32 protein-coding genes, 1 other RNA gene and 2 pseudogenes (1 of these 35 running past the window's edge) are annotated in these 45793 nt (G+C 45.7%); 11 read left to right on the forward strand and 24 right to left on the reverse strand.

Annotated features, from left to right (window positions below; all coding sequences use genetic code 11):
* The 4 genes from L5M18_RS06215 to malQ form a co-directional block, all read right to left on the reverse strand.
* On the reverse strand, positions 1–747 hold the beginning of the coding sequence (locus L5M18_RS06215; protein ID WP_263196255.1) for a glycogen/starch/alpha-glucan phosphorylase. 1788 nt of this gene lie to the left of the window's left edge; 747 of the gene's 2535 nt are visible here — the first part of the coding sequence; the start codon lies at positions 745–747; its stop codon lies beyond the left edge, outside the window.
* Positions 740–2956, reverse strand: coding sequence for a glycogen debranching protein GlgX (gene glgX, locus L5M18_RS06220; RefSeq protein WP_263196256.1), 2217 nt, complete (start codon positions 2954–2956; stop codon positions 740–742). The genes L5M18_RS06215 and glgX overlap by 8 nt, the downstream gene beginning before the upstream one ends.
* A 1-nt stretch (position 2957) precedes the next feature.
* On the reverse strand, positions 2958–5192 hold the full coding sequence (glgB, locus tag L5M18_RS06225) for a 1,4-alpha-glucan branching protein GlgB (RefSeq protein ID WP_263196258.1): 2235 nt from the start codon (positions 5190–5192) through the stop codon (positions 2958–2960).
* A gap of 128 nt (positions 5193–5320) precedes the next feature.
* Positions 5321–7747, reverse strand: a complete 2427-nt coding sequence (malQ, locus tag L5M18_RS06230; RefSeq protein WP_028760711.1) for a 4-alpha-glucanotransferase — start codon at positions 7745–7747, stop codon at positions 5321–5323.
* 566 nt (positions 7748–8313) lie between these two features.
* Here malQ and L5M18_RS06235 point away from each other — a divergent pair.
* Positions 8314–8943, forward strand: coding sequence for a peptidylprolyl isomerase (locus L5M18_RS06235; RefSeq protein WP_263140398.1), 630 nt, complete (start codon positions 8314–8316; stop codon positions 8941–8943).
* An 87-nt stretch (positions 8944–9030) separates the two neighbouring features.
* On the opposite strand, the gene L5M18_RS06240 is transcribed toward L5M18_RS06235, so the two are convergent.
* The 6 genes from L5M18_RS06240 to betI all read right to left on the reverse strand — a co-directional run bounded on the left by L5M18_RS06240 (position 9031) and on the right by betI (position 15680).
* Entirely contained in the window at positions 9031–9507 is a 477-nt protein-coding gene (locus L5M18_RS06240; RefSeq protein ID WP_011846259.1) for a MarR family winged helix-turn-helix transcriptional regulator, read from the reverse strand.
* Positions 9508–9598: 91 nt separating this feature from the next.
* The gene (locus L5M18_RS06245; RefSeq protein WP_263196261.1) at positions 9599–10303 is read right to left on the reverse strand and encodes a TorF family putative porin; all 705 of its coding nucleotides are present in this window, start codon (positions 10301–10303) and stop codon (positions 9599–9601) included.
* A 14-nt stretch (positions 10304–10317) separates the two neighbouring features.
* A complete protein-coding gene (locus tag L5M18_RS06250; protein WP_263196264.1) occupies positions 10318–11535 on the reverse strand; it encodes a BCCT family transporter in 1218 nt (405 codons plus the stop codon).
* A gap of 390 nt (positions 11536–11925) precedes the next feature.
* Complete coding sequence (betA, locus tag L5M18_RS06255; protein ID WP_263196266.1) at positions 11926–13611, reverse strand: choline dehydrogenase; 1686 nt, start codon at positions 13609–13611, stop codon at positions 11926–11928.
* A gap of 9 nt (positions 13612–13620) precedes the next feature.
* A complete protein-coding gene (gene betB / locus L5M18_RS06260; protein ID WP_263196267.1) occupies positions 13621–15084 on the reverse strand; it encodes a betaine-aldehyde dehydrogenase in 1464 nt (487 codons plus the stop codon).
* Positions 15075–15680, reverse strand: coding sequence for a transcriptional regulator BetI (gene betI / locus L5M18_RS06265; RefSeq protein ID WP_263196269.1), 606 nt, complete (start codon positions 15678–15680; stop codon positions 15075–15077). Before betI ends, betB begins: the two co-directional genes overlap by 10 nt.
* Before the next feature lie 600 nt (positions 15681–16280).
* Here betI and yiaY point away from each other — a divergent pair.
* The 3 genes from yiaY to L5M18_RS06280 all read left to right on the forward strand — a co-directional run bounded on the left by yiaY (position 16281) and on the right by L5M18_RS06280 (position 19140).
* Complete coding sequence (gene yiaY, locus L5M18_RS06270; RefSeq protein ID WP_028760717.1) at positions 16281–17429, forward strand: L-threonine dehydrogenase; 1149 nt, start codon at positions 16281–16283, stop codon at positions 17427–17429.
* A gap of 850 nt (positions 17430–18279) precedes the next feature.
* Positions 18280–18645 (forward strand): hypothetical protein, encoded by a 366-nt coding sequence (locus tag L5M18_RS06275; RefSeq protein ID WP_028760718.1) that lies wholly within the window; start codon positions 18280–18282, stop codon positions 18643–18645.
* Positions 18646–18933: 288 nt separating this feature from the next.
* Positions 18934–19140, forward strand: a complete 207-nt coding sequence (locus L5M18_RS06280) for a hypothetical protein (RefSeq protein ID WP_028760719.1) — start codon at positions 18934–18936, stop codon at positions 19138–19140.
* 80 nt (positions 19141–19220) lie between these two features.
* On the opposite strand, the gene L5M18_RS06285 is transcribed toward L5M18_RS06280, so the two are convergent.
* The 3 genes from L5M18_RS06285 to aceB all read right to left on the reverse strand — a co-directional run bounded on the left by L5M18_RS06285 (position 19221) and on the right by aceB (position 23241).
* On the reverse strand, positions 19221–19589 hold the full coding sequence (locus tag L5M18_RS06285) for an acyl-CoA thioesterase (protein ID WP_006080843.1): 369 nt from the start codon (positions 19587–19589) through the stop codon (positions 19221–19223).
* Positions 19590–20125: 536 nt separating this feature from the next.
* Positions 20126–21451, reverse strand: a complete 1326-nt coding sequence (aceA, locus tag L5M18_RS06290; protein WP_006080842.1) for an isocitrate lyase — start codon at positions 21449–21451, stop codon at positions 20126–20128.
* 140 nt (positions 21452–21591) lie between these two features.
* Entirely contained in the window at positions 21592–23241 is a 1650-nt protein-coding gene (aceB, locus tag L5M18_RS06295) for a malate synthase A (RefSeq protein WP_263196270.1), read from the reverse strand.
* Positions 23242–24101: 860 nt separating this feature from the next.
* On the opposite strand from aceB, the gene L5M18_RS06300 reads away from it, so the two are divergent.
* A complete protein-coding gene (locus L5M18_RS06300) occupies positions 24102–26552 on the forward strand; it encodes a TonB-dependent receptor (RefSeq protein WP_263196272.1) in 2451 nt (816 codons plus the stop codon).
* Positions 26553–26646: 94 nt separating this feature from the next.
* On the opposite strand, the gene L5M18_RS06305 is transcribed toward L5M18_RS06300, so the two are convergent.
* From L5M18_RS06305 to L5M18_RS06320, 4 genes are all read right to left on the reverse strand, one after another.
* Positions 26647–28416, reverse strand: a complete 1770-nt coding sequence (locus L5M18_RS06305; protein WP_263196274.1) for a monovalent cation:proton antiporter-2 (CPA2) family protein — start codon at positions 28414–28416, stop codon at positions 26647–26649.
* Between the two features lie 332 nt (positions 28417–28748).
* A complete protein-coding gene (locus tag L5M18_RS06310; RefSeq protein WP_263196286.1) occupies positions 28749–30482 on the reverse strand; it encodes a GGDEF domain-containing protein in 1734 nt (577 codons plus the stop codon).
* Between the two features lie 63 nt (positions 30483–30545).
* The gene (locus L5M18_RS06315; protein WP_168823362.1) at positions 30546–30758 is read right to left on the reverse strand and encodes a hypothetical protein; all 213 of its coding nucleotides are present in this window, start codon (positions 30756–30758) and stop codon (positions 30546–30548) included.
* Positions 30759–30816: 58 nt separating this feature from the next.
* Positions 30817–31608, reverse strand: coding sequence for an SAM-dependent methyltransferase (locus L5M18_RS06320; RefSeq protein ID WP_028760726.1), 792 nt, complete (start codon positions 31606–31608; stop codon positions 30817–30819).
* A gap of 427 nt (positions 31609–32035) precedes the next feature.
* On the opposite strand from L5M18_RS06320, the gene L5M18_RS06325 reads away from it, so the two are divergent.
* Entirely contained in the window at positions 32036–32527 is a 492-nt protein-coding gene (locus L5M18_RS06325) for an outer membrane protein assembly factor BamE (RefSeq protein WP_028760727.1), read from the forward strand.
* 89 nt (positions 32528–32616) lie between these two features.
* On the opposite strand, the gene L5M18_RS06330 is transcribed toward L5M18_RS06325, so the two are convergent.
* Complete coding sequence (locus L5M18_RS06330; protein WP_006080834.1) at positions 32617–32949, reverse strand: RnfH family protein; 333 nt, start codon at positions 32947–32949, stop codon at positions 32617–32619.
* Positions 32939–33376: a type II toxin-antitoxin system RatA family toxin gene (locus tag L5M18_RS06335; protein WP_028760728.1), complete on the reverse strand. Its 438-nt coding sequence runs from the start codon at positions 33374–33376 to the stop codon at positions 32939–32941. Before L5M18_RS06335 ends, L5M18_RS06330 begins: the two co-directional genes overlap by 11 nt.
* A gap of 278 nt (positions 33377–33654) precedes the next feature.
* Between L5M18_RS06335 and smpB the strand changes: the two genes are divergently transcribed.
* Together smpB and ssrA are read left to right on the forward strand one after the other, a co-directional pair.
* Complete coding sequence (gene smpB, locus L5M18_RS06340) at positions 33655–34146, forward strand: SsrA-binding protein SmpB (RefSeq protein WP_006080832.1); 492 nt, start codon at positions 33655–33657, stop codon at positions 34144–34146.
* A gap of 71 nt (positions 34147–34217) precedes the next feature.
* Positions 34218–34573: a transfer-messenger RNA gene (gene ssrA / locus L5M18_RS06345) on the forward strand.
* Between the two features lie 182 nt (positions 34574–34755).
* Here ssrA and L5M18_RS06350 read toward each other — a convergent pair.
* Together L5M18_RS06350 and L5M18_RS06355 are read right to left on the reverse strand one after the other, a co-directional pair.
* Complete coding sequence (locus L5M18_RS06350) at positions 34756–35994, reverse strand: DEAD/DEAH box helicase (RefSeq protein WP_263196275.1); 1239 nt, start codon at positions 35992–35994, stop codon at positions 34756–34758.
* A gap of 99 nt (positions 35995–36093) precedes the next feature.
* Positions 36094–38814: a bifunctional diguanylate cyclase/phosphodiesterase gene (locus tag L5M18_RS06355; protein ID WP_263196277.1), complete on the reverse strand. Its 2721-nt coding sequence runs from the start codon at positions 38812–38814 to the stop codon at positions 36094–36096.
* Between the two features lie 519 nt (positions 38815–39333).
* Here L5M18_RS06355 and L5M18_RS06360 point away from each other — a divergent pair.
* On the forward strand, positions 39334–41751 hold the full coding sequence (locus L5M18_RS06360) for a Lon protease family protein (RefSeq protein WP_263196279.1): 2418 nt from the start codon (positions 39334–39336) through the stop codon (positions 41749–41751).
* 71 nt (positions 41752–41822) lie between these two features.
* Here L5M18_RS06360 and L5M18_RS06365 read toward each other — a convergent pair whose 3' ends face one another.
* Positions 41823–42890, reverse strand: a complete 1068-nt coding sequence (locus tag L5M18_RS06365; RefSeq protein WP_212600007.1) for an alkene reductase — start codon at positions 42888–42890, stop codon at positions 41823–41825.
* 133 nt (positions 42891–43023) lie between these two features.
* Here L5M18_RS06365 and L5M18_RS06370 point away from each other — a divergent pair, with 133 nt between their 5' ends.
* Complete coding sequence (locus L5M18_RS06370) at positions 43024–43605, forward strand: TetR/AcrR family transcriptional regulator (RefSeq protein WP_263196280.1); 582 nt, start codon at positions 43024–43026, stop codon at positions 43603–43605.
* Between the two features lie 176 nt (positions 43606–43781).
* On the opposite strand, the gene L5M18_RS06375 is transcribed toward L5M18_RS06370, so the two are convergent.
* Together L5M18_RS06375 and L5M18_RS06380 are read right to left on the reverse strand one after the other, a co-directional pair.
* Positions 43782–44006 carry a TIGR02922 family protein gene (locus tag L5M18_RS06375; RefSeq protein ID WP_263196288.1) on the reverse strand — a complete coding sequence of 75 codons (225 nt, stop codon included), beginning with the start codon at positions 44004–44006 and terminating at the stop codon, positions 43782–43784.
* Positions 44007–44338: 332 nt separating this feature from the next.
* Positions 44339–45544, reverse strand: a pseudogene (locus L5M18_RS06380) (methyl-accepting chemotaxis protein); the annotation flags it as partial.
* Positions 45545–45651: 107 nt separating this feature from the next.
* Between L5M18_RS06380 and L5M18_RS06385 the strand changes: the two are divergent.
* Positions 45652–45793 (forward strand): annotated as a pseudogene (locus tag L5M18_RS06385) (IS4 family transposase); the annotation flags it as partial.

Here is a 45793-nt window from a genome sequence, read left to right on the forward strand (position 1 = left end):
GGCGACGGCGAGCACATCTTGGGTTTCAACCCAAATAATGTGCCGACGGCCTTGTTTATCGACATAGGATTCAGTGTGGCCAAAAAAAGGCACAATCACGTTGTGGGTAGGGACACGCACTTCCCACGGATTGCCTTCGCGCAACCAACGGTCAGGGCGTTCAACTTGGTAACCGTCGACTATCTTCTGGGCGAACATGCCATATTCGTAACGTATGCCATAGCCTGTCACTGATAAGTCCATGCTGGCGCAGCTATCGAGGAAACACGCGGCTAATCGACCTAGGCCGCCGTTGCCTAAACCGGCATCATGTTCGGCCTCTTCTAACTCTTCTAACGATACCGCATAGTTGCTCAAGGCATCACGGCTATCTTGTTGCAAATCTAAACTCAGTAGTGCATTACCTAGTGCACGGCCCATCAAAAATTCAAGGGATAAATACGCCACTTGCTTGCGCTTAAAATGGCTGTCATCCACTCGAGTCTGACGCCAATTGTCTAGCATCTGTTCTTTCACGCTGTAAGCTAACGCTTGAAATAATTCGCAGCTCACGCCTTCGCCACGGCTGAGTCCATAACGTAAATGGCGCTCAAAGGAAGCGGGCAAAGCATCGCAGGGTTCACAAGGCTCAGCGGCTTTAGACTTAGTCTGACGCTTAGCGGGCGCCTTCTTGCTCGCTGCTTTTGACTGAGCTAGTGTTACTGGTTTTTCGCTGGTATTGGGGCTCAGCTCGCTTTTGTCACTCATAGTTAATTCCTTCATTTCCTATAAAATCAGCATGAAAAAGCATGAGACTACGATCTTGCAGTAAGTATCGCGTCGCAGAGATCTGAACATCCAGCGGCTCAGTTTGGGTATGAATAAGGCATTGCCACGGACTCAAGTGCTCGAAAGTCGGCAGGGTAAAAGCGAGAGGATTGTCGTCGGCATTAACCATCAACAGCAAAGCTTGCTGCTTGCCTTGATCTTCTAAATCACCGGAAAGCACCACAGACAAACTGCGGCACATAGATTCGGTCCACAAGCTCTTGGTCATTTGTTCACCTTGGCGACTAAACCAATCTAATCGAGTACCAATATCGGCTAAGGATTCAGCCAATAACTGTTCGTGAATGAAGCGCTTAGCACATAACAGCGGGAAACGTTTGCGCAGGGCGATAAGCTGCTGAGTAAAGGCTAACAGCTCAGTGTCCATGCCCTTTGCCGACCAATCAAACCAGTTCAGTTCATTGTCTTGGCAATAGGCATTATTGTTACCTTGCTGGGTGCGGCCCGTTTCATCGCCGCTCAACAACATAGGCACACCTTGGGATAAAAATAGCGTAGTCAATAAGTTACGTTGTTGACGACTGCGAAGTGCCAGAATTGCGCTATCTTCGGTTTCCCCTTCAATCCCATAATGATGGCTGAAGTTTTCTTGGTGACCGTCGCGGTTATCCTCCCCATTTGCCAAGTTATGGCGCTGGGTATAACTCACTAAGTCTTTAAGGGTAAAACCGTCGTGACTGGTTAAAAAATTAAGACTAGTCGCAGGTGGACGGCCACTGTGTTCAAAAAAATCCCCCGAGCCGTGAAAACGCCGAGCAAATTCGGGCAACATGCTGTGATCGCCGCGCCAAAAGCGGCGCATAGTGTCTCTATATCTGTCGTTCCATTCACTAAAAGCCACGGGGAAATTGCCCAATTGATAACCGCCAGGGCCAATATCCCAAGGCTCAGCAATTAATTTCACTCGGCACAAAACAGGGTCTTGCAACAGCGCATCGAAGAAACCTGAGCCGGGATCAAAACCATAGGCTTCGCGACCTAAGCAAGCCGCCAAGTCGAAGCGAAACCCATCGACGCCCATGATTTCTACCCAATAACGCAGCGAATCTAGTACGAGCTGTAACATACGTGGATGATTGATATTTAAGGTGTTTCCGCAACCCGTATCATTAATATAAAAACGCTTATCATTCGGATGCAGACGGTAATAACTGAGATTATCTATGCCACGAAAACTAAAGGTCGGCCCAAGTCGACTCCCCTCGGCGCTGTGGTTATAGACCACATCGAGGATCACTTCGATACCTGCGCCGTGAAGTGCATCCACCATGGCCCGAAACTCACCAATGTTGTCGGATGATAGATAACTCGGCTCAGGGGCAAAAAAACCGATACTGTTGTAACCCCAATAGTTAGTGAGCTTTTTCTCGAGCAAAAATGGCTCAGTGAAAAAGGCCTGTACAGGAAGTAACTCGACACACGTCACCCCAAGTTCGGCCAAATAATCGATAGCCGGCTGAGTCGCTAAGCCCGCAAAGGTGGCACGTTTATGGGGTTCAATCTCAGGATGCACCGCCGTAAAGCCTTTAACATGCATCTCATAAATGATACTGCGCTCTAGAGGTTTGGGCTGAAACCTCGTCGCAAGGGGCTGAATCGACTGCTTGGCAGCTATCTCGATTAATGGACGAATGTCCACGACCTTGCATTTTGGCACATAGGCAGCGTTATCTAACTTGCTGAAAGATAAGTCTTCATCCATGTGGTTCAGCTCGTAACCATAGTTAGACTCATGGTCGCAATATTCACCGACGAGCTGGCGCGCATAGGGGTCGAGCAATAATTTATTGGGGTTAAATCTGTGACCAAGCTGAGGCTCATAGGAGCCATAAACGCGATAACCGTAGAGTTGCCCCGCCTTAAGCCCTTGCACAAACACATGCCAGATTTGCTGGGTTTGTTCAGTTAACGCAATACGCGCGACTTCTTGCTCGCCATTGTCATCAAATAAACATAACTCAACCGCTGTGGCGTTAGCTGAAAATAACGCAAAATTGACGCCATCGCCCTCAACATTAGCACCGAGCGGAAAAGGCTCACCTACCCCTAACGCCCATTTTTCGCTTTGAAATGGGTGTTTTTTAGCGTCAGGGTTGAGCTTAATATCATCAGCCGTGGGCTTTTGCATGCTAGTTCGCCTCAGCCAATCCGGTTAACGCAGGCCCTATCACTAGGCAACCCAAGGGTGGCACAGTGATCAGCGCGCTCTGCGCCATTCCTTGCCACGACAGCGGCTCAGCAACCACAGTGCCCGCATTACCTTGATTACTGCCACCATAAATCTGGCTATCGCTATTAAGATATTCGCGGTAATCCCCCGCCAAAGGCAAACCAATACGGAACCCAGTGTGCAATTGAGGCGTCATGTTGATGACAAACACTAACGGCGCATCACCTGCTAAACCGTAACGCACAAAGGTAAAGATGCTGTCGCGGCTATTCTCACAATCTAGCCAACTAAATCCTGCGCCCTCGTAATCCTGAACCGATAAGGCTGGCATTTTTTGATATAAGTGATTGAGATCTTTAAGCCAACGCTGGACGCCTTGGTGCGGCTCGTAAGCCAATAAGTGCCAATCTAAACTCTGGTTATGGTTCCACTCATTTCGCTGACCAAACTCGCAGCCCATAAAGAGTAATTTCTTACCTGGATGCCCCCACATAAAACCGTAATAGGCACGCAGAGTTGCAAATTTCTGCCAATCGTCACCGGGAATTTTATGCAGCAACGAACCCTTGCCGTGGACCACTTCATCGTGACTCACGGACAACATAAATTGCTCGGTATAGGCGTACATTAAACTGAAGGTCAATTGATGATGGTGGAATTGGCGGTAAAGCGGGTCACGACCCAAGTAGCTTAAGCTGTCGTTCATCCAGCCCATATTCCACTTAAAACCAAAGCCGAGACCTTGCTGATCCGTCGGCTTAGTCACCCCCGCAAAAGCGGTGGACTCTTCGGCAATCATGCAAATGCCGGGGAAAGCTTGGTACAAGCGTTGATTCAAAATTTGTAAGAAACTGATGGCCTCGAGATTCTCCCGTCCACCATAGGCATTAGGCAGCCATTGGCCCGGCTCGCGGCTGTAATCGAGGTACAACATAGAAGACACGGCATCGAGACGCAGGCCATCAAAATGAAACTCCCGCAGCCAGTAACAGGCATTACTTAACAAGAAACTGCGCACTTCACCGCGATCATAGTTATAAATCAAGGTATCCCAATCGGGATGTGTGCCCTTGCGAGGATCTTCATGCTCATACAAACAAGTGCCATCGAAACGCACTAAGCCGTGGGGATCCTTAGGAAAATGCGCCGACACCCAATCGAGGATGATACCAATTCCCGCCTGATGGCAGGCATCCACAAAGGCTTTTAACCCATTGGCATCGCCAAATCTGTGGGTCGGTGCATAGAGACCCACGGGCTGATATCCCCACGAACCATCGAAGGGAAACTCGCTGATCGGCATCAGTTCAATGTGGGTAAAACCTTGCTCCTTCACATAGGGAATAAGCTGTTCAATCAAGTCTTGATAATCAAGATATTGCTCGCCTTGCTCTCCCTTACGACGCCACGAACCTAAGTGCACTTCGTAGGCCGACATGGGCGCTTTATGCCAAGCAGTCGCCGCTCGCTTACTCATCCAAGCGGTATCATTCCAGCTATGGTGAGCTTTTTGGGGCACGATAGAAGCATTGTGGGGCGCGCATTCCATTTGGGTTGCCATAGGATCGGATTTAGTATGGCGCTCACCATTTTGATAAACCAAATCAAACTTATAGTGTGCACCTTCAGCCACATTGGGTAAAAATAGCTCCCATAAACCATTGGCAATATGTTGGCGCATCACATGGCGAGTATCGTCCCAATGGTTAAAATCTCCCACCACTGAAACCCGCTTAGCATTGGGTGCCCACACACAAAAATGCACACCTTCGACGCCTTGGGTTTGACGCCAGTTGGCCCCCAAAAATTCATAGGCGCGCTCGGCGCTGCCTTCACCAAACAGGTAAATATCGTCACTATTGAGCAGGGAATCAAACTGATAAGGGTCGACTATATCTAACTGACACAGGGGATATTCCACCCGTAGCAAGTAGAGAAACGGCTTGACGCGTCGTCCCAGAGTGCCGGCGAACAGTCCCTGCTCGTTGACTTTGTCCAGACTCGCTACTTTGCGGCCATCTTTAATGCTGATCACATCTACACTGAGGGCATTGCGTAAAAAACAACGAACAATTAATGCCTTACCCTCGTTGTCACTGTGCATACCCAAGAGCGAAAAAACATCAGTGTATTGACCATTAAGTAGGGCGACGTCGGCACCATCGTAGAAATAGGCATTGGCTTGAGTCATCATTTTTCTTCCGTTTATCAGTCAATTAAACTTGCAAATTGGCACTCTTTACCCACATCCCCCCTAATAATCTCATCTTTAGGGATGGCATAATGTGGTGCGACTTAGGCAGCCTTTCGCTGGTGCTAGATTTAGCTCGGTAGCTGTCTCGCCACAGCGATATTTTGTAATCGCTGCAGTATCTCTGGCGAAGTCGACACTTGCGTTAAATTCAGCGGCAGGCGACGCTGCCAATTTGGATATTCGAGCCAAGTACCGGGAATGTTCACCGCATGGCGATCGGCTAATAAATCGCACAGTTGCACGCTGTATAGCGCACTATTGCCGCGAGCTCCTAAGGTCATCCAAGCCGTGAGTAAGGTTTGAATATCGAGTTCGGCTATCGTCACATCGGCTAACAGACCTTGAGCGACTAACAGTGAAATGAGTTGCTGCTTTTCATGTTCACGCCCCGCGAGCGCCTCGCCTAGCTGCTCGTCAGTTTCAAACAGGGATAACTGTCGACGCAGGTGTAAATCGCTGCCACACCACCAAGCCACTAAAGTCGGCACATCGTGGTTCGCCAGCATCATTAAGCTTTGGGACTTATATTGATCCGGTGATTTAAAGCCTTGATGGTCTTTGCAGAAATAGAACAACTCGTTGGAATAAATGCCAGAAGTGTAGAGACGATGAATAATGTCAGGTGGCACCAGTCCTAAATCTTCGCCAATCACCACACAGCGAGCACGTTGGCTCTCAAGGCAAACGATGGCAAGCAAGGTTTCGACGGGATAATACACATAGGCACCGTGACCGAGTTGCTTATCCAGCGGCCACCACCAGAGTCGCAGTAAGCCCATCACATGATCGATACGCAAGGCACCACAGCTTTCCATATTGGCTCGGATCAAGGCGATAAAATGGCTGAAATTATGTTGTTTTAACTTCACCGGATCGAGTGGCGTTAAACCCCAATTTTGTCCTTGGGGTGCAAAGGGATCGGGCGGTGCACCTATGCTGGCATTCAAACAAAACTGCTCGGCATTGGCCTGCACTTCACTGCCGTGCAGCGCTGCACCAACGGCCAAATCACGGATCAATCCCAACCCCATCCCCACCTCTTTAGCTTTTAGCTGACAGAGGTGTAACTGCTTTTCAGCAACAAATTGCAGGTAAAGATAGAAACCTTCCTCTTGCACAAACGCTTTAGGACTACGTAAATATTCCGCTTGAGCAAACTCTTGTAGCCCACTGCCCTGCTCACGTACAAACTCATGGAATCTTTGCGCTCTGGGCGTGTCGTTCGCCAGATGCGTATCACAAAAAACGCGATATAACTGCTCAAAGGCACGGTATTTCAGCTCACTGACTTTTGGATAATCGAGCCAATTATCACGATTCAGTAAGGCGATAGCCTCTACCCAAGTAGCGCTTAAAAATTCAGTGGCAAGAGCTTGGTATTCAGGAACGCTTTGTAATTGAATATAAAGAGGATTAAGTCTGCGGCGATCGCACGGACTATAGGGACTCGGATGCTCTGGCGCCGCGATATCGAGGGCATGCAAGGGATTGAGTTGAATAAAATCCGCGCCCTGCGCCGCCACCAGTCCGATCAGTTGTTCTAAATCACCAAAGTCGCCAATGCCCCATTGGCTCTCACTGCGCAAACTGTAGAGTTGAACGCTGATCCCCCAAGGTTTATGGCGTTTACCTTGGGCGACAGCCGTGAGTACGCCTTGGTAGGCGGCCCGCGGCGCCACCATTAAGGTGCCAGAGAACAAAGTGCTGATATCAGCTTCTGCCGTCACACTGCTCTCTAGCGCCAAGCTTGCCGCTTGTGCACTTGTCGATAGGGCATGTTTTAAGCTTAAGGCTATGCGATGAAAGCCCAAACCTAACATAGATAAATCACTCGCATTTTTGTCGGCTGCATGCGCAAATGAGTCTTGGTTTTTTGTAAATGCAGGGTTGTTAGTGAACTCTTGGCTGCTCAGGAAATAGGACGCTAAATTCACCGCTTCAGTCTCGGCGGGCATTAAGTTGTCAGGGGAAGCTTGGGTCTTGGCCTCAGCTAAATCGAGGCGTGCGAATCCCAGTTGCGTAAGATCAAGGCGATAGTGTAGATAAAGCGTTTGTTCAATGCGGTAATCGCCAATGGACTTAAGCGCCGAGAAAGGCACATCGAATACGATGGACTCACCCTGTTCACATTCAATCGCCACACTCAGATCTGAGGTGTAGGTTTCCGGTAAACAAAGGCTTATCCAAGGTTCATCCACAAAACACCAATGGAATTCAGGTAGCACCTGAGTCCAAGGACGGGCATCCAGTAGATCAATTTGCGACGCGATCAGTGCTTCGGTCAATACCGCATCGACACAGGTCAGCCCAGCATCACTCGATAACGCTTCTGTAGCAGGAGTATCAATGGCAGTCCCTGCCACGCTGTTTTTTTCCTGTAACATACAGGTCAAGATACCTTGCCTGTCTACCTCGGAAATATGGATATTTTGGCCAAAACAATCAGTAAATTCTGCTCCAACTCCCCGCAAATACAGCAACTTTTCCAGCCCCATATTTTGTCGCCCCCGCGACCGCTCATCCATAGCTTTAGATATACAGTAACCATGCCAACGAAAAGTAACAAGAAGATGACATAAATATTTCAGAGAAATAACAAAAAACATTTTCAAAAAATCAGTAACTTACTAGAAGCACTCAGTTAAGTTGGCGCTCAGTAGCTATCAGGATATAAAGAGTGGAATGCACTAAATTGGGGCATGCGTTCAGCAAGAGGGCAAGCATGGCTCCTAAAGCATGCAATAAGTGAAGAGCAAAGGGATAGAAATAACATGACAAGCGTAAGTCATTTTTATGTCATTGCGTTCAGACTAATACTAACAAATACGTCAGGTGGCATATTAACCACAGATATCAGTGCAACACTTTGTATCAATTGCATTTTATAACTTGAACAGCCTATCTCTCCTCTGTCAACATCTCGTCTCGCTACAGCATAGAAACATAATAACAACATTAAATTCATGGAACCTGATATGCCCTCGCATATACGCCAGTGGCTCAAGCCCATGGAATGCTAAAGCAAAAACACCCCAATGATGATTGAGAATAAGGATATGAAATGAAGAAGTTATCAGGATTACTATTTGTCGGCTGCATTGCCTTGACGGGTTGTGAAGGAAGTACAGATGGTGATTTAACGCCGACGCCACCGACGCCCGATCCCACGCCGCCAGCCTTAGCTGCGGATGTGTGTTATTTAATGAAAACGACGAAAGGCGATATCACACTTGCCATTGACTTAACTAACATGCCAATCACAGGTAAAAACTTTAAGCAGTATGTTGATAAGTCTTTCTATAACGGCACCTTATTCCATAGAACCATCAATAACTTTATGATCCAAGGCGGCGGTTTTACCACTGGTCTCAAAAGCAAACCGACCAGTGCCTCAATCAAGAATGAAGCCGCAGTCGGTATTAGCAACAAACGTGGCACTATTGCGATGGCAAGAGCAAATGCACCTGATACCGCTGCCTCTCAGTTCTTTATCAATGTATTAGATAATCCACATCTAGACGCGTCAGCGAGTAGTTATGGTTATGCAGTATTTGGCAAAGTGGTTGACGGCATAGAGGTGGTAGATCAAATCAGCATAGTCCCAACAAAAAATATCGAAGGCTTCCAAGACACACCAGTACAAGAGATCCTCATCAATTCAATAACAGAAACAAGCTGCCCTTCTGCCTGATCTAACGCTTAATCGGCTAAAAGCAAAAAAGCACTGAGAATTCAGTGCTTTTTTATCTTATAACTTTAGTCGTTGAAAAAACGAAACTTACTCATCCCCTTGGATCTTCCCCACCAAGAGCATAGGCGCCGCATCAATTTTATCGGCGTCCATCATAGTCGCGATACGCTCAACGGCTGAGAGCAATTGACTCTGCTCCCATTCTTCAAGATTCTGATAACGCTTAATAAAATGATCCTGTAACGGTTTAGGTGAGTCCTGTAACAGTGCTCGGCCCGCATCGCTAAGGTATAAATGCACCTTACGTTTGTCAGTCTCACTGCGCAAACGGATCACTAAACCACGGCCCTCGAGACGATCGATAATGGTCGTCACAGTCGCAGGGCTCAACGTGATCTCTTTCGCCACAGTTTTCGCCAATGGCGCATCCAATTGGGCGATTTTTTGCATCACCATCAATTGCGGCCCAGTTAAGCCTGAGTGTTTGTTCAGCTGGCGAGAATGAATGTCGATAGCGCGTATTACTCGACGCAGCGAAATGAGTAGTTGTTCGTACTTTTCCATAATGTCCCGTCCCAGTTGTCCAGTGCACCTTACCAGAAAGCGCGACTGAACTCACCAAGAGGAGGCACTTTTATGGTAAAAGTCCCTTATATTACAACATGAATTGACGCGATACCGACAACACTAGGCGCTCGTCACTGGTATCTAAGTTCATGCTGGTATCTTCAGCGGCAAGGCTGAAATCAAAGCCGCTCCAGCTGGTCATATAGGCAACGCGATAGTGATTAAAGGATTTACCGCCATCCCATGACCATTTGTCTTCATCGAGTGACGTCGAGCGGTCAACACTGAAGCGAATATCATGGCCTTCGGCAACGCTAATCGTATGGCCGAGCAACATAGTGTAATGTCCGCCGCCCAACCCAAAGTAGTCCCATGTGTAGGTTAACTTAGCTTCAGAGTGGCCAAGGGAAGTGTCGTAACCCAGCTTGCTATACAGCTCAGGATAGTTGTACTCATCGGAGAAGGAATCACCGTGGTAGGTGTAATAGGCCAGCCCGACATCGAGACTCAGTTGCTTGTTAAGCTGAAAGTACTTACCCGCATAGGCATCGAGCTCTAACCAAGTGTCATCGCTGCCACCAAAGTCGACGTTCGAGGTAAAGCCGCCCACGTACCATCCCGAATCAAAACCGTAATCCAAACTGCCTTGCAGTGCTGGGCCGTTGTCCGTTTGGCTGACACCGTTAAAAGTGTAATCCGACGTCGCCGTCACAGTGGCCGATAATCCGGCATTCGCAGCAGTCGACATCAATAAAAATCCGCCGGCGACAAGATAAAAACATTTTGATTTCATTATTAATTTTTCCATTAGTTAGCTAGCTCAATTTTAGTAAAGTCGATTTTGTTCTCTTTTGGCGAGCGCTCAATGGCACGAACTGTTTGCAATTGCGTCATCATGATGTAACCAAAACAGCTAAAGATCAGGCCCAGTGCGATTGCACCAACCCATTGAATTTGAAGAAAGTCTAATTGAAAGAGTAATGTCAGACTGCAGAGCAATACTAAGTTAAAGCTGACATATTTAAGCTTGCCTAAACGCTCAATCGTCAGATTAAGATTGTCGGTATACAGGCGTACCAGTGAGTCGAGTGAGTTAATCACAAAGGTCACCCCTACAATCACCATCGCCAGATTATAGAAGCCCGAGGTATCTAACCCATTGGCGCTGTAGTAATAAAGCACGGTGAACCAGATAGCGATGGGGATAGACGGAAACACCATCATGGCCAGCAGCACTTGATAGGTTTTCATCCCGCCGACAAAGCGCGAGGTAAATTGACCAATCATAATGCTCCACGCAAACCACCAGAACAGATAAAACTCATGGTAGTCGTTGATGGGTAACACAAAATGTTGAATATTGCCGAAGTAGTCGCCCAGCATGGCAAAGGTCGTAAAGAACTCGCCCACACTTGAGTCAGCCGATAAAAATGCACTGGCCCACATCATGGCAATCAAGCCTAAAAATAACCAAGTGCTGGCTAAGCTCAAAATACGCACATAACGTATGCTGGTGCTGGAATACACAGCCGCGGCAATCACCAAAAATACGATTAAATAAAAGCTACCGACTATGGTTTCGCCATCACCTAATTCGGGTAAGTACCAGGGCAAATTGCTTAATAACAAATAGGCGGTAAAGGCACAGGTACCAATAATCACGATATTATTGATGAACTTGACCAAAGGAATGTCGAAGAACTTCACCCTAGGTTCAATCACACAAAAATAGAAGCAGGTTAAAAAGTAGAAACCCCAAATTAAGAAGGCCCAAAAGCCAAACTCAATCGCCAGCGGATTGGTAAAGCCGTACTCGGGACTCGCCGCCACATTGGCATAGCCGGCAAACTCGGTCAGCGGAAACATGATCAAGCCGACATCAAGGCCAGAGGTGAACAGAATCGCGATAAAGGTAAACGTACGCACAGGCGTCACACCGATACAGCGAATGTTACCCCAGCGATAAATCACAAACGCAATCGCGGCAAAAGTGAACAGTATCCCTGCGGATAATAACCAGGTCATAGGATGCACTCCGTCCCAGTCGATACTGGATATAAGTAGGCATGAGGATATGAATCCATAAAATGTAACTCCATGTTTTTATTTAATAATAAAAAACTGAATCATTTTTAAAGGCAGCGCTCTGCCCTCAAGCCTTAAATATCGCTACTTAAAAAGCGCTCTGCGATAGTTAAACCCTGATAGATGTTCAGTCGTGAAAGTGATCATTTGCACACTCACTGCGGGCTGACCGACCCTTTAGATAAAATGAATCATGACCCTTATTTTGAGTAATCAATTAATGAGTTTTGAGTCATCAATTAATGAGTCACTTCAAAATTGAAGCCGCCAGCCCATCGATAAGACGGACCGAGCAGGCATGTTGTGCACTTATGGCGTTAACTTGCGCCGTTAACTTGTCGCAGTGCTTCTTTGTGTGGTTTGCCAAGCGTCGGCAACCACAACGGCGGAATCTGCTGGCGCTAACATCTCAGCCTCTAAAATCATATCCGCAGCGCGCTCAGCCAACATGATGGTCGGAGCGTTCAAATTGCCGTTTGGGATAGTCGGGAAAATAGAAGAATCCACTACCCGTAAATTCTGCAAGCCGTGCACGCGGGTTTCAGGATCCACTACCGCCATCGCATCTGTGCCCATCTTGCATGAACAAGAAGGATGATAAGCACTCTCAACCGATTGACGCACAAAGGCATCGATTTGCGCATCGGTTTGCACTTGTGTGCCGGGTTGAATTTCCTCACCGCGATACTCATCGAATGGCGCTTGATTGATGATCTCACGGGTTAAACGCACGCAGGCTCTAAAGCCTTCAATATCATCGGGATGCTGTAAATAATTGAACTGGATCTTAGGTGGCGCTTTAGGATCTGCCGACACTAAGGTCACGGCACCACGGCTTTTAGGCTTGTTATGGCCTACATGTACCTGAAAACCATGACCCGCAAAGGCTTCTCTACCATCGTAACGCATGGCCGCAGGTAAAAAGTGGTACTGCAAATCTGGCCACTCGAGACCCGCTTTTGAGCGAATAAAACCACAGGATTCAAAGTGATTTGTGGCCCCTAGGCCAGACTTATCTAAGATCCACCGTGCACCGATTAAGAACTTGCTGAAAGGATCTAACTTGCCATTGAGTGAAATCGGTTTAAGGCATTTGAATTGGAAATAAAACTCTAAATGATCCTGTAAATTCTGACCAACACCGGGCAGCTCATGTTGTAACTCGACCCCTGCATCGGCCAATACTTGGGGATCGCCAATGCCTGATAATTGCAGCAAATGCGGCGAACCTATTGAGCCAGCAGCTAAAATCACTTCTTTATTACAACGAATATCTTCAACTTTGCCTTTGTGCTCAATGCGAACGCCAACGGCCGCTTGCCCTTCCAATAACACTTTATGCACTAAAGTGTGGGTCAACACGGTAAGGTTACGTCTGGCCATCGCCGGGCGTAAATAGGCATTAGCGGTAGACCAACGCACGCCTTTTTTGACCGTCATGTGCATAGGGCCAAAACCTTCTTGCTGCGCTGCATTATAATCGGCGGTCGATAAATACCCCGCCGCGATGCCCGCATCCACAAAGGCTTGGTACAAGGGGTTTTGCATTTGATTGCCGTTATTCACGCCTAACGGCCCAGACTCACCGCGATACTCATCACCACCAAAGGCCCAGGTTTCCGCCTTCTTAAAGTACGGTAAGCAGTGGCTGTAATCCCAATCGGTCGCCCCTTGCGCCTGCCACTCATCAAAGTCCCTGGCATGACCACGGACATACACCATGCCGTTGATCGAGGATGAACCGCCAAGCACCTTGCCCCGAGGGCAATGCATCTTTCGATTATCTAAATATGGCTCAGGCTCAGTTTCAAACTGCCAAGCATATTTAGGGCTGTTCATCGGAATTGATAACGCCGTCGGCATTTGAATAAAGATGCTCTTATCGCTACCACCGGTTTCTAATAACAGCACTTCGTTTTTAGGATCCTTTGACAAGCGATTGGCGAGCACACAACCCGCTGATCCTGCACCAACTATGATGTAGTTATAATATTTTTGCTCTAATGACTGAGTCAAAATGCCTCCTTAAAATGGGCTTTCTAAGGGCTGCAGACCCACATAAACGGCTTTAACTTGGGTGTAATGCTTGAGTGTCTCGCTACCGTTTTCACGGCCAATGCCCGACAACTTATAGCCACCCACAGGCATTTCGGCTGGCGAGGCACCATAGGCATTGATCCAGCAAATACCCGCCTGTAACTGATGAATGACCCGGTGAGCACGGCTGATATCTTGGGTAAACACCCCAGCGGCCAAGCCCATAGCGGTATTGTTTGCTCGAGCAATCACTTCGGCTTCATCTTTAAAGGTAAGCACGGACATTACAGGGCCAAAGATTTCTTCTTTACAGATGCGCATCTCGTCGGTGCAATCGGTGAAAATCGTCGGGGCGACGAAGTAACCATTGGGAGCATTTTCAGGTGTTAATGCTGTGCCACCGGTGAGCAGCGTTGCGCCGTCATCGATACCTTGCTGAATATAATCGAGCACTTTTTGCTGGTGATCTTTGGAGATCAAGGCGCCAAAGTTAGTCTCTGGCGCCATAGGATCGCCCACCACAATATTGGTTTGAGTACGCATAAGCAGTTTTTCGATAAAGCGTGGATAAACTGACTCATGGACAAACACCCGCGTCCCATTAGTACAGACTTCACCTTGGGTATAGAAGTTACCGAGCATGGCACCTGAAACGGCATTATCGATATCGGCATCATCAAACACGATCAGCGGTGATTTACCGCCGAGTTCCATAGTGACGTCTTTTAATGAACTTGCCGCCGCGGCCATGACTTTCTTGCCAGTACCGACTTCGCCCGTGAAGGACACTTTGGCAATATCCGGATGCCCCGTTAACCAAGCGCCAACCTTGCCATCGCCCATTACGACGTTAAATACGCCATCAGGTAAACCCGCCTCACTTAAGAGTTGCGCTAATTTCAGTGCGCCAAGCGGCGTTTCTTCCGAAGGTTTAAAAATCATCACATTGCCGCTAGCTAAGGCAGGTGCGGCCTTCCAACAGGCGATTTGCAATGGATAATTCCACGCGCCAATGCCAGCACAAATGCCTAAGGGCTCGCGGCGGGTGTAATAAAAATCCCCACCGACTTGCTGCTGCGCGCCTTCAAGCCCTGGGGCAATATGGGCGAAAAATTCGATAGCATCTGCGCCTGTGACCACATCAACCACTGAGGCTTCTTGCCAAGGTTTACCTGTGTCGCGCACTTCGATTGCCGCGAGTTCATCATTACGAGCACGCAATAATGCGACCGCCTTTAACAGAATGCGACTGCGTTCAGTGGCGCTCATGGCAGACCAAATCGCAAAGCCTTTTTTGGCGCTCTCGATGGCCGCTTGCTGAATTTTTTCATCGGCCACTTGCACTCGATACGCCAATTGCCCAGTAGCAGGATTGACGACGTCGAAGGTTTCGCCGCTGTCGTTAGCGAGCAGCTGACCCGCAATAAAGTTGTACTGTACTTCTACTGACATGTTTTGACTCCATGCTGCTTTATCACATTGTGGATAAAGGTTTTGCATAATTTTTCGGCCTGAACAAAATCCTGCTCAGGGGTTTCACTTAAGGCGCTGCGTAACCAGAATCCATCGATCATCGCCGCCGTTTGCTTAGCAGCCATCAGGGCAAACTCTTTGGGCAACACGTGCCGAAAGGAAAAATGTAAGTTGCTGTATAAGCGGCGACTATTGATATTCTGCAAACGGGCTAACTGGGGATCGTGGACGGCCTGTGCCCAAAAACTCAACCAAGTGTGAGTGACATTTCGCGAGCGCTGTAACTCGGTAAAATTCGCTTCAACTATCATCATTAAGCGCTCTATTGGCGCCAACACTTGTCCTTGGATTCGATTGAGCAACGCTTGCTTTAACTGCTCAAGCAAGTGGCGCAGCGTCGCTTGGATCAAGCCCTGCTTACCACTGAAATAATGACTGATGATCCCCGACGACATCCCCGCCAACTGACTAATGCTGTTGATGGTCGTGTGCTGCAATCCATGCAAGGCAACCGATGCTAATGTCGCATCGATAAGCTGCTGTCTGCGTATCAATTTCATGGCGGTTTTAGGCATAAATACTCAAGGAATAACCACTCTCTCAATACTCTGAACGACGTTAATTGAACGTTCAATTAACAATCATGATAATGATTAGTGATGTAACTATCAACCTAAAATAGCACAGTGACAAAGCTCAAAAGTTAGTTATTTAAAAAAGAATTAATCTGTAAAAACAAGATAAATTTATAGATTTCTTTGACTTACGGCCCTACCACAACCACAGCAGCACGCATAAATTAATATTAGATATCAAACTAATTAATTGGAGTTAATGCTACAAATGAGAGTATTCATGAGGTTTAACCACTGTTAGATTTAACAATTGAGCCGTCAAACTCTGGATAAAAAGTGGGATAAAAAGTAAACGAAAAATGCACAGAAATGATGCATCACCAGGGGCGCTAACAACGCTAAAAAAACCATATCGTACGCCAACACTAATACCCGTCATAAAAGTCCGAAATTTAGTTACCCAGTTCCAACTTTAGTGGGAAATTACCCCCAGATAAGCGCCGAACTCGATCAAGCTCACACTTTCACTACCTCCAAATTGGTAGCTTGATCACCAGAAAAGAACACAACTTAATCTTTACAAGCAAATAGGTGGATTTTATGGCTGCTAAATTTTTTATTCCTTCTGTCAACGTATTAGGCCAAGGCGCAGTGGATGATGCTATCGGTGACATCAAAACCTTAGGCTTTAAACACGCACTCATAGTGACAGATAAACCCTTAGTCAAGATTGGCTTAGTGGGTGAAGTGGCCGAAAAACTCGGTCAAAATGGTATTACCTCCACCATCTATGATGGCGTACAACCTAACCCAACAGTGACGAACGTCGAAGCGGGTTTAGCCCTGTTAAAAGCCAACAAGTGTGACTTTGTGATTTCACTCGGCGGCGGATCACCCCATGATTGCGCCAAGGGTATCGCCCTTGTTGCCACCAATGGCGGCAGCATTAAGGATTACGAAGGGTTAGATCAATCCGCAAAACCACAGTTGCCGTTAGTGGCCATTAATACGACGGCAGGTACTGCCAGTGAAATGACGCGCTTTTGTATCATTACCGACGAAGCCCGCCACATTAAAATGGCGATTGTCGATAAGCACACCACGCCTTTGCTGTCGGTCAACGACCCTGAGTTAATGCTGAAAAAGCCTGCGAGCCTCACGGCCGCAACCGGTATGGATGCACTGACTCACGCAGTTGAAGCCTATGTGTCTATTGCAGCTAACCCGATCACCGACGCCTGTGCGATCAAGGCCATGGAATTGATTCAAGCTAACTTAGTCAACGCAGTTGAAAACGGTCAAGACATCAACGCCCGTGAACAAATGGCCTACGCCCAGTTCTTAGCGGGTATGGCGTTTAACAATGCCAGTTTAGGTTATGTGCATGCGATGGCGCACCAATTAGGCGGTTTCTACGATCTGCCCCACGGCGTGTGTAACGCTTTGCTGCTGCCCCATGTGCAGGAATACAACGCCCAGGTCGTCCCTGCGCGCTTAAAAGACATTGCCAAGGCTATGGGCGTGGATGTGTCTGCGATGACAGATGAACAAGGTGCCAGTGCGGCGATAGCGGCAATCAAAAAACTGTCTGTTGCGGTTAAGATCCCTGAAAACCTGACCTTATTAGGCGTGAAAGCGGAAGATATTCCAACACTTGCGGATAACGCGTTAAAAGATGCCTGTGGATTCACCAATCCAAAACAAGCGACCCATGCGGAGATCTGTCAGATCTTCACTAATGCGCTGTAATTGTGCGCTGTAAGCGCCATACCTTACCAATCGCAAGTTAGCACACAACAATCGTGCGCTAACTTGCTGGATAACGACTTATTGTCCTGCTAGTGCGTAAACACGACTTCATCCTCCAATGAATTCGTTTTAGGCTCCAATAGTGCACAGATTATTGCTGCACTATTGGGGCCTTTTTTACACCTGTATCAACAAGATGGCGAGGTAAGTTGCTATCTTAAAAATTGAGTAACAAAAACCAACATAAAACTCAGTGTCTATGCACCTTTGCACTGACAAAACACTCACAAATCTGCATATTCAAGAAGAAAGGATCTGAACCTCAAATATTCATAGCAAAATGATATAAAAAACGTGATCTCTGTGGGTTACAGACTGTTACAGATCCGATAAGATGGCCCCAGTTCGCTTTTTCCCTGCAAAAGATGAAGCCAGCTGAGAGGCCCGTTCTAACGAATGGGCCTCTGTCCATTCTGCCTTCTGCGTTTCCTCTACGACAACTTATGCTGCCACTTACTCATATAGCTCCCATCAAAGTTTAATTAACCTATTTACTCCGCTGTTCGCTCTTTTTATCAATAAGACTTACTGACGACCAAGTTGTTGCTTTATTAATCAGTAATTCAGCAAAAGCGAAACTTCACCCAAAACTGAGATCTAGCACAAAGTTATTGGCATAAAACTCATGCTAAATAGAGACATGACAGATTAAGTAAATGGTTAATTTTCATGCAGTAACTATCCTTCTCCGTCAAAAAACATCAAGGCTAAATAGACTTAATTAATGATTGACCGAATTCAAAAACGATGCCTATGATGGCAACAATATCCTCGAACAGGTAGGTACGCTATGACTGCAATCACCCATGTATATAACTACACAGTTAGATGTCCACATTACAAAGATCCTGAACATCCCGTTACTTGGTTAAATCATATTGAAATGAACCAGTCCTGTGAGATCGCGTTAAATCGCATCACTAAATGGCACGAGCTTTCTGGGGAAAAAACCTTCGAAACGAATAAGTTTGTGGTTCGTAAAGCCGAAAATGAAGATGCTTACTTCTCAATGCAGAGTGATAGACTCAAAAACGACGGCCATGCCTTAGTCACCTTTAAAATCTTTTTAGACGATTGCTGTGACGATGCGGCGCCTGAAGAAATCATGCAGCACCTGATTGAAGACTATCAACAACGCTTAGCCAAACTCGAATAATCTTTGCAGTATTATTTAGCGACCTTAGACGCCAGTGCGCAAAACGCCACTGGCGTTTTTATTTGTCGAGTTCGATAACTCAATCCACGACGTCATTTAATGCTCTTAGTTTCACTCACTCGGTTGATACTCGAACAGAAGCATTGCAACAGCGGCTCAGCAGATAATGTCGCCATAGCGTGATTCAGCTCAAGATCTGTTATATTGTCCCGAATGTCATTTTGCACAGTAAAAATGGCAAGGCCCAGTAAATTGAGTTACGAACTTAAATTGAGGATTGGCATCACAATGAATAAAGCGACGCTCATTATTATTCCTTTATTACTCGCTACATCCGCCTGTGCGGATTTAAAGGACGCAGGCCGTGCCATCGGCACAACGACTAAAGAAGTCACCACTGAGATAGGCCACGCGACTCGAGACACGACAAAAGCCATAGGTCATGCTTCACGGGATGCGGTCAAATCGGTAAAAGAAGATTTAACCAAAGACTAATGACAGTGACGCCTAGGCGTCACTGCTCATTTTAAGCATCTTATACATTTAAGCATCACGCATTTTAAGCGCCACGCCCCTTAAGCCGCATTCGCCCGAATACCATGGGGAACGGGCAATCCTTGGGCATTCACATGCACAAACACCATCTTATCTATACTCACCACTGGCGCCTGCGTCATCTTATTACGTACTTGACAGCTGACAGTAATCGAGCTGTGGCCGAGACTCACTAGCTCCAGACCAAACTCAATCACATCCCCTTGATGCGCTGGCGTCATAAAGTTGATTTCAGAAATCAACTTAGTCACATGACTTGTGCTCTTCATCTGGCAGGCAGCAAAAATAGCGGCCTCCTCATCTATCCAACTGAGCAACTGACCGCCAAACAGGGTATTTGCTGGATTTAAATGTTCAGGTTTAACTAAACGGCGACTGTAATATTTCATGGCGGTGACCTCAATGTGAATGCCAATAATCAGCTTTAATGCACTGTAACTTCCCGTAATATTCAGAGCATTATTCAGGCCACATTTGATAGTTATTAAATAACAATGAGATAGCAATAAGTTGCTGTAAAATAATCCGATTATTGCACCAAGCCGTATCAGAGTTGCACCATATTAATCAGCGCAATAGTGAACCAATAAGCAAAAAAATAGCGACTCATAGAGTCGCCAAACTAAGGCAAGCAAAAACTTACTGGGTAGGAAGTTAAGTCACAAAATTTGACTTAAAAACCCGCACAGCACATGTAGGCGAACTGCACGGGGGACAACAGCTGCAGAGCAGCTAAACACAGGCTTACGGGTAACACTCTTTCATACTCAACTCGAGATTTAAGCTGCAAGCTCGGTAACTCATCACAGTCCGCCCTTGCCCTCTATTTCGAGTTTTTAACCACGCCTCACCACATATATCAATGTAAGGCGTGCTGAGGAGTGATCCACAATCACAATGGATCATCCTAAGCGCTGCTTACTGCTTAAAACTGCTCTTCTTCGGTAGACCCAGTCAGTGCAGTCACTGATGAATGGCCACCTTGAATAACCGTAGTCACTTGGTCGAAATAACCTGTGCCCACTTCCTGTTGATGCGCGACGAAGGTGTAACCTTTCTTCGCTGCAGCAAACTCAACTTCTTGAACTTTCTCAACATAATGCTTCATACCTTCGCCACGAGCATAGTCATAAGCGAGGTCGAACATGTTGTACCACATGTTGTGGATGCCGGCTAAAGTGATGAACTGGTACTTGTAGCCCATGTCTGATAATGCTTGTTGGAAGCGCGCGATAGTGGCGTCGTCCAGATTTTTCTTCCAGTTGAACGAAGGCGAACAGTTGTAAGCAAGCAGCTGATCTGGGTACTGAGCATGAATCGCTTCAGCAAAAACACGCGCTTCTTCAAGATCCGGTTTTGCGGTTTCACACCAAATCAAATCCGCATACGGAGCATAAGCCAGACCACGAGAAATCGCTTGGTCAAGACCGGCTTTAACACGGTAGAAACCTTCATTGGTGCGCTCGCCAGTCACGAAATCACGATCGTATGGGTCGCAATCTGAAGTTAACAAATCGGCCGCGTTAGCATCGGTACGTGCGATAACCAGCGTATCGACACCGCTCACATCCGCCGCTAAACGTGCAGCAACCAGCTTTTGTACCGCTTCTTGGGTTGGCACTAATACTTTGCCGCCCATGTGGCCACATTTTTTCACTGAAGCTAACTGATCTTCAAAGTGAACACCGGCAGCGCCCGCGTCGATCATCGACTTCATCAGTTCGAAGGCATTTAATACGCCGCCAAAACCCGCTTCTGCATCAGCAATAATTGGCAGAAAGTAATCAACAAATTTTTCATCTTCTGGATTTACGCCATTGCCCCACTGAATTTGGTCGGCGCGACGGAATGAGTTATTGATGCGTGACACCACAGCTGGCACTGAGTTGGCAGGGTATAAAGATTGATCTGGGTACATAGTGCCGGCTAAGTTAGCATCGGCTGCCACTTGCCAACCTGAAAGGTAAATCGCTTCGATACCCGCTTTCGCCTGTTGTACCGCTTGACCACCCGTTAACGCACCCAATGAATTCACATAGCCTTTTTTAGCGCCACCGTTAACCAATTCCCATAACTTAGCAGCACCGCGCTTAGCGATAGTATTCTCAGGCACGATTGAACCGCGAAGCGCAACCACTTCTTCTGCGGTATAAGGACGACGCACGTTTTTCCAACGTGGGTTTTCTGCCCAATCTCTCTTGATTGCATCAATCTGCTCTTGACGTGAAGTCTGAGTCGTTGCCTTAGTCATAGTGTCGCTCCTTTATCTTTGATGTTGTAGCTATCATGAAACTGCCCCCCAGTTTCACTCTGCTAAATTGTTTGGTTGACGGTAGCCCCGCCACAGCTAAATCTGGTTTACCTAAAACGGTTCAAGCAAATGAGTTCATTCTAAGCTGTCAGCATTTCGTAACCGGGTAAGGTTAAGAAATCGACCAGCTCGTCGGAGGTGGTAATGTCTTCAAGCAACACCGCTGCTTGGGTGAATTTGCCATGGGTGAATCTGTCGCTACCCACTTCTTTTTTCACGTTCGACAGCTCTTCAACCAACATGTCTTTAAAGAGTTGTTTGGTCACTAATTTGCCGTTTGATAGCGACTTACCGTGTTGGATCCATTGCCAAATTGAAGCCCTAGAGATCTCAGCCGTAGCCGCATCTTCCATTAAGCCGTAAATGGGCACACAACCATTGCCGCTGATCCACGCCTCTAAATACTGCAGGGCGATACGAATGTTCAGACGCATCCCTTGTTCAGTGCGCTCACCGTCGCAGGTTTTAAGCAGTTCGCTAGCCAGAATTGGCGCATCGACATCACGGGTAATATGTAATTGATTACAGTGATCTTGGCCTATGTATTCGTTGAAAATCCCCATAGCGGTGTCGGCAAGGCCAGGGTGCGCTACCCAAGTGCCATCGTGGCCGTTACGCGCTTCTAGTTCTTTATCCTTACGCACCCGCTGCAATACGGCTTCGTTCTGAGCAGGATCTTTAGCAGGAATAAAGGCTGCCATGCCGCCCATCGCTAAGGCACCGCGTTTGTGGCAGGTCTTAATCAAGAGTCTTGAATAAGCGCTTAAGAAAGGCGTATCCATAGTGACGGCTTGGCGATCCGGTAAGACTCGGTCGCTATGACGTTTTAATGTTTTGATATAGCTGAAGATGTAATCCCAACGACCACAGTTGAGCGCTACGATATTGGAACGTAATTCATAGAGAATTTCGTCCATTTCGAACACGGCAGGCAAAGTCTCAATCAAGCAAGTACATTTAATCGTGCCCGCTTGCAGACAAAACCGTTCCTCAACAAAAGCAAACACTTTTGCCCACCAGCGCGCTTCAATATGACTTTCTAACTTAGGAATATAAAAATATGGACCACTGCCCTTGGCCAAAAGTTGGCGATAGTTGTGGTAGAAATACAGTGCGAAATCAAACAGTGAGCCAGGAATCGCTTTGCCATTAAACTGCACGTGTTTTTCTTTAAGGTGCAGACCACGAACGCGGCAGATAAGCACTGCAGGATTTGGTCCTAATTTATAGTGCTTACCCGTGTCCGGTGCTGTGTACTCAATATCACCACGCACGGCATCACGTAGATTGATTTGACCTTCGACGACTTTTTCCCAGCTTGGTGCTAAAGAATCTTCGAAATCGGCCATAAACACTTTGGCATTGGCGTTAAGTGCGTTAATCACCATCTTACGTTCAACGGGACCTGTGATTTCCACGCGGCGGTCGAGCAGATCATTTGGGATCCCACGGATTTGCCATGCACCATCACGGATAGCGCGGGTTTCAGGCAGAAAGTCGGGTAATGACCCTTTATCGATACGCGCTTGCTTTTCTTTACGCTTAGCGAGTAAGGCAGGTACTTCGTCGGCAAACTCACGACAAAGGGATTCGAGTAAGGCGACAGCCCCTTCGGTAAATATGACTTCTTGGCCTGGAATGTCACGCCCCACAATATTCAGCGTGGCGTTTGCTGTAGCTTTACCCAGTGTTGAATTCAATTGCTGTTCACTCAAAGTGTGTTCCGTCATCTTGATGCCCTCCCAAGAGGCTCCACTATCACAGGCTTAACGCTGACATATAAAGCAGTAGCATCCCCAATCACCACTGCTTATAAACTCACCAAAAAACCATCAAATGTTTGTTTCGAACTAAAACTTACCGACAAACGTTTGTATTTGCAACAGTCCAAGATTGACAAAAACATGCATTAACCTAAGTAAAAACCATGCTGAAATTGGTCTGACCAAGCAATAAAATAAACAACAAATAACTGATAAATATGCAATTGAACATTTTAATCACATATGACAATTGCAGTTAAATGAAACTTGTCAGACAACTTTACCAATCAATACGCAAAGTAATTAATTACGTAATTAAATAACTTATAGTAAATTTATTATTACATCATTTTTACTCTATTAGACCTAAGTAGAAAATGCTCAATGTTTTGAACTAACCTAGAGGTAAGTCAGATAAATTCATATAAATCATAATGATAAAGACTGTTGCCATTGTCACAAATTTAAACGACCGTTTCATTTTGACGTTTACGTAAACGAAATAAGTATCATGTGCGATTCAAACTAAGTACCAGGTTGCGTTTCCCGATCAACAAGGTGGGATGTGATGGTTAACTCAAAAAATAAATCACTTTTTTATAAAAAAAATGAAACAAATTTGACATTACAGCGGGATGGAACTTAGACGCGACTTTTTATGAAGCTTTTCTCCTACGAGAACCCATACCTTACTTCCTCAAATACATGCCTTTTCGTAACACTTATTCGCAGCACTGCACATTTCAACCACGACATCTGAAACATATGTTGCCAACTTAAATGCAAATCATTACTATTCGCGACCTATTTATTTGGGGGAACCATTAATGAAATCATTTCGTTTGTCACTAACTGCACTCGCCTGCCTTTCCGTTTTATCGCAAACTGCATCCGCCGAAGCTAACTCGAACTCGGTATCAGCAAATACTGAAGCCAACGTTGAGCGCATCACAGTTTATGGCAGACAAAACTCAGTGGTGAAAAATTCAGGGCTAGCGACTAAATCCGACATGTCTCTCATGGAAACACCCGCTGCAGTTGTAATTGTTGACCAAGAACTGATCGAAACCCAAGGTACAGATAATCTGCAAGACTTGATCCGTAACATCAGTGGTGTGACTCAAGCGGGTAATAACTATGGCATCGGTGACAACATAGTCATCCGTGGTTTAGGCGCAAATTACACCTATGACGGTATGTATGGCGGTGCAGGCCTTGGTAACACTTTCAACCCCACGCGCTCTTTAACCAACGTTGAATCCGTAGAAGTATTAAAAGGCCCAGCGACTGGACTCTATGGCATGGGGAGTGCTGGCGGCGTCATCAATTTAATTGAGAAAAAACCGCAATTCGAGTCAAAAAACAAATTTACCGCCGAAGTTGGACAATGGGATACCTACTCCCTTGCTCTGGATAGCACAGGCGCCCTGAATGATGATGTCGCCTACCGTTTAGTGGCAAAATCCGGCCGCAGTGATGGGTATCGCGATATCGGTACAGACAGAGACGAAATCTATGGCGCCTTAAAATGGGTATTAAGTGATAGCCAAGATGTAATGCTTTCAGGTGCTTACATCAAAGATGCTATTGCCGTTGACTCTATTGGCCACCCGATTCGAATTTACAACGCCGATTCAGTCGGCGGTAAGAGCGCGGGAGAGGTCACTTGGCAGGATTTGATCAACGATCCAAGTGGTAAGGGTCTACAACTGACCGATGCACAGCGTCAGCAGCTAGCGGACTCGTTGTCGGGCGCTGACGGCTTAAGGCCCTATTCATTTGGTGATGCAGGGCTGATTTCACCAATGGCGAAGGACAATGAAGGCGAAGAGTTAAGATTTAAACTAACCCATAATATTTACTTCAACGATAATCTGTTTCTTAATCAGCAATTACAGTATCGCGACTACACTTCAGGCTTCGCCCGCCAAACAGGTGCTTATAACTACGTCTACTGGAAACAAGGCAAAAACCCGATCAACGCTGATCCCCGCGCGCCATTAGTTGAAAACGGCGTGCTTTATCCTTTTGCTGCAAGACGTCAGGAATACCGTAAAGTGGATGCCGACGAGACTTCGTGGCAGTACTTTGCCGATTTACGTTATGACTTCCAAATTGGCAATATAGACAATGAATTATTGGTCAATGCCAACTACGAAGACCGTAATATTCGCTTCCAGCAATATTCTATCTTCGATGCCGATCAAATCTATAAAAACAAAGATGGCAAAATCATTTACCAAGGATCTCTGCCTTATATATACGACATCCGCAATCCTAACTGGGGCACAGGTAAATTCGAGGACTATGACCCACTCAAAACTGCTAACTATGACAAAAAAGTCAGTGCTTGGGGCGTAGGTTTACAACATGTCAGTTATCTACCATACGGCTTTACCACGCGTATTGGTGTTGCCTTTAATGAGATTAAACAAGCCTATGAGCACTTTGGTGTTGATCCACGCTATAGCACTAGCCAATCCCAAGCGACACCAGAAGCCGATACCACAGATAACGGTATGACCTATAACCTAGGGTTAACCTACATGCCGATTGAGGATTTATCATTTTTCATCAACCATTCTAAAGGGCGCACCGCTTACAGTGTACTTGATGCAGTAAAAGATAATGCTACCGACCGAGATGATTCAGAATCAATTAGCAATGATCTAGGCATGCGCTTTAAAGCATTTGAGGATCAATTACTTGGCTCACTGGTATTCTTTAAAAGCTCGCGTACTAATGTCGCCTATAACAACCCTGATTATACCAATGGCATATTAACCCCTAATATTCCCGTGTATTTTTACGATGGCAGCGAAGATACTCAGGGGGTCGAACTCGATCTCAATGCCCACCTGAATGATCAATGGCGCGTTAACCTTAATGGCATGTACCAAGATGCAAGGGATAAGCAAAACCCGAATGACGTCGCAAATTACGACAGCCGTCAAAAAGGTGTGCCTTATGTCACTGCCAGTGCTTGGGTCACCTATGGCGCGGATTGGTTTAGATTATCAAGCCCAATCGAGCTGAGCCTTGGTGCAAAATTTGTCGATGATCGCAGTACGCACTCAAGCTCATTTGGTATTCCAGACGGTTATGTGCCTAGCTATACCGTCGTTGACTCGGCGGTGAGCTACAACGCGGATTCTTGGAAAATCCAGCTGAACATTAATAACCTTTTCAATAAAGACTATTACAGTAAAGCCATGTTCCTCGGTGGTATGCCGGGTGAAGAACGCAACGTCAAACTGCAATACAGCTATAGCTTTTAACACTTAAACATCAGCGTTAAATTTGATGTTGTAAACCAATAAAAAAAGAGAGCATTTATGCTCTCTTTTTTATATCCAAATCAGAGTGACAACATTAACTCACATTCTCCCTATCGCCACGCATGAGGGATTCCAACTCTGCCTTACCCTTATTCGATAGATTGATTAACGTCGCTAAATCATTTTGATGGGCTGCGCTAGCAATCACCAGTTTCTTATCATGTTCAGCAAAGATTTTTACCCGCTCATTGGCTTGTACCTGCGATAAACCTAGACCTTGGAGAATCTTCTCACTGGCCGATAGCGCCGAACCAAAGGTCTCACGAAACACATCCGTCACCCCAAGGCTCATCAAACGATAAGCATGGTTACGGTCCCTCGCCCGCGCGACTATGTTGATATGGGGAAAATGCGTTTTCACTTGCTGAGCAATTTCAATGGAATCCTCAACACTGTCCACGGCAAGCAATAGTAATCTAGACCGAGCAATCCCCGCCGACATCAACATGTCTAAGCGTCTGGCATCACCAAAATACACTTCACCACCGTATTTACGAATTACATCCACATGACTCGCATCCTTATCCAAGGCGACAAAAGGGATACCTGATGAGGCCAAAATACGCCCCGTGATCTGGCCTACTCGACCAAATCCAGCAATCACCACTTCAGATTCGGTGACATTAATCGTATCTGGCAGACGAGTATCCACCACTTTGGCTTTAGTTGCTCGGAACAAAGTAAACAATAGAGGCGTTATTGCCATAGACAAACCAATAGCAAGCACAAGGACTTGCGCAATTTTATCGCCGACAATACCAGATAGCTGCGCCTGAGATAACAGCACAAAGGCAAATTCGCCCCCTTCAGCAAGGATCAAACCTAGTGCAATACTAGGCCGCCATTTGTGGTGCCGAATGCGCCCCAACACCATAAGCACAAAGGTTTTAATCAGCAACATAGCCATTAAAATGCCCAGAATAAGTAACGGATCAGATATTAATAATTTCAAATCCATACTCATACCGACAGCCATGAAAAACAGCCCAAGCAATAAGCCTTTAAAAGGTTCTATGTCAGTTTCGAGCTGGTGCCGATAACTTGAGTTAGCAAGCATAATACCCGCCAAAAATGCCCCCATTCCCGCAGAAAGTCCCAACCACTCCATTAACTCAGCGCTACCCATGACCAGCAATAATGCAAAAGCGGTGAGCACTTCACGCACCCCACTGCTTGCCACTAGTTTAAGGAATTTAGGCAGTAAATATTTACCCACTAACACAAAACCAACGAGCGCAAGACACGTCCAGTACCAAGGCACCGCATGATGTTCAATCTGAGCAGAATTGGGCGCCAAATATGCTGTCAGCAGCAACATAGGGATAACCGCAAGATCTTGCATTAACAAGACCCCAAAAGCATCACGTCCAAGTGGGGTTGTGAGCAACCTATGCTCACTCATTAACTGCACGGCAAAGGCTGTCGATGATAAAGATAGCGCGGCACCAACCACTAAAGCCGCCTCAATAGACAAACCAAAGCCCCAAGCCAAACCTCCAATCGCAGCCCATGACAACAACAGCTGACCACTGCCTAAACCAAAGATAGCACTGCGAAGTTCCCATAATTTACTTGGATTCAATTCGAGTCCAAGTACAAACAGCATAAGTACCACACCTAACTCGGCAAAATGCAACACGGCTGCAGGATCAGAAACCAACGCCATACCACCAGGGCCTAAAATAATCCCTGCGGCCAAATAGGAAAGAATAGGACCCGCGCCAAAACGTTTACCCAAAGGAACAAAAATAACCGCCGCCAATAAAAATAGCAGCACCGACGTGAGTAAACTCGACTGTTCCATGAAGGCTCCAACGGAAAAAGGGAATGCGCATTGTTCTATGTAAGGACCCAGCAATAGCTAGGCAATTATCAGCTATGATATCCCATTTATTTATTAACAAGGTCAAGGCAATTCATTAAAAATGAGAAATTTTTGATACGAAAAACACTTAAGCGTAGGGGAAATCAACTGGAGTAACAAAGCAGAGTAAAAGAGCGCTTAGAGACACCTTAGACTGTTATTGCATTTTAGTGAGTGGCTGCAAAATAAAAAACGAGCAATAAACTAAGGAAGGATAAAACCAGTAAGGGCTTGCCAACTCTGGATGAGACTAAATGCTCACTCGACTTACATTACACAGAGGGCGATGCGATATGACGCCGTAAATCAGTTGCCTGCTTGTCACATTTTAATATGTCAGAATAGCGTACTACGGTGTTGCGACCATTGTCCTTAGCGGCATAGAGCGCCATGTCGGCTCGGTGGAATAATGGATCTAAACTCAGATCATCAGCCATTAAACCGCTCACACCAAAACTTGCCGTTATGACGAACTTATGCCCTGAATGTTGGGTATCAATGGCCTCGATACGAGCTCGACATTGCTCCGCCACTTCCATGCCTTTCTCTTCATCGGCATAGGGTAATAAAATTGCAAACTCCTCACCGCCGATACGAGCAAAAACATCACCATTTCGGATATGGGATTTAAGGGAGTCAACCACCTTTTTAAGCGCCCAATCGCCAGTTCCATGACCAAAAGAATCGTTGATGCGTTTGAAGAAATCTAAATCGAATAAAATGACACAGAAATCCCCGCTACGAGCCGTGGCTTGCACAAAAAGGTTTTCTCCCAACTCTTGCCCTGCACCACGATTCAATATGCCTGTTAAGGCATCCATTCTCGCCATACGCATAAACTTACGTTTCTGCATCTGACCTACGGCTAACAAAATTCCAAGGAAGAACAGCCCACCCATTAGAATAGTGATAAACATCAGCATATTGGTGTATTCCCGCTCTTTTACCATTTGCTGAGCGATGTAAAGTTCACGCTCTTTATTGAGTAAATTGATTTCACGCGACTGTTCATCAGCATTAAACTTAGCCGCCTGATAAGCGAGGGTTTTCATTCTAGATTGGTCAAAAATCAATTGATTATAATATTGTTCTTTTCTTGTGTATTCATAGGCTTGCTCAAATTGTTTATCCGCCGCCATCAGTTCGGCAAATACCTTATATGTAATATGCTTATGTTCGATGTAGCTATTATCATCGGGGAATGAAAGCACTTTAACGGCGTGACTTTTCGCTTGAACCTGCTCACCCATGGCAAAGTAATTCTCGGCAAGTAGTGCATGTACATGGCTGATTTCTAACTGAAATTGAAAAGCTTCATACCCTTTTAAAGCTAATAGCAGAATCGATCTCGCGCCTAAAAAATCGCCCCGCTCCTGCAAAACCATAGCTTTGCCTTTTATCGACATAGTCGCCAGAAGGGGGAATTGCTTCGCATCACAGTATTGACGGCTATCTTCGAAGGCATCGAAGGCGTCGGGATTTTTCACGCCGAGTAAATAAATAGCGCGCAACAATTTGGCATGACAAATATCGCGGACATCGGTTTCCTTTGCGAGTTGTAGCACCTTATTGGCATAAAGGCCCATATCGCTATAAGCATCCATTTCGGAATAAATATTGGCAATTCTTAAATATGAGTGCCGTTTAATCGTGACATCATCAATATTCACCACTAGGGCTAATGCTTGAGCAACTGCAGCCAAGGCTTTGTCATAGTCACGTATCCCTATATATACAGTGGCTTTGTAACTATAAACTGACGCTAATAAATCAGTATTTGTCACTAAGGTTTCGGCTTGGTGTAGATCATCTAACGCTTTAGTATATTCACCGATGAAAAAATAACCTATCGCTCTATCTATCCTCAGTCGTCCTTGTTGTATTGTAGTTAAACGACTGAATTCTTTCTCATATTCGGCAAGCTTTTTCTGCGCAGCACTAAGATCAGATTGCAGTAATACATCAAGCTCATTGAGTGCCTGATCAAAATCGAGAGAGTTAGCCATCAAAGCTGTCGAACACAAGGCGAAGATGGCTAATAGGGCACAACGTAACCGTTTCAAAATTAGTTAATTATTACCATGATTGACTAAAATAAATGTTTGATAATTTTGGTCGCCACTCAAAACTTTTAGTTTTGTCATATCCCCTGTCATTACAGCGCTAATTTCTTCATCTGTTAACCCATGGGCGCGCATTACCGCCTCAGGGTCCTGTTGATACGCTTCCATCAGCAGTGCATCTTGGCCTAACTGGGTAAAAAAATCCGATAATGCAGACATACCTTTCCTTATTTATATGATGACTCCCGAATTCAGCTCAGAAGTACAGCACTCACAATTAGCCTAAATCTTCAGGTCTAATGCCTAATTTAGTTAAAATAGCATAGTTGTATTCGAGTTTTTTTGCTGGCGGGATCAGTAAAGTACTGATCGGAGACAAGTTTGCCTCGGGCAGCTTACTCAACGGCAAATACTCAATTCTAGGGGCTTGAACTGGCAGATTAGCAGCTTCGTAGATCACCACTTGATGATCTCGCGGATACCATTGATTCAGTTGTTCAACCAAAATCTGCAGCCTGTCACTCGTAGTATGGAACTGAGTTAAGGTATGTTCACCAGCAATCGCAATTTGCCATAACAATAAATGGGTTGTCGGATCGGGCACATGATTAAAAAACATAAACTGGCTAGCTTCAAAACTTTGATGCCCAGAGCTGCCGGGGTCAATACCCAGATCAGCCCATAAACACGCCTCGGCCGAAATCCCCGGCTCCATCTTCGCTGAAAACCCTTCAGCCCTCGCCCGCGTAATCGCCATATGGGAAACACAGGCAAAGACTCCAGGATGACCATAGAGCGCACAAACGGTTTTTTTGCCAGCCCTTACGGCCTCCAATATAGAATTAACCATTTGTTCGTAGGTTTCTCGGCGATTTTTAACTTCACCATTTTGTGCATAAAACGGCTGTAAATTGATGACATTGGGATTAATGTTCTGGATCCAACGCTGCGAAAAACCATCGGGCAAGAGTGAAAACACGACATCAGCGTGCTCAATATAACTACGACTCATCACACTGATCTGTCCGGCCAGTTGTAAACCCGTACCTACACAAACTAAAGAACCCAATGCATCTATCCCACTATTTTATTTCGAAGACTGCAAACTCACGACAAAAAGCCACAGTACAAGAACACAATAAAAACATATCGGTAACTTTAATCTGATTTTAACGAGATTACTATGTTTATCGCCACACATACTGTCTATCGACTTACTAACTAATTGCTTGGCTTTAAAGAAGAAATCGCTCACATTTACTCTTTCCCAATCCAGCCAACAGTAAACCTGTACGGCTCTGAAGCAGAAAATCATACTCTTAGCCCCATATGACTTCAGCGAATAAATATCCTTAAAGATTGAGAACTAAAGCCAACATACTGGGTCGAAAAGTCACACAATTCGATCTATGACGGTTGCAAAGCCCGATTGCCCTTGTCATGAGGGGGAATGCTTGGGTATTATGGCCGCCAGATTTTCAGAAGTAGCGCATACAATGATCAATAAAAAGCAAAGTCTTACTCTACTGGGCGCTGTGGCGCTCTCTGTTTCGCTCAGTGCCTGTAGCGTGTTCGATTGGTTGATTTATAAGCCCGACATTCCACAGGGCAACTACATGGAACCGCAACAAGTTGAAAAGTTGCGCATTGACATGACCAAAGAACAAGCCGAATACATTCTCGGCCGTCCGGTATTACGAGATAGTTTTGCTGACGATACTTGGTACTATGTGTATCACTACAAGAGTGGGCGTGATGCCAGCATTACGCATAAAGAACTCATACTGCACTTTACGGGCGATAAACTTACCTCAGTGAAAGGCGATTATGAACTAAGCAAAGAATTTAGTACGCCGCTAGAGCAAAGCAGCTTGCCAACAGGTAATAAAACTGAGCTAGTGCCACAAATTCCAGCACAGCGCGCCGATGAAAAGCCATTAGTTAAAGAAAATCAAGCTGAAGCGCAAGTTCAAAAACCAATTAAGTAATATCCTAAACTTTGCTTATGCTCTTCTCAGTCAATCAAATATAAAAAAGCGCCCAAGGGCGCTTTTTTATTGAGCTATGATGTCAATATTTAAGCTCGTCCACCCGTCACTTTATTCGCGCGGCCTTCATCTTTAGCTTTATCTGCTCGGCGACGACGCACATCCTTAGGATCAGCAATCAAAGGACGATAAATCTCAACCCTTTGCCCCGGTAAAATCACTTGGTCATGCTTAACCACATTACTAAACACACCGAGCTTAACCGTATCTAAATCGATCTCAGGAAAAAAGCTTACAATGTTACTTAAACGCACCACCTCAATCGCTGACGTGCCGGGATTCACATTCACCGAAATCACTTTTTGCTGTGTAGGCAAGGCGTAAACCACATCAACTACAAACTTATCTGTCTCATTTGTCACTGTAAATCACCTTAGCGCGACTCGTAAATGCCGTCACCATTGATACCATAAGATCATTAAACACTTTACCAAAGGCCATATCGGCTAACGAACTTGAAAACTCAAAACTCAGCTCGAATTCTACCTTGCAGGCCTCTTCAGTCAGCTCAGTAAAACGCCACTGCCCCAATAAATGCTTAAAGGGCCCATTTTCCAATGTTAAATCAATACTCTTACCAGGAACCACTTGGTTGCGAGTCGTAAATGTCTTACGGATCCCCGCTTTACTCACATCAACAGATGCCAACATAGTCTTGCCATCAAATTCTAAGACTTTGCCACCCACACAACCGGGTAAAAATTCCTTATACGACTCGACATCATTCACTAAGTCATACATTTGCATCGCACTAAAACGGACTAACACACTTCGAGAAATTTGCGGCATAGGACTTAGTACTCTTCACTAACGTATTCACAGCGACCTAAGCAAACTCAAACGCACGAAAATAACGCACGTGCAATAAACAACTTAGGCCAGCAATCAAAATTTGCACGGATTTTATCACGATACGTAAAAAACGCACCCCTTGTGCACTTAGGCTGATACTCAACCCCCTAATCACGCTCAAAAAACCAGCAATAACACGATAGAGGCTTGAAATTAACTAAATAAACCCTTATATCAATACCAAATTGATTCACCGTGCGTATAATGGCGCCACTATGGTAAAGAAAAATTCAAGCAAAGCCGCGCCTGCGACTATCGCACGTAATAAGCGCGCAACCTTCGAATACCGTTTCGAAGAGAAAATGGAAGCCGGCCTATCCCTTATGGGATGGGAAGTGAAATCTATCCGTATGGGTAAGGTCAACTTGTCCGACTGTTACGTATTCCTGAAAAATGGCGAAGCCTTTATGCATGGCTGCACCATTATTCCCTTGAATACGGCATCGACACACGTTGTCTGCGATCCCCTACGCTTGAAAAAGCTGCTACTCAGCCGTAAAGAGCTAGATAAACTAGCGGGCTTAGTTGAGCGCCAAGGCTACTCTATTATTCCTATCTCAATGTACTGGCGTAAAGGTGCATGGGTGAAAGTGGAAATTGGTCTAGGTAAAGGTAAGAAAGATCACGATAAGCGCGAAGATACTAAAGCGCGTGAATGGGAAGTTGAAAAAGCCCGCGTGATGAAAAAAGAAAAAACGCACGGATAATGAACAAACGATTGAACTTGAAGCAAATGATGCTAGGTGATCATAGTGCTACGGGTTACAATCAAATTCTTGGGGGCGATTCTGGATTCGACAGGATTCACGAAACCCTGGGAGCATGCCGAGGGGCGGTTGGCCTCGTAAAAAGCCGCACAGTTATAGTTGCAAACGACGATAACTACGCTCTAGCAGCTTAGGCTAGCTAGCCATCTGACACAGGTCTCTCAAATGGGCGGTGTATACAGATGGTCATCTTACATTTGATAGCGAGGGAACTCCGTCCGGGGGTGAACCGCGAAATAGTACCGGACTCGCCCGATGAAATCCTGTCTTTCGGAGTTTATTCGGGTTAATTAAAAGAGAGACTAAGCATGTAGTGCCTTGGATGTAGGTGTTCTGGACGCGGGTTCAAGTCCCGCCGCCTCCACCAATTTTACCAGAAGGGCTTAACCGCAAGGTTAAGCCCTTTTTGTTTGAACTTTCAGGCTATTACTCATTTCGAGCTATCAATTCAAATGCGGCGGCGGGAACTGAACTGGCGTCGATAAATGAATCATGTCACTTGATCTAATCTCTATTAGATTCAGCCATTCAGACGCCGCACCTAAAAACCTACCTTTTCCCCTTTCCACCCAAAGCCCGTTTCTTCGCTCTTTGCTTCTGAGCCGCTTTGCCGTTACGTCTAGGTTCGGTATCCATCTTATTAAAGTCGGGTTCAAAGCCAGGTAACCATTGTTGTGGTAGACGCTTGTCGAGCACAACTTCAACTTCTTCCAATAATAGGGAGTCCTCTTGACTAAAGAGGGTGATGGCAAGCCCTGCACTACCCGCTCGACCTGTGCGACCGATACGATGAATATAATCTTCGGCGATAAAGGGTAGCTCAAAGTTGATCACATATTTAAGCTCGACGATATCTAGGCCTCTGGCGGCGACATCCGTTGCCACTAGCACTTGAATTTTGCCTTGTTTAAATTCCTGCAAAACTTTCTCGCGCGCGCCTTGAGACAAGTCACCGTGAAACGCCTGAGTGATAATATCGGCTTTATTGAGTTGCTGAACCAGTTTATCGACGCCTTGCTTAGTGCGGCTAAAAATCAACACTTGATGCCAGTTTTTACTGCGTACCAGATGGCTGACGAGTTCGGTTTTACGGTCGGCGTCGACGGCATAAACCACTTGTTCAATTTCGGCAGCGGTCGTGTTGCGCTTGGCAACTTCAATCAACTTGGGATCGCGCAGTAAGGTTTTACTTAAGCTGAAGATAGCGGCATCTAAAGTGGCAGAAAATAACAGGGTTTGTCTGTCACTCGGTACTTGCTTGAGCACGGCTTGAATTTCATCCATAAACCCCATGTCGAGCATGCGGTCGGCTTCATCAAAAACAAGCACACTCAATTGCTTAAGATTTAATGCACCTTGCCTAAGGTGGTCAAGTAAGCGACCCGGTGTTGCGATTAACACATCAATCCCTGCATTAAACACAGCGACCTGCGCATCGATACTCACACCGCCGTAGGCGATACCGATACGAATATCAGTCCCTTTAGCGTACTTAACAAAACTCTGCTGTACCTGCACCGCCAGTTCACGTGTCGGCACTAAGACTAATGCGCGTACGGGTCTCACAGTTATTAATTCTTGCGAAGGGCTGAGAGCCAACAAATGATGCAAGATAGGCAAGGCGAACGCAGCGGTTTTGCCTGTACCCGTTTGGGCGCCAGCCATCACATCCCGTTTAGCTAAGATGGCAGGGATCGCTTCTAACTGGATTGGCGTTGGCGATTCATAGCCAAGAACCGCTAAGGTATTAACTAACGTGGAGTTTAAGGATAAGGCACTAAAAGACATTGCGGTTAACCACTGAAAATAATGGCTAGAATTTTAGCAGACACAACCCTAAGCGACTAGCGGCATAGCGCTAGTCCTCTTGTTATATGCAAACTTGTTTTACGATAAAAATGCGTCGAGATCTTCAGCTAGCTGCGGACGACTAAAGAGATAACCTTGGGCTTGATCGCACTGGTTTTGTTGCAGAAAATCAGCTTGCTCTTTAGTTTCAACCCCTTCAGCGATAATTTCCAGCTTCAACGCATGTCCAAGCGCAATCACAGCCTTAGCGATAGCGGTATTGTTGGTATCGAAGGGAATGTCTCGCACAAAAGATTGATCAATTTTCAATTTATGAATAGGCAGTTTTTTCAAATAGTTGAGCGATGAATAGCCAGTACCAAAATCATCAACCGATAATTCGATGCCCAGATCGCCAAGTCGCTTTAAGTCACGGATAGCAAGATCAGGGTTCTGCATCATCACACTTTCGGTCACTTCAAGCTCTAAATGCTTGGCGGGCAAACCCGTTTCAGCTAAGACACGTTTCACATCATCCACAAAGGAACTGCGCTGTAACTGTTGTCCTGCCACGTTCACGGCAATACGGCCAAAATGTTTGCCTTCACTAAGCCAGCGCATGCCTTGACGGCAAGCGGTTTCTAAAACCCATAAGCCAATTTCATGGATAAGACCTATTTTTTCTGCCACAGGAATAAATATCGCGGGAGAAATCAACCCCAGTTGAGGATCGTGCCAACGCAGTAGCGCTTCAAATCCCACGGTTTGTCGAGTCACTAAATCAAGTTTTGGCTGGTACATTAAGTACAAAGCATTTTGCTCAATCGCGCCGTAGAGGGCACTTTGCAGCTTAAGATGCTCAAAAGACTGTTGAGTTAAGGACTCTGTATAAAAAGCATAATTATTGCGGCCATCATTTTTGGCGCGATACATGGCCGCATCGGCGTTACGCAGTAAAGTGTCCGCATCGGTTCCATCATTTGGATACAAAGAAACGCCCATACTCGCCGTTAAACGTAAGTGGTCGCCCGTGCTCACAATAAAAGGTTGCTCAAACACTTGGCGCAATTGATTTATGGCAACTGCGGCATCTGCACTATTGTCGATCCCTGAAATCAATGCCACAAACTCATCGCCACCAATCCGTGATAACACATCCTGATCGCCTACTTGGCTGCGTAAACGCTTGGCAAGCTCAACTAACATTTCATCGCCTATACTGTGGCCAAAACTGTCGTTGATATGCTTGAACAAATCGACATCAATCATCACTGTCGCTAATTGCAAATTCAGCCGCTTAGCTTGTCGCACTTCTTGCTTAAGCTGCATCATGAACTTCATGCGATTGGGCAAATGCGTTAGCGGGTCAAAATACGCTAAGTGCGTGAGTTGCGCTTCATTCTCTTTCTGGGCTGAAATATCGGCAAACACAGCGACAAAATAACGCACATCTCCAACGTCATCATAAATAGTGCTTATGGTGATATTTTGCGGAAAAATCGTGCCGTTCTTGCGCCGATTCCAAATTTCGCCATTCCATTTACCTTGAGTAAACAAGGTATTCCAGAGTTTATCGAAAAAATCTTTATCATGCCGACCCGAACTAAAAATCCGAGGATTCTGGCCGAGTAACTCTTCCCTCACATAACCTGTGATCTCAAAAAATGCACCGTTAACGTCGGTAATATTGCCATGCCGATCGGTCACAACGACACCTTCAACCGAGTTTTTAAACACATTGGTCGCCAGTGTCAGCTGTTCTTCAACTGCTTTATGCTTGGAGATGTTGCGAGTCATACCGATAACGCCCACGAGCTCCCCCTTGGCATTGAGTGTTGGGAGTTTTAGCGTTTCTAACCAAAGATGATTTTTAGCTTCACAGCCATCTAAACACTCAGCGACAATGATAGGCGTACCAGACTCGATAGCGAGCCTATCACCCTCTAGAAAAATCTCTGCAATATCAGTACCAAAGAGTTCAACATCGGATTTACCAACAATCTCACTACGGGGCATTTCCCACGCATTCTCAACACTACGATTGCAAAGAGTGTAAATGCCAGCGGCATTTTTCATCCAAATATGTTCGTCAAAACTATCGATAAAAGTTTGTAAATCGACCGTTTCGACACGACTCGGTGAACCTCGGCTTAATGTTTCAGCCGCATTATGTTGGCTCAATATCTCGCCTAACTGATGTTGAATGCTATCGCTGATAAGCTTGGCAAGTTGTAGCGTTTTTGAATCTACGCCGTGAGCCTCGTTATGATAGAAACATAAAAAGCCAAAATTTGCCCCAGATGGCCAAGCGAGAGACAAACAAATCACGCTGCCGATTGCGCTACAAGTGTGCCAATCTGAGTGCTGCCGAGTATCCATAATTAACAGAGGCTCACGTACCTGCTCAGTTAGCTGTGATACAGATAATGCAGCCGTGATTTGATGACTGCCTAATCGGGGCAATGCTGAAATCGGCTCACTCAAGCTGGACAACTTAGCATTGCTTATCGGGGGAGTAGTAGGTTTATCAATAATATCAAAGGGATTAGGAACGATTTCAGATGGTGTGACCATTGACGGCATCGCAACGGACTGGCTTATAACAGGCTGGGTGTTAGCCAAATGATTGCCACTTAGGTGGCTGAGTATTGCCTGTATTTCACTTTCAGCCGCAGAGTCTGAACTTAACATGCTGCTAAGTTCACCCGCAGCATTCCATGCTAATAACATTGCTTTACTGCTTGATATCTCAGCGACTAAATTTAAGTCACTCAACCAGTTATCCAGCTGTTGCTGCGTAATAGGTACATCTATCATCATCTTGCCAACTCAGATCTCGTTACTGCTCAATTGGCCTACGGCGAGAATACCGTAAGACCTTAAACACATGCCCAATATTGCTACAGAGGGAAAACGTTAACCAAACAGTAAAATCTCATAAAATTTTACGTTTAACATCAAATCAATACATCTCAATTGGCACTAAGGTTGGATCTAAAACTTACTCCATCATATCCACCTTTTAGGGTGGTAGAGGTCAAACCATCAAAATTCACACTAACTTACTCACACCCAGCAGACTGCTTGCACGGGTAAATCCAACTAACATTGCATTTGCTACTTTAGCACAAAATTTTAGTGTCAGTATCGCGATAAGTTTATTGAGTAACAATTAGTTAGACTTAATCAATTAAGTCTTCCCCCGATAATTCAGCACTTTCTTAGCGAGAGAAAACCATCCCTAAAGACATATATCAGCAATAACAGGGTTTTGATTGACAAAAATGCTATCTTATTGTCTACAATGGAAATAATAAGGCTGAAAAACCAAGGATATTTATGCCCACTGACGTCGTATCAAGCCAAGCTACCCTGCTCAACAGTAAACAATTATATCGCATTTGCGAACTCGACCAATTAAGCACAGATTGCCAATCGACAGCAGAACTCACACCTCTCAATGATATTGTCGGCCAAGAACGCGCCCAGCAAGCGGTAGAGTTTGCAATGGGAATTAAAGAAAAGGGTTACAACATCTACGCCATAGGTCAGAACGGCCTCGGCAAACGGACCATGATGCTGCGTTACCTAAGCCGTCACGAGCCAAACGACCATACCCTGTACGATTGGTGCTATGTGGTTAATTTCGATGATACCCGTTGCCCTAAAGTACTGAAACTGAGCGCAGGGACTGGGCTTGAATTTAAAAAAGCCGTCGAAAAGTTGATGCTTAAACTTGTCAAAGCTATGCCTTTAGCCTTTGATAATGAAATGTATTATGCCCGCACCGAAAAGCTCAAAAGCCAATTATCACAGAAACAAGAAGTCGCACTCACTGAATTAACCGAAGAAGCGAAACAAAAAGGCATCAGCCTCAGTTTAACCATGCAGGGCGACTATCAAATGGTAGCGCTCAATGGTGAAGAACCCCATGACGAAGCTTCATTCGAAGCATTGACAGAGACTGAACGTAGTCAATTTGAAAGTAATATCAATGGCCTAGAAGTTAAACTGCGCGGTATTATTCGCCAAATCACTGAATGGGAAGAAGAATTCAGCGACAAGCAGCAAGAGCATGACGAACAAGTCGCCAAAGAAGTATTAATCCATTTTATTAAGCCACTCAAAGATAAGTTCAAGCACCAGCCAGAAGCGCGGACTTTCTTAACCGGTATGCAGGCGGATATCTTAGACAATTTAGATATCTTTTTAGAAGAAAGTGAAGAACAACTGGGCCTAGCCTACGCTTCCCTTGAAAAGAAAATGCCCCGCCGCTACCAAGTTAACGTTTTGGTCGCTCAAGGGACTCAAAAATTCCCTATTGTCGTAGAAGAAAGCCCAAGTTATCACAGCCTATTTGGCTATGTGGAAAATGCCACCTTCAGGGGGACAGTGTTCACCGACTTCTCACTTATCCGCTCTGGCAGTCTGCACAAAGCTAACGGCGGCGTGCTATTAATGGATGCGGTAAAAGTGTTAGAACGCCCTTACGTGTGGGACGGGTTAAAACGCGCCCTGCGTTCACGCAAACTCGATTTAAGTTCACTCGAGCGGGAAGTGTCACTGTCGGGCACTATTTCATTAGCGCCTGAGCCTATCCCCTTAGATGTGAAAATTATTCTGTTTGGCGATCATGAAACTTATCAGCTGTTACAGCACTATGATCCTGACTTCAGTGAGTTATTCCGCGTTACCGCCGATTTTGAAGATGTGATGGACAGAACCTCAACTTCTGAGGCGCACTATGCCCGCTTTATTTCGAGCATAGTTCACGACAACAACATGCTGCACTGCGACCGCGCCGCCATAGCGCGCATCATTGAATACAGCTCGCGGGAAGCCGAAGATCAACAAAAACTGTCGCTACACTCGGCCAATATTGCCAACCTACTGCGGGAATCAAACTACTGCGCTAAATCTTCGGGCAGTCAGCAAATTTTAGTACCGCACGTTGAGCAAGCACTGCGAAATCAGGAGCAAAGAGTCTCGCGTCTGCACGACAACATAATGCAAAGCTTTACCAACGGCACGACCTTGATTAGCACTCAGGGCAAAGTGGTTGGGCAAATCAATGCCTTATCCGTCATCTCGACCTCAGATCATCAGTTTGGTATGCCCAATCGCATCACAGCAACCACAGCGTTTGGTAAGGGTGAAGTGATGGATATCGAGCACAGAGTCAAACTTGGAGGCCGGATCCATTCTAAGGGCGTGTTGATCTTAACCGCTTATTTAGCCTCAGTTTTAGGTAAGACGGCGCAAATCCCGCTCACCACTTACCTCACCTTCGAACAATCATACAGCGGTGTGGACGGTGACAGCGCCTCAATGGCCGAATGTTGCGCGATTATCTCGGCCATTAGCGAGCAAGCACTAAGGCAAGATATTGCCATCACAGGTTCGATGAACCAATTTGGCGAGGCTCAACCCATTGGCGGCGTGAATGAAAAAATTGAAGGCTTCTTCGATGTTTGTAAAATAAAAGGCCGTACACCGGAGCAAGGGGTGATTATTCCTGCCTCGAACATGGCCAACCTTATGCTGCGCAAAGACATTGTCGATGCAGTGGCACAGGGGGAATTCCATATTTGGGCTATTACCCATGTGACTCAAGCAATGGAGTTACTGCTCGGTAAAACCGCAGGAAGTTTGCCGCAAACGGCCGCACCTAGCCAAGGGCAATATTCTCCCGAGAGCATTTTCAGCATCGCTCAGCAAAAACTCACCGCACTCAGATCCTTAGTTAAAGCGGATTAAATAAAAGGCACGAGACAAACGAAAAGGGTTAGCACATGCTAACCCTTTCTTTATTCAGCTATTAAATGAAATTACACTAAGCTTGCTAGCATTTCGTCGCTGTAAGGAACCAGTTCAACGCCATCACGCACGCGAGCAACATAGTCAGGATTGGCAATGAATGGGCGACCAATAGCAATCAAATCAAACTTATTCGCCGCAATCGCTTCACTGGCAGTTTCAGCGCTGTAGCTTCCAACTCCCACTAAGGTTTTGCCATAGTGTGCGCGCACATAGCTTGAAGCTCTGCCACCAAGATAATCGAATTCCATGCTGTCATCGAAAATCCCAATATGCACAAAAGCGATATCGCGGGATTCCAGCTCAGGCAAGAAGTAATCGAACACTTCGCGGTCACGACTATCTGCCGCCATATTGAAATAAGCCCCTGGAGAAATCCGTAAACCGGTTCTGTCTTTGCCGATACGAGCCACAACAGCATCGACAACCTCAAGCGCAAAGCGGGACATATTGGCTGGAGTGCCACCGTATTCATCGGTGCGGCGATTGCTGTCATGGTGTAAGAAAGTGTCAATCAAATAACCATTTGCACCGTGGATTTCGACGCCATCGAACCCAGCTTCAATGGCATTTTCCGCCGCTTTGGCGTAATCACGCACTAGGCCTTGAATATCCTCAAGTGTGGCAGGTTTTGGCGTGACATATGTCAGTTCGCGCATTCTTGGCACGCTGCCTTCAATCTTCTGTGCTGATGCAGCAAGCACATCACCACCACCGAAAAAGTGTGGATGAGCAACACGGCCCGTATGCCATAACTGCACAAAAATCTTACCGCCATTGGCATGTACAGCATCGGTCACTTTACGCCAGCCAGCAATTTGCGCTTGAGTAAAAATACCAGGGGTATTTGGATAACCTTGAGCATCGGGACGAATAATCGTCGCCTCTGTGATGATCAAACCCGCTTCGGCGCGGCGTGCATAATAGGCGACCATATCATCGGTCGGCACTAAATCGGCATCCGCCATACAACGGGTTAAAGGTGCCATTAAAATACGATTATTTAAGGTAATAGTGTCATTAAGTGAGTAGGTATCGAACAGATTTACCAATGAATTTGGCGTGGTTTGTGTGGTCATTTTCTCAGTTCCATTCTTGAATATGCATTCAAGATATTATTATTTGAACGATCATTCAAGTTCATTTTTGAATGTTTGTTCAAATTTAGGTAGAATCTGGCCTAAGCGTTTCTATACAAGTGAATGAAATTCGATGCGTAATGCAGAGTTCGACCGAGAACAGGTACTTCGCGGCGCTATGGCCGCCTTCATGCACAAGGGTTACACCAAAACGAGCATGCAAGATCTTACTCAAGCCACGGGATTACATCCGGGGTCGATTTACTGTGCCTTCACCAATAAACGCGGGTTATTAATCGCGGCCATTGAGCAATATCAACTCGACAGAAACGAACAATTCAACAATCTATTCGGCAATGGCGAGAATGTGCTGACTAATTTGAAAACCTACTTAGATCATCTCGTTATTGAATGTCTGAGTTGCGATAGCGCCCAAGCTTGCTTACTGACAAAAGCGTTAAATGAAATTGCAGAGCAAGATGTTGAGATCCGAGACATCATCAATCAGTATCTACAATCTTGGCAGCAAACACTCACGCTACAATTTGCCACCGCAACGTTACAAGGACTCCTCCAAGGCGATCGCAGCAGCGAGCAAAGAGCCCAATATTTAATGATGGGAATTTATGGTTTAAGAACCTTCGCCCACACCCATCCTAATACCGAAACCTTACAGTACCTTGCAGATCAATTATTGGCAGAAGTCTGCCATTAAAGTGCGTTAATTTGTGGGACAGTAAATATCTAAATGACTAACCGAATATGATTAGGCGAACAAGCGCTAACATTAATAGAAATAGATGGATTGAATAAAGTTTTTGCAGAAGATGTCGGGACGATAATTTAGCAAAGCGAATTATTCGTCCCAAGAATGACGATTAGTTTAAAATGTTAACCTATATTAGCTTGAGCAAACACTCGCTCGCCTAATGAATTCAATATCTTACACTCACCTTCAAGTACAGCAATGATAGATTTTCCCTTGCGGAAACTTCCAGGTATCATCACACGCCCAGCTTCACTCACTGGCAAATTACCTAATACGGCGTTGTGCATAATTAACCCTACGGGCGCATCATAATATAAAACAGTTACAGTCGCTTGATTTGCTTGCATCATATTTAACTCACATTAAGCAGCATCTACTGCGTTATATTTACGTCGCAAGAGAGCTCCCTGTCCTCAACATTTTAAAATATCCAGAAAGATATTTTAAACATTTTAAATCAATTATTTAAGGTCTTATTCAAATTTTATGATTTTTTATTGGATACAATACTGTCTTATACTGTACACCTTGAGCTATTTAAGCACTTCGGCAAAAAGATGCCAATCTATTTCTATTATGTTAATCAATTACCCACTATCGATCACATATAAGACACAAATAAAGATGCGTTTTTATGCATTTTTTAGAGTAAATAACCTAAATTTGAGTTATCAGTAATCTACTTAGCTTTAAATCCCACTCGAAATCCGCCCCAATGTTTACCGTTTACAAAAATGGGCACCGACAAGTCGTGCATCACTTCGCCCGTATCGCGTTTATAAGTTTGCAATAGCACAGGTTCAGTATGGGCGCCGCAACGGATCCCTGTCGGATCATTAAACAAGCGTTTGGTTCGATTGTGCACCATATCAACCTCAACTTTGCCTGTCAGTGCTTGGCTAAAGCGTTTATTATGGGTCGGAAAATAACCTTTCCTATCAACGGCTCCCGCATAAATAATTTCGCTGTGTTTTGCCAGAATGGGCTCTTGAATTGTTGGAAAATGCTGATCGGTATAACGATCGAAAGCCGTGCTGTATTTCTGCGGCTGAGTATTGGTAATAGGTTGGTATTTAGGATTAAACAAATCAGCCTCGCTAAAACTGCCACTGGCTAAACCTTGTGCTAACTTGTCACCGCACGCTTTAGCGGCAACATTCGCCAATTGCAGAACCTGCTGATCGAAGGTTTGTGTATCCCATTTAGACAGCGCTTTAAAAATACCCTCAGTGGTCAAGGATAAAGTAAAGGCCTGCTCGGATACGCTATGACTCTGTTTACCCGTCGAATTTAACGAGTCACGAATTTGAGTCACCGAGCGGCTAATGTCGTTAGTAGTGTTGTTATATTGTTTGAGTGAATCTTCCATATCACCTAAGGCATGGGCCGATTGAGTCACAGAAGCCGAAATCTCAGTAAAGTGCGCGTCTAACTCGCCCATAGCCGCGACCACATCGGCGGTTTGCGTTACGACCCTTTCCATCAGCCCAGAAGTTTTATCCGTTTCACTGCGGATTTCTAATAGCATTTTGCCAATATCTTGGGTTGCACCCGCCGTTTTCCCCGCAAGGCTGCGTACTTCGTCTGCCACTACCGCAAAACCTCGACCCTGCTCTCCCGCACGGGCCGCTTCGATAGCCGCATTTAACGCCAACAGATTAGTTTGCTCGGCAACGGAGTTAATCACTTCGGTAATTTTTTGGATTTCTTCGGCTCTTGATTTAAGCGCCTGCACTTGCTCAGCGGCAGTATCAATATCCGTACTCAGTGAATGAATGGCTGCAACACCTTTCTGAGCTTGACTTCGTCCCTGCACGCTAACGCGCTCAGCCTCTTGAGCTTGGCCTAAAATATCTGCCGCATTATCGCCAAGTTGGGCCGTAGTGCTGAAGAATCCCCTGATGATTTACAAATAAATCATCAAATTAGGGTGGAAGCGCATCTTGTTGCATGATCAAATGGTTTCGCTAAAAACTACACTTGGACAACAAGATGCGCGAAGCCAATATCCTACAACATTCTTTACACCAATACTGCCCAGAACTTCACCTAAAACGATTAAACAGCTTGATGCTGGCCTCTAAGGCACTGATTGAATGTAAGACACTGACCTTGACTGAGTTAGGTCGAAATT

This window comes from Shewanella sp. SM20, assembly GCF_025654545.1.
In the GTDB taxonomy this organism is placed as follows: domain Bacteria; phylum Pseudomonadota; class Gammaproteobacteria; order Enterobacterales; family Shewanellaceae; genus Shewanella; species Shewanella oncorhynchi.

Coding starts and splice junctions, on each gene's coding strand:
- glgX (WP_263196256.1), bottom strand. CDS start 2,956: ATGCAAAAGCCCACGGCTGATGATATTAAGCTCAACCCTGACGCTAAA.
- glgB (WP_263196258.1), bottom strand. CDS start 5,192: ATGATGACTCAAGCCAATGCCTATTTCTACGATGGTGCCGACGTCGCC.
- malQ (WP_028760711.1), bottom strand. CDS start 7,747: ATGGGGCTGGAAAAGTTGCTGTATTTGCGGGGAGTTGGAGCAGAATTT.
- L5M18_RS06235 (WP_263140398.1), top strand. CDS start 8,314: ATGAAGAAGTTATCAGGATTACTATTTGTCGGCTGCATTGCCTTGACG.
- L5M18_RS06240 (WP_011846259.1), bottom strand. CDS start 9,507: ATGGAAAAGTACGAACAACTACTCATTTCGCTGCGTCGAGTAATACGC.
- L5M18_RS06245 (WP_263196261.1), bottom strand. CDS start 10,303: ATGAAATCAAAATGTTTTTATCTTGTCGCCGGCGGATTTTTATTGATG.
- L5M18_RS06250 (WP_263196264.1), bottom strand. CDS start 11,535: ATGACCTGGTTATTATCCGCAGGGATACTGTTCACTTTTGCCGCGATT.
- betB (WP_263196267.1), bottom strand. CDS start 15,084: ATGTCAGTAGAAGTACAGTACAACTTTATTGCGGGTCAGCTGCTCGCT.
- betI (WP_263196269.1), bottom strand. CDS start 15,680: ATGCCTAAAACCGCCATGAAATTGATACGCAGACAGCAGCTTATCGAT.
- yiaY (WP_028760717.1), top strand. CDS start 16,281: ATGGCTGCTAAATTTTTTATTCCTTCTGTCAACGTATTAGGCCAAGGC.
- L5M18_RS06275 (WP_028760718.1), top strand. CDS start 18,280: ATGACTGCAATCACCCATGTATATAACTACACAGTTAGATGTCCACAT.
- L5M18_RS06280 (WP_028760719.1), top strand. CDS start 18,934: ATGAATAAAGCGACGCTCATTATTATTCCTTTATTACTCGCTACATCC.
- L5M18_RS06285 (WP_006080843.1), bottom strand. CDS start 19,589: ATGAAATATTACAGTCGCCGTTTAGTTAAACCTGAACATTTAAATCCA.
- aceA (WP_006080842.1), bottom strand. CDS start 21,451: ATGACTAAGGCAACGACTCAGACTTCACGTCAAGAGCAGATTGATGCA.
- aceB (WP_263196270.1), bottom strand. CDS start 23,241: ATGACGGAACACACTTTGAGTGAACAGCAATTGAATTCAACACTGGGT.
- L5M18_RS06300 (WP_263196272.1), top strand. CDS start 24,102: ATGAAATCATTTCGTTTGTCACTAACTGCACTCGCCTGCCTTTCCGTT.
- L5M18_RS06305 (WP_263196274.1), bottom strand. CDS start 28,416: ATGGAACAGTCGAGTTTACTCACGTCGGTGCTGCTATTTTTATTGGCG.
- L5M18_RS06310 (WP_263196286.1), bottom strand. CDS start 30,482: ATGGCTAACTCTCTCGATTTTGATCAGGCACTCAATGAGCTTGATGTA.
- L5M18_RS06315 (WP_168823362.1), bottom strand. CDS start 30,758: ATGTCTGCATTATCGGATTTTTTTACCCAGTTAGGCCAAGATGCACTG.
- L5M18_RS06325 (WP_028760727.1), top strand. CDS start 32,036: ATGATCAATAAAAAGCAAAGTCTTACTCTACTGGGCGCTGTGGCGCTC.
- L5M18_RS06335 (WP_028760728.1), bottom strand. CDS start 33,376: ATGCCGCAAATTTCTCGAAGTGTGTTAGTCCGTTTTAGTGCGATGCAA.
- smpB (WP_006080832.1), top strand. CDS start 33,655: ATGGTAAAGAAAAATTCAAGCAAAGCCGCGCCTGCGACTATCGCACGT.
- L5M18_RS06350 (WP_263196275.1), bottom strand. CDS start 35,994: ATGTCTTTTAGTGCCTTATCCTTAAACTCCACGTTAGTTAATACCTTA.
- L5M18_RS06355 (WP_263196277.1), bottom strand. CDS start 38,814: ATGATGATAGATGTACCTATTACGCAGCAACAGCTGGATAACTGGTTG.
- L5M18_RS06360 (WP_263196279.1), top strand. CDS start 39,334: ATGCCCACTGACGTCGTATCAAGCCAAGCTACCCTGCTCAACAGTAAA.
- L5M18_RS06365 (WP_212600007.1), bottom strand. CDS start 42,890: ATGACCACACAAACCACGCCAAATTCATTGGTAAATCTGTTCGATACC.
- L5M18_RS06370 (WP_263196280.1), top strand. CDS start 43,024: ATGCGTAATGCAGAGTTCGACCGAGAACAGGTACTTCGCGGCGCTATG.
- L5M18_RS06375 (WP_263196288.1), bottom strand. CDS start 44,006: ATGCAAGCAAATCAAGCGACTGTAACTGTTTTATATTATGATGCGCCC.